The sequence below is a fragment of the Staphylococcus muscae genome, assembly GCF_003019275.1.
GTDB classification, from domain to species: Bacteria; Bacillota; Bacilli; order Staphylococcales; family Staphylococcaceae; genus Staphylococcus; species Staphylococcus muscae.
Genome location: NZ_CP027848.1, coordinates 115,344 through 173,014, shown reverse-complemented (window position 1 = coordinate 173,014; position 57,671 = coordinate 115,344). Strand labels below are relative to the sequence as shown.

The window sequence follows — 57,671 nt, the reverse complement described above, 5'->3', positions numbered from 1 at the left end:
CGGCGTTGCACTTCCTAATACAAGCGGGCAATGATGATAACGACTCCGCCATTCTGCAATTTCTCTCGCATGATAGCGTGGATAATCTTCCTGCTTATATGTCGCTTCATGTTCTTCATCAATAATGATGACACCGAGATTTTTAAATGGGGCGAAAACGCTCGAACGCGCACCAACACTCACGCGCGCACGTCCGTCACGAATTTTTTGCCATTCATCGTATCGTTCGCCGTGTGACAAGCCCGAGTGAAGGACTGCCACTTCGTCACCAAAGCGGCTTTTGAATCGCTGTACCATTTGTGGTGTCAAGGCAATCTCAGGGACAAGCATCATCGCTTCTTGTTGACGTTCAAGTACTTGATCAATTATTTGTAAATAAACTTCTGTCTTACCTGAACCTGTCACACCATGTAATAAAAATGTTTCTGCTTGATGTGATGCTGCGGCTCGGTTAATTTGATCAAACGCCTCTTGTTGTTCTTCTGTAAGTTGACGCTTGTGCTCTTGCTCAAATACACGTCCTTCATAAGGGTCACGCTCAACGACAACGTCATATTTTTCGATGATGCCGTTTCGCTCTAACGTATTGATGGCAGATGTCGAAAAGTTCATATCTTTTAATTCTCGCAGCAATACAGAACGGTGTTGTTCATCCAATAAAAAAGCTAACAGTTCATATTGCTTTTGCTTTTTTTCTAAGTCCATCAAAATACTATCACCCATATCAGGATGGATGACACGCACAGCCCGTTGCTTCTTTTTCGTCGTATGTTGTGACAGCAACGTTACTTCTTCTACGATACCTTGTTTCATCAATGTCAACAATGTTGCAACGTCTTCTTGATTTTGCGCAGCTTTATAAGGATACAACCCATCTTGATTAAAGCGTAATCGCAAATACTCAGGAAGCTGTTCCGGATGTTTGGCAGAAAAAGCTTTCGTATATTTTGCTTTTATCGCACTCGGTAACATCACTTCTAATATCGATATCCGCTTCGATACAAAATAATGACTATACCATTCACTTAACTTCACCAGTTCTTCCGTTAATTCTGGTTGAATATCTTTCACTTCAAAAATAGGTTTTAAACGATGTATCTCAATATCTGATTGTTCATCGGATACAATTTGCATCACGTAACCTTGAATTTTACGTGGACCGAACGGAACGAGTACACGAACGCCCGGTTGAACGACATCTTTTAAGTCATCTGGAATAAGATAATCAAACGTTCGATCAACACTTTTGGCAGCAACGTCTACGATGACTTGTGCAATCATTCATGCCATCTACTTTCCAGTGCATTTAAAATTTTGTATGCCAGTTCTGTTTTCGGCCCTTTTTCAATTGGTTGCACATCGCCACCTTTGAAATACATCGTCACTTCATTTTGATCAGAATTAAACCCTATTGTACGATCCCCTACATTATTCGCTATGATGACATCTGCATTTTTACGTGCTAGTTTTTCTTGCGCATAATGTTCGACATCACGTGTTTCAGCTGCGAATCCAATTAACTTTTGATGCGTCTTATGTTCACCTAAATATTTTAAAATATCTTTCGTACGTTTGAATTCAACTGTCAAGTTACCTTCTTTCTTTTTCACCTTATGTTCCAACTTCGTAACAGGTGTATAGTCAGAAACTGCGGCAGTTTTGAACACGAAATCTTGTTCATCATATCGAGAAACTACCGCTTCAAACATGTCTTCCGCACTGTTTATCGAAACAAATGTCACACCTTCTGGAACATCTAAATGCGTCGGCCCTGACACTAATGTAACGTTCGCACCTTGATTGACGAGGGCTGTTGCCAGTGCATAGCCCATCTTGCCTGATGCACGGTTTGACACGTAGCGCACTGGATCGATTTCTTCAATCGTTGTACCAGCAGTAATTAAAACCTTTTTACCTGTAAAATACGTTTGTACAGTTGTCGCTTGATTCTCCGTTTGAAGTTGTTTGAGTGAAGCAATGATATCTAATGGTTCAGCCATACGACCTTTTGCGACATAACCACACGCTAAGAATCCTTCACCAGGTTCAAGGAATTGATAGCCGTCCTTTTTTAAAATTGCCATATTTTCTTGAATGCGTGGATTTTCATACATGTGTACGTTCATTGCAGGCGCAATCAATTTCGGCGCTGTCGTCGCTAACAATGTCGTTGTGACCATATCATCCGCAATCCCATGACTCAACTTTGAAATTGTATTCGCAGTAGCTGGCGCAATAATGACTGCATCTGCCCAATCACCTAAAGTAATATGTTGAATTTCAGCTGGATTCTGCTCAATAAATGTATCGGTATAAACCGCATTTCTACTAATCGCCTGAAACGATAGCGGTGTGACAAATTGTTGTGCATGTGTAGTCAACATGACACGCACATCGTAACCTGCTTGTGTGAGCTTACTCGTCAAATCAATTGCTTTATACGCCGCGATGCCACCTGTCACCGCTAATAGTATGTTCTTCATAGTTTCACTCCTGATTTTTATACTCTTATGTGCATTATAATATATTTGTGTTCATTTTTGCTGAATGAATATATTAAAAAAGACTCAGTCTCACACGGAGCCAAGTCTTCATTCATTATGTCTTAATAGTCTTTTAGGTCAACATTCGGCTTAACTTTGCTTGAAGCCATCTCTTCCAAGGCACGTCCCACCGTCTTCTTACTCGTGTAATCATCGAGCAATAATCCTTCAGGGTTTTCTTGAATCTCTCTTGCACGTTTTGCTGCAGTAGTTGCAATTAAGTATTTAGAGTTAACTTTATCTTGTAAATGATGTAACGGTGGATATAACATTACTTTTTAGCCTCCAATAACATTTTTCGATATTTTGCTTCGATGCGTTCACGTTTTAGGTGTTCTGCTTCCACAATTGATTGAATACGATCTTTCGCTAAGTCTACTTCATCGTTCACAACGACGTAGTCATATAAGTTCATCATTTCAACTTCTTTACGTGCTTCATCCACACGACGTTGAATCTTTTCAGATGACTCAGTGCCACGACCAATCAATCGCTCTTTAAGATGGTCAAGACTAGGTGGTGCTAAAAAGATAAACAATGCATCAGGGAACTTCTTACGCACCTGTTTCGCACCCTCTACTTCAATCTCAAGAAAGACATCATGTCCTTCATTCATTGTATCCTTCACATATTGAACAGGTGTCCCATAGTAGTTTCCTACATATTCTGCGTATTCAATAAATGCATCTTGTTCAATTAATTGCTCAAACTCATTACGTGATTTGAAGAAATAATCCACGCCATCTTGCTCGCCTTCTCGCATATCACGTGTCGTCATTGAGATTGAATATTTATAAGATGTATGTGGATCATCAAAAATACGTTTTCTCACAGTTCCCTTACCTACACCAGACGGGCCTGAAAGAACGATAAGTAAGCCTTTTTCAGTATCCATGCCTAACGACCTTTCTACGATATTCTTCTAGTTATTTACATATCTTAACATAAGTTGATTTCCCTTGTATAGGGCGAGTATTACAACACTTCATATTTTACACTAACTAAAAATAATTAGAAACACATTATATTGAAAAGCGCACGACTTAAAATAAAATTTAAACAAAATGGTTACAACTTAGTTTGTACATATCGAAATACACTTACGAATTGTCATGCACACGTTCCATTCAATACATATGTTATAATAATATGACGAAATAATAGAAAGGTGGCAATATTTTATGGCTTTTGACGGCCTCTTTACGAGAAAAATGGTCGCTGATTTACAGAGCTTAGTAAGTGGGCGTATCCATAAAATTAATCAACCTGAAAATGATACAATACTGATGATTGTACGACAAAATCGTAAAAATCATCAACTGCTGTTATCCATACACCCTAACTTTGCACGTATCCATCTCACAACTAAAAAGTATGATAATCCTTTTGAGCCACCTATGTTTGCACGCGTGTTCCGTAAACATCTTGAAGGCGGGATTATTCGTGCGATACGACAGATCGACAACGACCGTCGCGTCGAAATTGATGTTGAGAGTAAAGATGAGATTGGTGACACAATTCATAGAACCGTTATTTTAGAAATTATGGGAAAACATAGCAATCTCATACTCGTTAATGAAGCATATAAAATCATTGAAGGTTTTAAGCATTTGACACCGAATACGAATCAATATCGAACGGTGATGCCAGGATTTCAATATGAAGCTCCCCCTGCGCAAAACAAGCACAATCCGTTTGAATATCGTGGACAAGATATTTTACAATTTATTGACTTTAACGCAGGTCGCATTGATCGCCAATTGTTACAATCCTTTGAAGGCTTTTCACCGTTAATTACGAAAGAAATTGTTTCACGACGTCATTTTATGACTGCGCATACGTTGCCTGAAGCTTTTGATGAAGTCATGGCAGAAATCGATATGCCAGATACACCTGTATTTCATAAAAATCATGACACAGGCAAAGAAGATTTTTATTTTATGGCATTGTCGCAATTCGATGATGATGTCGTACATTACGAATCACTTCATGAGTTGCTTGATCGTTTTTACGATGCACGTGGAGAACGTGCACGTGTGAAGCAACGTGCAAATGACTTAGTAAAACTTGTACAGCAGTTATTACAAAAATATCAAAATAAATATAGTAAGTTATTAGAAGAACAACAAGGAACACAAGAAAAAGAGTTACAACAACTATATGGTGAGCTGATTACTGCGAATATTTATCAGTTAAAACAAGGAGATAAAACATTAGATGCGTTGAATTATTACACAGGAGAGCAAGTGACAATTCCGTTGAACCCGACGAAATCTCCCGCTGAAAATGCACAGTACTACTACAAGCAGTACAATCGTATGAAGACACGTGAACGTGAGCTGACACATCAACTCTTATTAACAGAAGAAAACATTCAATACTTTGAAAATATTGAGCAACAATTGGCACATATTACGGTAGATGATATCGATGACATCCGAGAAGAATTGGCTGAGCAAGGATTTATTCGCCAACGTAAGCAGCATAAAAAGAAAAAAACAAGTGCGATTAAGTTGCAGACGTATCAATCAACAGATGGCGATACGATTCTCGTGGGTAAAAATAACAAACAAAATGATTATTTAACGAATAAACGTGCTCAGAAATCACATTTTTGGTTCCATACGAAAGATTTCCCTGGCAGTCATGTCGTCATATTAAACGACGCCCCTTCCGATCAAACGATAGATGAAGCAGCGATGATTGCAGCGTATTTCTCTAAGGCGGGACAGTCAGGCCAAATCCCGGTTGACTTTACACAGATTAAACATGTGCATAAGCCGAGTGGTGCAAAGCCTGGTTTTGTCACATACGACCACCAACAAACACGCTATGCCACTCCGGATTATGACAAGATTCAAGCTTTAAAGCATACAGAATCTAACTAATAGTTATCTCAAATACCAACGTAAAAAGAGCCATCCTATACCGAGAATTGCTAACATTGCAAGAATCGGAATGACTAAGTGCATACTAATCATAAACTATAACCTCCACATATGATTTATTCTTATTGTAACTGGTTATATTGAGAAGTGAAAGAATTTCAAATTACATGATAAAGGAGTTAAGACGATGCAAATCCCAAAAATTACGACCTTTTTAATGTTTAATGGTAATGCAGAAGCAGCCATCAAAAAGTACACATCCCTTTTTGAAGACAGTGAGATAGTGACGATGGTCAAATATGATGAGTCTGTCCCTGAACAAGCAGGCAAAGTACAACACGCCATCTTTACGCTAAACAATCAAGTGTTCATGGCAATTGACAATATCAATGGTACACCAATTGAAATGACACCAGCAACATCATTATATGTAACAGTCAAAGATGTCTTTGAAATGGAGCGTCTATTTAACGGTTTAAAAGATGGTGGTGCCATCCTAATGCCGAAAACATCTATGCCACCCCAATACCGTGAATTCGCATGGGTCCAAGACAAATTCGGCGTGAACTTCCAACTTGCCTTACCTGAAAAGCAAAAGTAACTCAAAAAAATGGGACAGAAATCTTTTTCGCTATAAAAGATTTCGTTGTCCCACCCCAGCAAAGGTGATTATAATTGAAAAGAATTTTTTAAACTCATTTTCAATTCAGTCACCTACTGCCATTATATTTCTTTCTACAACCCTCAAAAGAGGTTGAGCACTGTGTCTCAACCTCTTTTTACATCTTCACACTTATAATGTAATAACATGCGGTTTTGTATTCGCATCATGGTTTGCTAAAGCTTCGATACAATTTCCATCAGCCGCTTTCTTTTTCACCCAATTCAATGATGCGCGTGCTTCTTCTTTATTATCTAATACACCTGGTAAAATATTTTCTTCCCAAGATTTATTCGCATAGCCAACATCAGCTGCTAATAATACAAATTTGTCTTCATCTTCTTTTTTTATCATCGTTGCACACAACCCTTTACTATGACCCGGACACCATATCATTTGAACTGTTTGATCACCAAATAAATCAAATGAATAACCTTTAGGTCCTAATCCAGTATGTGATAACGGGAATGATTTGAGCGTAACACCTTTCCACTCATGAGAAAGATAGTGCATTTTATCTTTTTTAATGGCTTTAAACTCAGGCTCACTTAATAAAATATTTTTAGCATCCTTAACATGTCTTAGCCCATCAGCATGATCACAATGCATATGACTCATTAACACATAATCGATGTCTTTCGGTTCGTATCCCAATCTTTTTAATTGTTCATGTACTGCTTGTCCTTCAGGTAAATCAGCCTTGTTGACTGGATATTGGAAGAGTAAATTTCTAATCTGTTTCGTTCTATTATCTGTATGCCAACCTGTATCAATTAATATTAACCCTTTTGGATGTTCAATTAAATATACGGATACAGGAATGCTAATCTGATGTTTCTTTGAACGAAATAACCCTGTCCAAGCAAGTGGTCTGTTAGATTCATAACCGAATGGAAGTGCCTCGTCAACAATTACTTCTCCTGTGTGTAATACATGTATCTTGATGTCGTTTGTCATATATTTTTCTCTCCTTGTTTCAGCAACTGATCAACTTCACGCATATTTGAAAAAAATTCAGCTGCTTGTACTTTGTCTAAATTTAATTTCTTCATGAATGATTCATAAAGAATTCGTTGTCTTTCTTCATAAAAACGGATGCCCTCATCTGTCAGTGTAATCACTTTTTCTCTTTTATCCGATGAACTGATTCGTGTCACAAAACCTTTTTCCTCTAATTTTTTTACTCTTTTTGAAACGGCTGTTTTAAAAACACCTTGTTTCTCCGCAATGGCCTTTAAAGGGAGCTGTTCGTGCTTGAGTAATAACTTGAAAACACCTAATTGTTCTCTAGAAATATCAATGTTTTGTTCTTCAATCACTTCATTTATCAGTTGATTCACTTTAATAAATGTTAAATGCATATTGTTAAATTCTTCAAAGGTAGATTGATCCATACCTAACCTCCTTTGACATATAGTACACCCCAGTGTACTATATGTCAATCATTCTATTTTAAAAAGAAAAACCGTTCAACTATCATGCTGAACGGTTCGATAACTTATTTTATTATAATTGGTTTCTCCATGACACTAATGTATCAATATCTTCTGAAGTAATTTTACCTTGGGCTTCTGCCACTTCAATCAATTCATCATAGTTACTGATTGTGTAGAATGGTACTTGTGCTTCACCAAACATATCATCTGCTTTTTGTAAGCCGTATGTGAAGATGGCAACAACACCTAATACTTCTGCACCTGCTTCACGCAATGCTTCCACAGCTGTAATTGAAGAACCACCTGTTGAGATTAGGTCTTCAATGACAACAACTTTTTTCCCTTTGCTATTAGCGCCTTCAATTTGATTTTGTTTCCCGTGACTCTTACTTTTTGAACGCACGTAGTTCATCGGTAAGTTCATCTTCTCTGATACATAAGCTGCATGTGGAATCCCTGCTGTTGCAGTTCCTGATACAATCTCTACTTCTGGAAAATATTGCTCAATTAATTCAACTAAGCCATCACGAATCGCTTCACGCACTTCAGGAAATCCTAATGTGACACGGTTATCACAATAAATCGGTGATTTGATACCTGAACTCCATGTAAACATGTCGTTCGGTGATAATGAGACTGCTTCAATATCTAATAATGATTGTGCAATTGCTTTTACCATTTACCTACCCAACTTTCTGTAATTTGTTGATAACTTGCGACCGGATCATCACTTTGTGTAATCGGTCTCCCTACTACAATATGTGTCGAACCAAGTGCCTTTGCCTGTTCGGGCGTCGTCACACGTTTTTGATCGTTCACAGCGGCATTCGCAGGGCGCACACCGGGCGTCACCTTCAAAAATTCTGCCCCACAGTGTGCCGTAATCGGTGCCGCTTCCAGAGGTGAACACACCACACCGTCCAATCCTGAATCCTGTGCCAATTTTGCGTAGTGACATACCGCTTCTTCCATCGACATATCAATTTGCTGTTCATCATGCAGTTGTTGTTCCGTTGTCGATGTCAGCTGTGTCACCGCAATTATTTTCGTATCAGGATTGGTACGTCGCAATCCTTCGACTGCACGCTGCATCATCACTGAACCACCAGCAGCGTGAACATTCACAAGGTCAACGTTCAAGCGACCTAAGCCTTCCATTGTTTTTCCAACAGTATTTGGAATATCATGAAGTTTTAAGTCTAGGAAAATATCATGACCTTGTTCTTTGATTTCTTCAAGTAATGCAGGACCTGTTTGATAAAATAGCTCCATACCTACTTTTACAAATAAAGGTGTATCAAACTTGGCTAAAAATGTCATCACTTCTTCTTTTGTCGCAAAATCTAATGCGATAATCGGTGTCTGTTTCATTTATCCACGCCCTCCTTGTGTACGACCTTTCAATTCATGAATATGCGTCACACCTAATTCATCTAAGCGTGCTGGTAAGGCATCGATAATATCTTTACACACCGTTGGATTTTGGAAGTTAGCTGTACCAACCGCAACCGCATCTGCCCCGACTGAGATAAAGTCAATGACATCTTGTTCATCTTGCACGCCACCCATTGCAATAATCGGTATATTTGGTAAGGCCTTGCGCACTTCATAAACCATGCGTAATGCGACAGGTTTAATCGCTGGGCCACTTAAACCACCGACTACATTATTAATGATTGGTTGCCCTGTATTCGCATCGATGCGCAATCCAACAAGTGTATTAATCATCGTTAACCCGTCTGCATATTCTGCAATGGCAGTTGCCATCTCAACAATATTTGTTACATTCGGTGATAATTTCACATATACTGGCACAGAAGAAACAGCTTTTACTTTACGTGTGAGTTCAGCTGCCACTTGTGGATCCACACCAAACTGCATGCCACCTTCTTTAACGTTCGGACATGAAATATTTAGTTCAAGCGCTTTTACATTCGGTGCTTTTGAAATATGTTCAGCGACATACACATAGTCTTCTTCAACAGAACCTGCGACATTAGCAATAATCGGTACATCATATTGTTCTAATGCTTTCAACTCGTGTTCCAAGATGTGATGCACGCCTGGATTTTGTAAGCCAATCGCATTGATCATACCGCTATCCGTTTCAGCTACACGTGGTGTTTCATTACCGAAGCGGACTTCTTTAGTGGCTGCCTTAATCATGATTGCACCTAGTTCTGACAGATCATAAAACTGACTGTATTCTTTCCCAAAAGCGAAACAGCCACTTGCTGGCATGATTGGATTTTTAAGTGATAAACCTGGAATTTCTACATTCAGTCGACTCATAGTACCACCGTTCCTTTTTCAAATACTGGTCCATCCGTACATACTTTGACATAATCTGTCGGGCTATCAGGCACATGGCAAACACATGCAAAACATGCACCAATACCGCATCCCATACGCTCTTCTAATGAAATGTAGCCAGGGACATCTTTCAATGTGTATAACTCCGTCAAGGCTTTCAACATCGGTTTTGGCCCACACGTGTAGTAAATATCGTAATCGACAGGTAGTTTGTCAATAACTGTTGTCACACATCCCTGTGTACCGAGTGATCCATCTTCTGTTACGATATGTGTCTCACCTAATGCTTCAAATTTTTCTTGATAGAAGACATCTTTTTTAGAACGAAATCCGAGCACGTGTACCGTCTCGATTCCTTGCGCATTAAGTTGTTTTGAGAGTTCATAAAGCGGTGGCACACCAATACCGCCACCAACAAGCAGTGCTTTTTTCTTCGCTTTTTCGACTGGGAAACCATTGCCGAGAGGTGCAAGAATATCTAACGCATCCCCTTCACGTAATGCTGCAATTTTCTGTGTCCCTGCCCCTTCTGCACGAAACAACATCGTAAAACTTTGATTTGCTGGATCAATCTCACAAATTGAAATCGGACGTCTCAACATATGTTGTGATCCTTGCCCTGCTTTGATGTGTACAAACTGACCCGGTTGTTTTAAAGATGCAACAACCGGTCCAGCCACCTTCAATTCATAAATACGATCTGCAATCTGTTCATTTGAAATGACTGTTAATTTTTCCACCGCTTTCGTCCCTCCTACATATTACGCATTGAGAATGTCATGCTTTCAATAACGTTTGTTAATGCATTCGCTGTATCTAATGATGTTAAACATGGTACGCCGTTTTCGACTGAAGTACGACGGATTTGGAAACCATCTCGTGCAATCGTTTTACCTTTTGTCATTGTATTAATTACAATTTGCACGTCGCCACCTTGGATTTTAGAAATCAAGTCATCTTGTCCACCAATTTTGCCAACTGTTTCTACTTTGATACCATGATCTGCTAATTTTTGTGCTGTTCCTGCTGTTGCGATAATTTTATAACCTACCGCATTTAATCTTTGCGCAATTTTTACCATTTCATCTTTATCTTTATCACTTACCGTAATGAGTGCTGTACCGTAGTCTTTAACAGTCATACCTGATGCTGTTAAACCTTTGAATAAGGCTTTTTCAAGTGTTAAGTCACGACCCATGACTTCACCCGTTGATTTCATTTCTGGTCCAAGTGTGATATCCACATTTTTCAACTTGTTAAAGCTGAATACGGGTGCTTTAACGAAGACACCTTCTTGATATGGTTGAACACCTTGTTCAAAGCCAAGATCTGCTAATTTTTCTCCCATGATGGCACGCATTGCAAGTTGCGCCATTTGAATACCTGTAATTTTACTTAAGAACGGAACTGTACGACTGGCACGTGGGTTTACTTCTAGGACATAAACGCCATCGTGTGCTAAAACAAACTGGATATTGATTAAGCCAACAATGTTTAATCCTTTTGCTAACTTCACTGTGTATGCTTCCAGTGTATCAATTTCTTCTTGTGACAATGTTTGTGGTGGATATACTGCAATTGAGTCACCTGAATGCACACCTGCACGTTCGATATGTTCCATAATACCTGGGATGATCACTGTCTCCCCATCACAAATGGCATCCACTTCGATTTCCTTACCTGTTAAGTAACGGTCTACAAGGACTGGATGATCCGGGCTTGCTTTTACCGCTTCTGTCATATAGTTATGAAGTTCATCATCATTATAGACAATTTCCATCGCACGTCCACCAAGTACATATGAAGGTCGTACGACAACCGGGTAACCAATTTCACGTGCGTTGTCTAGTGCTTCCTGTGCTGATGTTGCTGTCTTACCTTTTGGTTGTGGCACATCGATGTTACGCAATAAGGCTTCAAATTCTTTACGGTCTTCCGCTCGGTTTAAGTCCTCTAATGATGTACCTAAAATTTTCACACCATGTTTTGCTAACTTATCTGCCAAGTTAATCGCTGTTTGTCCACCGAACTGAACAACCACACCTTTAGGCTGTTCGAGGTTGATAATGCTCATAACATCTTCTTCTGTCAGTGGCTCGAAGTATAATTTATCTGAAATTGAGAAGTCCGTTGATACCGTTTCAGGGTTATTGTTTACGATAATGGCTTCATAACCTGCATTTTGAATGGCCCATACAGCGTGTACGGTCGCATAGTCAAATTCTACCCCTTGTCCGATTCGGATAGGACCAGAACCTAAAACGATAATCTTTTCTTTGTCAGTGACAATCGATTCATTCTCTTCTTCATAAGTACCATAGTAATAAGGCGTTGCAGATTCAAATTCTGCCGCACATGTATCCACCATTTTGTAAACTGGGTGAATACCATGTTCTTGGCGTAATTGTGCAACCGCTTCTTCTGTCATTTCAAAACGATGCGCAATTGTACGGTCACTAAAGCCATAGCGTTTTGCTAATCTCAAGTAATCGATATCCCCTTTATTTTCTTTAAGGGTATGTTCGATATCAATGATATTTTTGAATTTATTTAAGAAGAAGTAATCAATTTTTGTCATTTCATGTAGTTCTTCTAATGTTGTGCCTCGACGAATGGCTTCTCCGATAAAGAAGAGACGTTCGTCATCCTGTGCTTCAATACGCTTTTTAATGTAGTCAAGATCGAATGATTCGCCATTTGGTAAGCCGAGATGGTGCACACCATACTCCAGTGAGCGAATGGCTTTGAGCAATGACTCTTCGTACGTACGACCTATCGACATAACTTCCCCAGTCGCCTTCATTTGTGTTCCTAATTCACGTTCACCTTTTTCGAACTTATCAAATGGGAAACGTGGAATCTTAGATACGATGTAGTCTAAGCTTGGTTCAAATGCTGCGTATGATGTACCTGTTACTGGGTTTTTCATCTCATCCAATGTTAAGCCGACCGCAATTTTTGCAGCTAATTTCGCAATTGGATAACCTGTTGCTTTTGATGCAAGTGCTGATGAACGTGATACACGTGGGTTTACTTCGATAATGTAGTAATTCATTGAGTGTGGGTCTAAGGCAAGTTGTACATTACATCCCCCTTCAATACCTAAGGCGCGAATGACTTTTAATGATACGTCACGTAACATTTGGTATTCCACATCAGACAGTGTTTGGCTCGGTGCAACAACAACTGAGTCACCTGTATGAATGCCGACTGGGTCAATGTTTTCCATGTTACATACAACAATGGCGTTATCATTTTTGTCACGCATCACTTCATACTCAATCTCTTTGTATCCAGCGATTGATTTTTCAATTAAACATTGTGTAGCTGGGCTGTATTTCAAACCGTTCGATACCACTTCTTGTAGCTCTTCATCATTATGACAAATACCGCCACCTGTTCCACCCATTGTGAAGGCAGGACGTACGATTAATGGATAACCCACTTGTTCTTTAAAAGCAAATGCTTGTTCTAATGTATTAACAATGTCACTTTCAGGAACAGGTACATTTAAGTCGTTCATCAATGTACGGAACAATTCTCTGTCTTCCGCTTGGTTAATTGATGATAACTCTGTCCCTAACAATTGCACATTGTTAGATTCAAGCACACCACTTTCGTGCAATTCAATCGCCATGTTCAAGCCAGTTTGCCCACCTAATGTTGGAAGTAACGCATCCGGCTGTTCTTTACGAATGATACGTGCGATAAAGTCATGTGTTAACGGTTCGATATAGACTTTATCTGCAATTTCTTTATCCGTCATAATGGTTGCAGGGTTAGAGTTAACTAAGATGACACGATATCCTTCTTCTTTTAACGCAAGACATGCTTGAGTTCCTGCGTAATCAAACTCTGCAGCTTGACCGATAATAATCGGGCCTGATCCAATTACAAGAATTGTTTTGATATCATTTCTTTTAGGCATTGTGAACGCGCTCCTTTTGTTTGTATTCTTCCATTAAGTCGATGAATTGATCGAATAAATAGTTTGAATCTGTTGGACCTGGACATGCTTCTGGATGGTATTGAACTGAAAAGGCTGGTAATGTTTTATGTTTTAAGCCTTCAACCGTTCCATCATTCAATGCAATGTGTGTAATTTCTAAGTCTGTATTCGCAATTGATGCTGCATCAATCGCATAGCCGTGGTTTTGACTCGTTAAAGCAATTTTGCCAGTTGCTAAGTCTTTAACTGGATGATTGGCACCACGATGACCGAACTTCATCTTAAATGATGTTGCGCCTTGTGAGAGTGCGAATAACTGATGTCCTAGGCAAATACCAAAGAATGGGATTTTACCAAGAATACCGTTAATCATATCTAATGCAACTTTCACATCATCTGGATCCCCAGGGCCGTTTGATAACATCACACCGTCTGGAGATATTTTTAAAATTTCTTCTGCTGAAGTGTCATAAGGGACAACTGTTACTTCACAACCACGTGCATTTAACTCACGAACGATATTTTGTTTTTTACCGAAGTCAACAAGTACCACACGTTTATCAAATCCTGTTGATACATATGGTGTTTTCGTTGATACGGTTGGTACTTCTGTTCTTGGAAGTTTGACTGCTTTTAATGTTTCAACCATTTCATCAATTTCATCTTTATTGTCAACAAATGCTGCTTTTAACACGCCATGTTCACGAATTTTTTTCGTAATACTTCGTGTATCGACACCACTGATACCCGGAATGTCATATTCTTTTAAAACTTCATCAAATGATTTTTGTGCACGGAAGTTACTTGGATAGGCACATGCTTCTTTTACAACGACCCCATTCAATGTCGGTGTTAATGATTCAAAGTCATCATAGTTCACACCGTAGTTCCCGATTAATGGGTACGTAAATGTGATAATTTGACCAGTATATGACGGATCTGAAATGGTTTCTTGGTATCCTGTCATTGCTGTATTAAAAACAATCTCACCTTTTGTTAAGTTATCTGAACCGAGCTTGAAACCTGAATAAAATGTACCGTCTTCTAGAACAATATAACGTTTCTCAAACATTATGCGTGGTCCCCCTCATATCGAATGTCGCCTTCTACCATTGTTAGTACTGGGTTTCCGTATACCTTTTCGCCTAAGAATGGTGTGTTTGATGCTTTTGATAAGAAATCTTCTGCTTTAATTTCAAATTCATCTTCTAAGTTGATTAATGTTAAGTCAGCCAATTCACCTTCTGCTAAGCGTCCGTATGGCAAGTTGAATGTTTCCGCTGGTTTGATTGTTAAGTAATCTACCAATTGTTGTAAAGTCCATTCACCTGTTTTCACATAATGTGTATACAATAACGGGAATGCTGTTTCACTGCCGACAATACCAAATGGTGCACGTGTCATTGTTTGAGCTTTTTCATCTGCAGCATGTGGTGCGTGATCCGTTGCGATGCAGTCAATCGTGCCGTCTAGTAAGCCTTCGATTAACGCTTCTTTATCCGCCTGACTACGCAATGGTGGGTTCATTTTATACATTGCATTGTCTCCAGGTACGTCGTCTTCTGTTAATAACAAATGATGCGGCGTTACTTCTGCCGTTACATGAATACCTGCTCGTTTTGCATCACGGATCACTCGTACGCTTTCCTTTGTTGAAACGTGACAAACATGGTAATGGCAGCCTGTTGCTTCACTGAGTAAGACATCTCGAGCAATTTGGACAGATTCACAGATGTTCGGAATTCCCGGAATGCCTAACTCTGCACTGCGCTTCCCTTCATGCATTGCCCCACCGTAAATCAAGCTATTGTCTTCACAATGTGCCACGATGGCTTTACCTTGCTCTTTGGCTTTTTGCATCGCTTCATACATCATCGCCGCTTCTTGTACGCCCACACCGTCATCTGTAAAGGCAAAGGCACCTTCTTCTGTTAATGCCTTAAAGTCGACATGTTGTTTACCAGCTTGACGTTCTGTAATCGCTGCGTATGGTAACACACGGACATGCGCATTATCTGAAATTAATTGGTTCAATCGTTCCATATTTTCAACTGAGTCTGGGACAGGTTTCGTATTGGGCATTGGACATACTGTTGTAAATCCACCACGTGCCACTGCAAGCGTCCCCGTTTCAATTGTTTCTTTATGCTCACCACCCGGTTCTCTTAAATGAACATGTACATCTACAAATCCCGGTGCTAAAAATTGACCTTTCGCATCAATCACAATCATATCGTCTGTTGCTTCAATCGCTGGTGCAATTTGTTTTACTTTTTTACCTTCGATTAACACATCTACCTTTTTCAATGATCCTGCTTCTAAAATTTGTGCGTTTTTAATTAATTTCATCTTTTTTCGCTCCTTTAAGATTGTATCGTTTCAGTTAATACAGCCATGCGTACGTATACGCCATTTTCCATTTGCTTAAAAATGCGTGACTTCGGTGCTTCAACGAGATGATTTGCAATTTCTACACCACGATTAACCGGTGCTGGATGCATAATAACTGCCTGTTCTTTCATTCGATCGTAGCGTGCTTGCGATAAACCATACTGTTCATGGTATGTATTCGCTTCAAACCCTTGTGCACCATCATCGTGACGTTCATGTTGTACACGTAATAACATCACAACATCAACATCAGATATGACATCATCAAGTTCAACATATTCCCCTGGCATCTGATCGTCTTGCCAAATCTCCGGACTTGAGAAAACAACTTCTGCCCCAAGCGCAGTAAGACTGTGATAATTACTGCGTGCCACACGTGAATTTTTAATATCGCCACAGATTACAACTTTCAAGCCTTCAAAACGTCCAAATTCTTCATAAATCGTCATCAAGTCTAGCAAACTCTGTGTAGGATGTTGCCCACTGCCGTCGCCTGCATTAATAATCGGTATCCCCATCTCTAGCAATTGATTGTAGTAATCATTCTCTTGGTGGCGGATAACGAGCGCATCACAACCGATACTTTGTAACGTGCGACATGTATCATACAATGATTCCCCCTTATTCACAGATGAAGTTGCTGTATCAAAATTGATACGTTTCATATCCAATCGCTGTTCTGCCATTTCAAAGCTACACTTCGTACGCGTGGAGTTTTCAAAGAACAGATTGGCAATATATTTTCCTTTTAAATGCGGTTGTACTACACCCGTTTTATACTGTATTGCCGTATCGATTAAATGCTGCATTTCTTCAATAGATAAGTTTGCCATTGAGACAAGATGCTTCATGATGAATCCTCCTCTAATTCTTACCTTTTGGTAGTAATAAATTCAAGATGATACCTGCTGTTGCTGATAACGCCATTCCTTCAATCGTTAAGTTCACACCAACATCTGATAAATTCAACATCATGTTACCAATACCGATGACTAAGATGACTGATGCGATGACTAAGTTACGATTTTTCGCAAAGTCAACCTGACTTTCTACAATCATGCGTAAACCACTTGCTGCAATCGTACCGAACAGTAAGATTGACACTCCACCCATAACAGGCGTTGGTATAGATGATACAAGAGCCGTGAACTTGCCAACGAATCCTAAGATGATAGCAATCACTGCCGCACCACCGATGACATAAATACTGTAAATTCTTGTAATCGCAAGCACACCAATGTTTTCACCATATGTTGTACTTGGTGGACCACCGATAATACTTGAGAACATCGTAGATACCCCATCACCAATGATTGAACGATGTAAACCTGGATCTTTGAAGAAGTTGCGTCCAACAATTTTATTAATAACCATTTGATGACCGATATGTTCGCTGACTGTAACGAATACGATTGGCAACATGACTGCGACAAGTCCAAGATGGAATGACGGTTGATAGTCTGCGAATGGAATGTAAATATCAGGAAATTGGAACCATTTTGCTTCTGCGACTGGCTTGAAGTCAACAATGCCAAAGATAATCGCTGTCACGTACCCTGTCACAATCCCAATCAATACTGGAATGAGTGAGAAAAACCCTTTCGCAAAACCTTGTACAAGTAATGTCACAATTAGCGTAATCCCAGCAACTGAAACATATGTTAAGTTATAGTCTTTCATCGCACTTGAATTTTCGAACATTGCCATATTAACGGCAGTTGGTGCTAAGCTTAAACCGATAACCATAATCACTGGTCCTACAACAACTGGAGGTAACAAACGCATCAACCAGTTCGTACCACTAAATCGGATCGCAATCCCAATGATGATGTACATTACACCACTCATGAACAGTGCCACTAACATATCTCCAAGACTGTTCGTACTTAACCCTGTGATGATTGGTGTAATAAACGCAAAGCTTGATCCGAGATAAGCAGGAATTTTCCCTTTTGTAATTAAGATATAAAGTAGCGTCCCAATCCCTGAAGCAAGTAGTGCTGATGACACTGGTAATCCAGTCAAGAATGGCACTAGCACCGTCGCTCCAAACATCGCAAATAAATGTTGTAAGCTTAGAAACGCCCATTGACCTGCTTTCGGTTTTTCATTCACATCGAGTACAGGTTGTACTGTACGTTCAAACATTTGTTCATTTTCCATGTTGTTCTTCCTTTCGTTATAAAAAAAGTCCCTTAACTTGATTCGTTAAGAGACTGGTGGCGTATGACATACAGAAGGGAATCGAATCATTTGATAGTGGAATTGTACCTTCTATCATCTTATCGACCTATCGTTCTTTCCTTCTTCAATTGTCATACAATACCTTTGCCAGTCTCTCGTACTGAATTAAAAGGTTTTATGTAATTTCAACCGCATTGCGATCGTCTGTTTCTGTTAAATACACATTCACGGATTCATCACGTGACGTCGGGATATTCTTCCCTACAAAGTCTGCACGGATAGGTAGTTCACGATGTCCACGATCTACAAGCGTTGCCAAACCAATTTTTTGTGGGCGACTATGTAATAAAATGGCATCCAATGAAGCACGAACTGTTCGACCTGTATACAATACATCATCCACAATAATGACTACACGATCTGTCAAATCTGTATCAATTTGATATGTCTTGTCATTGACAACATGGCGTGTATGCTTGTCATCACGAAAACTTGTAATATCAATCGTTCCCGTTGGTACTTGCACATCTTCAATCTGTTGAATTTTTTGTTGAATGCGATTCGCCAAAAATTCTCCACGTGTTTTCACACCAAGCAACACAAGGTTTTCAGAGCCTTTGTTGTATTCTAAAATTTCATGTGCAATACGTGTTAACGTACGATTAATTGCAGACTCATCTAAAATGATTCGACTTGTCACCGTAATTCCTCCTTGGCATACAAAAAAACTCACGCCTATAAGACATGAGTTTACTCAAAATACAATCGCTCTATATATATAGATATTCGTCTCTCGTACGTCAATCTACTATTAGCTATTGCTTCATCTTGTATATTTCATGTCTTTTGAGCCTCTCAGGACTCCCTATTAAAGACGTTATCATTTTGTTTGTTTTGCTGGTACTATCTTACCGTTTTTTGACGTACTTGTCAAAACAATTTAAACATATGATATGAATCAAGGTGGTTCGTACAGAATTCGATTCTATTCTACCTAGATCATCTTATCACATCATTGCACTAAATTTCTTCACGACGTGCTTGCTCAATCACAGCTTCAAATGACTCAGGTAGCGGTGCAGTACGTTCAATGTATTCACCCGTACGTGGATGTTCAAAACCAATTACACCTGCATGAAGCGCTTGTCCGCCAATATCTGGTGTTTTCTTCGGACCATATTTCGGGTCACCTACCAATGGATAGCCAATATACTTCATATGTACACGAATTTGGTGTGTACGACCTGTTTCTAACTGACATGACACAAGTGTGTGATTTTTAAAGTTTTCTAAAACATTAAAATGCGTCACAGCAGGTTTACCATCATCTTCAACAGCCATTGATTGGCGATCATTTTTATTACGACCAATCGGTGCATCGATTGTTCCAAACTCATGTGGAATGTGTCCGTGTACAAGTGCTGTATACTTTCGTGTGACTGTCTTTGCCATTAATTGTTCCACAAGTGCACGATGTGCGACATCATTTTTAGCTATCATCAATAAACCTGACGTATCTTTGTCAATACGATGAACAATACCTGGACGAATTTCGCCATTAATGCCTGATAGATCTTTAATTTGATACATCAAACCATTCACAAGTGTTCCTGAATAGTGACCTGCTGATGGATGAACAACCATGCCTTTTGGTTTATACACGATAGCAACATCTTCATCTTCATAGTAGATGTCTAAGTTAAGATTTTCTGGTTGTATATCTGCTTCGATAACTTCTTTTTCTGTGACAACTACTTGATCATCTAATTTTAGTTTATAGTTTGATTTGACTGGTTTGCCATTCACTGCCACTAAGCCTTCTTTGATCCAATCTTGAATCTGACTGCGTGACCATTCACTATTAAAAATTGGTAAAATTTTATCAATACGTTGTAAATGATGCGCTGAGTCTTCAATTTTAAATTGATGTTGTTCCATAAATTACACCTTTCTCTTATCGTTTGTTTTATCTGTTAATAGGAGAATCACAAGAATCGCTACGCCAATTGTTAAACTTGCATCTGCAATGTTAAATATTGGAAAATCATAGCCAAAAATAACGGTATCGACAAAGTCAACAACTTCTCCATTTAATACACGATCTATAAAATTTCCAATTGCTCCTGCAAGCAGTAATGTAATTGCAACTTGCATCGTCATATGATTCTTGGCTTCTTTAATATAAAAAATAACCAAGGCGACGATGATCACAATCGTAATCAAATAGAAAAAACCCATTTGTCCACTTAAAATGCCCCATGCTGCACCATCATTACGATGTGATGTAATATTTAGGAAGTGCGGAATGACGTTGAATGATTCACCAATCGTCATCTGTGTCGCAATAACCCATTTCGTTAATTGATCCGCAATGACTACGATGAAAAATATAATAAGTGATAACCCGATATAATATTGTCGTTTCATCCAAATTAATCCTTTCTATATGAATTCATTGCTACATTATACCATTTGAAACGTCAGAAAGGTACTTATCATATAGAAACATGCATCTGAAAACATACAACCAGATACTTTTACTTTACTTGTGATTCACAATTAATACGATGCTGTCTTGGAATTAATGTATGTGGATGACGCTTTTTATGCTTTTGATACGTGTAATCTACAATTTTGTCTCTAATTTGACTTAACCACGAATCATCTGTATTCTCAGGTAAATGTATCATATTCAGTGAATTATTTGGTTTCTGCACATAAATACTTCCATCCATATCATCGACAATTTCACATCCTCCATGAACTGCATATTGCGGTGTATCATGGAACATAATATAAGCGATATAGATGATCACTAGTAACAAAACAATAAATGAAAAACATCCTTTTCTCATAATCTCATTCATTCCGCCTTGTCATCAATTCAAATTATAATGGCATCTAAATCAATCTCTTTACTACCAATGCTGAAATACATCGGCTCATGCGTTGCTAACACAACTGTAACACCTGATGCATTCAAGGCTTTAAACATCTCTATCACTGTCTCGCTGTTATGATCATCTAAGTTACCTGTGGGCTCATCTGCAATAATGATACTTGGATTTTTCAATATTGCACGTGCGATTGCAATACGCTGTTGCTCTCCACCACTACATGTATAAACTTTTGTATTGAGTGGTAAATTTTCTAATCCTACACGTGTCATCACTGCTTCGATACGTGCTTGATCTTTTTTATGCACATTCAAAGGCAACGTTAAATTCTTCAACACAGATTCGTTTTCTAACAAGCCATAGTGTTGGTACACATATGCGATATCATCACGTTTAAAGGTCAACTTATCTTTCTCTTTTTGAATCACTTTATCTTTAAAAGTGACTGTACCTGAATCAGGATTTTCCAATAAACCAATAATATTCAATAACGTTGACTTTCCTTTTCCACTGGCACCATGTATAACAACAAAGTCCCCTTGTTGAATCATTAAATCAAAATTTTCAAAAATACGCTTGCGACCGAACGACTTATTAATATTTTGTAACTTAATCATCTTTCTTCCCCTTCAATACGAGATTGACATTTTCACGGTTTAACTTCATAAACGTGTACACAACAGATAACACTTCAATGAATGTAATTGACATAAAGACTGAAATCGCAATGGTATTGTGGCTCGGTAATAACAGTGTCCCCATGAATATATGTAAAGACACGATGAAAAGCACCATCCACTTATGAATCGACCAGTAACTATACCCCATTGTCCGTTTCAGAAATATTTGGAATTGAAATGACTTGAAGTAAATTTGAATAAACGTCAATGTTGTAAGTATGAATGTGATACTTGTTAACAAAGCTAATCCTGTGTATTTGTAGATTTCCGTCTGCAATCCTTTTACAATATCTATCTTCGTATCGTAAACAGAAGTTACACTTCGAATCACACCATCAAGTTTATGTTTTTTCAAACCTTCATGGATTGTTTCATACGGATTATCTAAATAACTTTTAAAATAATAGTCATTTGAATAATAATGTTCATAATCTAATGGATCTAAATTTCCTGTTTCAATCACAGCAATTGGTGCAACAACTGTATTCTTAGCCCCACCAATTTCAGCATTATATGTAAAGTAATCTGTATCATTTTTTACCCATATAATGTTGATATTTAATGATGGGTCTATGCCTTTACGCCTGTGTTCAATATTTTTTTGAATGTAAAATATTCCCTAAAGTTTGTTTTAATTTTTTGTTCATACCGCTTTAATTTAATAGGAACAAGTATATTTAATGTTTTATCTTCTTTCTGCATATATCGCATAACATTATCACCTTGATTCGTTTTAATAGGATGTCTTTTTAAATAATGCATATCAATAACAATAGTTTTACCATTGGATTCAATATCAGCATTCTCTTTTGCATTCAATTGATATAAAAAGTAATTACCATCAAAATAAAAATTCTCCATATCTACAATGAATCCTTGGCTATCTGAGCTTAAAAAATAGTTCTTAGTTTTAACACTAATAGCTTTATCTATACTTCGATTTTTAACTTGCCCAACTTCATACATATTTGTCGTATATATATTTTGTGTAATGTCCCAATGTTTTAAAGAAACTATTTGTTTTTGATAGTCTTTGTAGTTAGAAATAATCTGCAATGTTGACATTGTGACCAATATAATCGCAATTACTGAAATCATCATATACATGGTTATCAATGCATATTTACTGTAACCATGGCTGTTTCTAGCGTATCGAAGCACAAAAAAATGAACAATTACTGCTATAAAAATAGACAACAATACAATTAATAACACTTCTATCAATACAGCAATTAACAATGCAATATGAATGTATGTATCTTTGTATATCATAATATAACTTAATAGCGTCAAAATCATACTGGACACCATATACATCCATATATATTTAGATAAGCCATGAATTATAAATTTTATAATTTGAGATTTTCGATAGCCTAAATCATAAAGAATCTTTAATTGTTCTTTTTGATTTAATAAATCATGCAACAGAACAGCGAATAGTAGCACAATTAAAAACACTGTTAAAAACGTACTAAAGAAATCTAAGGACAAGCCATCAAAAAATGAATGATCCATAACATATGTCGATCCTACATCTTGATTTATAAGTACATTTACTTGTCGAGTATCTTTCTCATTCCCTTTTAAATAATATATCCCTTCTTCTGTAAGATTCGTTTTATTTAAAGGTAAAACTTTAATCTCAAGTTCACTATCAAAGAGTTTTAAATTTTTATTTTTGTCTGCTTCTTGTCTTAACTGATGATCTGTTGTATTAATCAATATTTTATAATCATTGGCATATGTAACTTTTGTTATTTCAACATTGTATTTTTTTGAGAGATATGTAAAAAATGTCCATGCATCTTTTGAATGTTTTTTGGGGACAGTATCAAAATAAAAGTTAATCTTTTCACTACCTTTCTCAATATGATTATAAAAAGCATTTGATTTAGCTGAATCTATCACTATCAAACTTAATGTCAATGAAATTGCCACACATAAAAATAAAATGATTTTTCATACAATCCACCTCAAATCTATCAGATACACTATTTTATGTAGATGTATGAATAGAAAGCGCTACTAAATATGCTTTCTATTCATTACATCTAATCTGTTAATTACTCATTACAATTACAAATTATTTTGTCCTTTATTTATGATCATAATATGCTTTATTGCCATGTTTTGTTTTCTTTAGTTGTGCAGTTGCTAAAGAACCTGGTTTATTCCAAGGAGTACCATTATAGCCTCCTATACCATTAACAACAGATGCTCTTGCCTCTTTTTTATAATGTTTATATCTGGAAATGACATATGCGCTATTAGTGCCACGAATCCAATAACCACCATTCACTGGTCCAGCCGCAATATACTTGAAAACTGTGCTGTCTTGGTTTAAAGGTTGATCTGAAATTTCTGAGCGCACTAAACCGATATAGTTGTCTACATTTTCTGAACCACCGTTGATGCTAATTTCATCTGCTTTTGCAATGCTACCAAGTCCTGAAATTCCAAGTGCTAAGAGTGAAGATAAAAGAATTGATTTTTTCATAAAAATCTTCCTTTCAGAAATGAATGAGACAATTGTCTGTGAAGAAAGAACTTTCTGAAAACATTGTATACCATTATAAATTTAGTTTCAAATGATACCTAAATTTATAGTTGATGGATTATTGAAATATTTTTATCATTTCAACATGCATATGTGAGTTTCTGAGACTTTTTCTCATATTTTATGCAGACTAGGTGTAAAATTATATTTAAATGGTTAAAGATATGTATTAAGTCCATAAAGAAAGACAGATAAGTGTTTTTCTGCATTCACTTATCTGTCTTAATTTAATATTATTTCATATTTTTAAGTCCCTGTTTTACTTTTCTTCAAAAATTAGGTCATGAAAGTCATCAAAAAATAATTGTAATATTTTCTGTCCAAAGTCATTCGCATAATCTTCACTTTGAAGTTCATCTTCAAACCACATACCATTAATATATTCATGATAGTGTCCTATTTCATGAGCTAAAATTTCTAATATATTTAACACAGCAGCATGAGTTCCATGTGATTTCTTTATACATCGATAATCTTGCAATGATACTTTTATTTTAGGGTACATTGCTAAACGATGTGGTAATTCAATATAACCATCACAATGTTTTAAATTTTTCTTTGTAAATGTAATCGTCAAACGAATTGGGAACTTCAATTGTTGGTCCAAAAACGTTTCAAACAATTGCACCATTTTAATAATTCTCTTAGGCATGTCTTTTTTATATTTAATTTTCAACCCATGTTTTAAGTGTCTTTGATACATAGGTGTCATAAAGATATATTGATGAAACATCGCTTCTTTTTCTTGATACATTCTTTTTTCATATTGTGAATACTGACGAATGTATTCTTGAGCATCACAATCTTCTTGATCCATTACATAAAACTTACTAATTTGTAAAGCTAAGTCTCCTAGTACATCAAAAATAATTGATATGAATACATCCTGCTCTAACTCTTTTTTCTTTTTCATATCTCGTTCGATATCATATAAAGAATAATAAATTTTTCTATCTTTCATATCTACATGACAATCATATAAATAGCCGTATGACAGAATAGGATGGTCATGAACAATTATTTCTATTGGTTCTTTAAACTGGCGATGAAGATTAAGCCACTTGATATAGTCATCTATTCGTTTAATAAAATGTGCATATTTTTTTCTATATGTTTGGTTAAAGTAATCATCTATTTCCCCTTACTATCAATTCTTATTACTTTTTAACAAACTGTTTTTCTAATTCAAAATTTTACTGATTAACTCTCTATCGTGTAACTCTAATATTTATATTAATAGCTAATCTATATGTGTTTACAAAGATAATATACTAAATTATTTTATGTGTAAATATTCATTCATAAGTATTATTAACACAATATATTGCTCAATTTTTGTGCCACAGAAAATGATAGGTGGAAGTAATTCTATGAATCCTAAAAAGCCCCCCCTTTAAACAATATTTTGTTCAAAGGGGGGCTCACCTATTAATCTTCCATTGTTATGTCTCTTATACAAGTGTTTTAACAACTTGTTGACAGCGTGGGCATAAGTTTGTTAATTCGCCAACTGTACCTAAGCTATCGCTGTAATTCCAGCAGCGTTCACATTTTTCGCCATCTGCTTTTGCAATCTCTACTGTTGCAAAATGGTATGCTTGACCAGCTGGTGCATCTACCACTTCAACTTGAGAAACGATGAATAATTGATTTAAGTCATTGAAGTTTTTCAAGAATTCAACTGTATCAAATGATTCACTATTACCGATACGTACTTTTGCTTCTAATGATTTACCGATAACCTTTTCGTTACGTGCCGCTTCTAATGCACGGTTCACGTCATCACGTAGTGCCATAAATTGTGACCATTTGTCTAATAATGCTTGATCTACTTCTTCTACTTTTGGCATATCAGTTAAATGCACACTTTCTATTGTTTCTTGCTCAATGTGTGACCATACCTCGTCTGCTGTATGTGGGATGATTGGTGCGAGTAATTTTGTCATGTTGACTAAGATTTCATATAACACCGTTTGCATACTGCGACGTTTATGCGCTGATTGTGCTTCGATATATAAGATATCTTTACCATAATCTAAGTAGAAGTTACTTAATTCAACATTGATAAAGTTTTGAACTTCTTGATAAATATCTAAATAATCATAGTTATCAAAGTGTTGTAAAGTGCTGTTTGTGAATTCACGAAGACGATTCAAGATGTAACGATCTACTTCTAATAAGTCACTTTCAGCTACTTTGTCTGTTTCAGGATTGTAGTCGTTGATGTTACCAAGTAAGAAACGCAATGTGTTACGGATTTTACGATAAACATCTGCTACTTGTTTCAAGATTTCATCAGAGATACGAACGTCTGCAAGATAGTCTACTGAACTCACCCATAAACGTGCGATATCAGCGCCTTTTTGTTTAACGACTGTATCAGGAACGATTACGTTACCAAGGGATTTACTCATTTTTTTACCTTCGCCGTCCATAACGAAACCATGTGATAATAACATTTTGTATGGTGAAACGTTACGTGTCGCAACAGAAGTTGTAATTGATGAGTTGAACCAACCACGATATTGGTCACTACCCTCTAAGTACATGTCTGCTGGGAAGCTCAATTCTGGACGTGTTTCTAATACACCACGGTGTGAAGATCCAGAGTCGAACCATACGTCCATAATGTCTTCTTCTTTTGTGAAGATACCATTTGGACTTCCAGGATGTGTAAAACCTTCTGGTAATAAGTCTTTTGCTTCACGTTCGAACCAGATGTTTGAACCATGTTCTTCAAATAAGTCAGCCACGTGGTATACTGTTTCTTTCGTCATGATGATGTCGCCATTTTCAGCGTAGAATACTGGAAGTGGTACACCCCATACACGTTGACGAGAGATAACCCATTCGCCACGGTCACGAATCATATTGTAGATACGTGTTTTACCCCAATCAACTTTGAATTTCGTTTGGTCGATGGCATCTAAGATATCTTGACGAACTTTTGAAATAGACGCAAACCATTGTGGTGTTGCTCTGAAAATAACTGGTTTTTTCGTACGCCAGTCATGTGGGTAACTATGCGTGATAAAGTCTAATTTTAATAACGCACCTTTTTCTGTTAATAGCTCAGTGATCGCTTTGTTCGCTTTATCATAGAACATACCTTCAAATTGGCCTGCTTCTTCAGTGAAGACACCTTTTGCATCAACTGGGCTGATAACTTCTAAGTCATATTTTTGACCTACGATATAGTCATCTTCCCCGTGTCCAGGCGCTGTATGGACACAACCTGTACCCGCATCAGTTGTAACATGTTCACCATTAATAACAAGTGATACACGATCGATGAATGGATGTTGTGCTTCTACATATTCAAGCTCAGAACCTTTGACTTCTTTTTCACGAACGATTGTTTCTTTATCCCAACCAAGTTGTTCTGCAACTTCATCAACTAACGCTTCAGCAACAATATATTTCGTACCTTCCACATTCATTTGAACGTAAGTTAATTCAGGATGTACACTGATGGCAACGTTTGCTGGTAGCGTCCAAGGTGTAGTTGTCCAGATGATGAATTTCGCATCTTCATCAACAACGCCTTTTGTATCTTTGATATCGAATGCCACATAGATAGACGCTGATTGTTTATCGTGGTATTCGATCTCCGCTTCTGCAAGTGATGATTCACTTGATGGTGACCAATAGACAGGTTTTTTCCCTTTGTAGATTAAGCCACGATCCGCCATTTCACCGAACACACGGATTTGTGCTGCTTCATATTCTGGTTTCAATGTGATGTATGGATTTTCAAAGTCTCCATTCACCCCTAAACGACGGAAATCTGCTTTTTGATTCTCGATTTGTTCCATCGCAAAAGCTTCACACATTTTACGGAATTCAGCAGTAGACATTTCTTTACGCTTTACGCCCTTCTTCGTCAATGCTTGTTCAATCGGTAAACCATGTGTATCCCAACCAGGAACATATGGTGTATAAAAACCTTGCATCGTCTTATAGCGTACGATGAAGTCTTTTAAAATTTTGTTTAGCGCATGTCCCATATGTAAGTTACCATTCGCATAAGGTGGGCCGTCATGCAAAATAAAATGTGGCTTTCCTTCATTTTTTGCTAAAAGTTTGTTATATAAATCTTGTTCACGCCACTTTTCCTGAATTTGAGGTTCTTTGTTCGGCAGTCCCCCACGCATTGGAAATTTTGTTTTTGGCATTAATAATGTGTCCTTGTACTCCATATTCTATACACTCCTTTAACTAGAAAGAACTCTAAGCTCAATAACAGGGACGGCTATACCGCGGTACCACCCTGATTAACTCAGCTTAGAGTTCTCTCGTAAATATATATTCATCTTAAAAGCCAGTGATACAAGAAAAGGTCATCTACCAGGCTCCCACCGTCCCTAGCTCGCTGTCATGATTACTTATTTTTCTTGCTTGTCTGTCTCTTTTTGTTCTTTTTGTTCTTTGGACTCCGAACTTTGTTCTTTGTCAGCTTCTGTAATATCTTTTTCATTTAAATGTGCAAAGTTCTCTTCAGTTACTTGTTGTGCATCCAAATCATAATTGAGTAAGTAATCCCAATCATCATTTTTTAATAAATCTAACTGAGCTTCAACAAGCATCTTGAATCGTGAACGAAAGACTTTCGATTGACGTTTCATATCTTCTGTTTGGAATGAAATACGACGTGCCTTTTCGATACTATCATTCACAATACGGTCACCTTCAGCTTGTGCCTTAGCAATGATTGCTTCTTGTTCTTTTTGTGCAGCTGCTTTTGTTTCATCTGCAGCACGCTGTGCACTCACAAGTGCTTCACCAACTGACTTTTCAACTTCTTTGAATGATTGAATATGTGAATCACGCTCAGCTAAAAACTGCTCCAATTGCTTTTTGTCTTCTTTTAAGCGTTCAATTTCACGAGATAATTCACTCAAATATGATTCAACTTCTGTCGGTTCAAAACCATTTTTAATTCGTGTGAATGATTTATTTTTAATTTCACTAGGTGTATAAGCCATGATAAGTGTCCTCCTCCATCATACACTATTTAAATAATGTTTGATAGGTTATTCTCAATTTATCTTTTTTTGTACGATCACCAATTGCTGTAATGCGTGCTCTCCCAAAACCTTGTATGGATAATAAGTCGCCTTGTTCTAATTGATAATCAACTGCTTCAATCACAGTGTGGTTCACTTTTACACGTTTACGCTGTATTAGTTCTTTCGCAATTGTCCGAGATTTATGTACCATTTCTTTCAATACAACATCGAGACGTAATGCACTCACAGTCGCATCTACTGTTTGCCAGTACGCTTTAGATTGTACCATATCTTGCAAAGAAACGATATGAAGTTTGACTGTTGCACCTTTAATCTTTCTTAATTCCATCATAATATAAGATTCTAACTGATTTGTCAAAACAAACTGAATTCGATCACCTACAATAATATCTCCAACTTGTTCTCGTTCAATACCCAGTGACATAATTGTCCCCAATATATGCCGATGTTCGAGTGTCACAAACTTCTCAGGATAATCTACTTCAATCACTGTCAATTCATAATCAGCTTCTTCTGGAACATAATAATCAGGGGCGATGACTGCACGACAACGTTCTGCATTAGGCCCACCATTAAAATGAACAGTCATATCCGGAAAACTACCCACAATCACTTCTAAAATATATTGACTTCTCGGATCTAAAAAATAAGTTAAAATAGGGGCATATTGTTGTGATGCTGTTCGTACTTTATCTAACAAATTATCAATAATCGGACGTTCTTCCGTCCTAAAATGTTGATATATATCGATTTTAGACACTCCTTATCAAACATGATGTTAGCGTCATGCGAAAAATCCCGTAATAAGACATGGTGTCCTAACACGGGATCAATTATTTAAGCAACGCTATTGAATCTATTCAGATCATTATTCATCTATACATATATGTACGTTGCCATTATATTAATAAAATTGATTGACAATAAAATAATAAATCGCAACGATACCGCGAGAAAATAAATTCAAGACGATAAATGCAACAATCGGTGATAGATCAAGCATGCCTCCTAATGGCGGAATAAAACGGCGGAATATTGCTAAGTATGGCTCAAATAATTTTGCCATATATTGTCCGACAATACTTTCCCTTGCACCAGGTATCCACGACATGAAAATATAAATAATCATCCCAATTGAGTAAATACGTACGACAAATAGAATGAATTGCACAATCGTTTGTAATAATTCTATACTCATGTTTATCTCCTTATTCGTATTGCGTCTCCATTGATTCGATATGATCCGTAATACTACCAGCAACTTCTACATTGTCAGGTGTACATAAGAAAATATCCGCACCCACGCGTTGAATATCGCCACCAATCGCATAAACAGTCCCGCTAAGGAAGTCGATAATACGCTTTGCAGACACTTGGTCGATACGTTGCAAGTTCACTAACGTCGCACGACGATTTTTAAGTTCATCTGCAATATCTTGCGTGTCAGAGAACACACGTGGCTCAAACAAGCACATTTTCGAGCTGCCATTTTGTTCAACTTCTTGCGACTGATTCATACTTACCACGTTCCCCTGTCCTTGATTATTCGATTGCTGCGGCACTTGATGTAAACGTTCGTTCTTCGGTGTTTTGATACGTGTTGGTTGCTTTTTAGGTACTGATTGAATCGCACGTGGACGCTCAGGTGCAGTCTTCGTCGCTGGTGTTGTTTCAGACTCTTTACGCTGTTGTTGACGTGCTTCTTGTTCTTCTACAAACGTATCCTCTTCTTCTTCAATTGTAAAAAACCCGTTGAACAAATCTTTAATTGCCATGAGTTCACTCCTCTTTTCCTACTAGACGCGTGCCGATCCTAACAAATGTTGCGCCTTCTTCTGTTGCAAGAGCATAATCATTACTCATTCCCATAGACAGTTCTGTACATGGAGCATGAGATAAATGTTGTGCCTGGATCTCATCACGTTTATGTTTAAGTTGTTTAAATATTGATTTCAAATATGCTTCATCATCCGTATAAGGTGCCATCGTCATTAATCCTATGACACGGATGTGTTCATACATCTCAAGCATCTCAATAAACGGCAAGACTTCATCGAGACTGACACCGTGTTTAGATGCCTCGCCTGATACGTTGACTTGTACAAAGCACTTAATTTCATGTTCCGCACGTTTATTGATTTCTTTCGCCAAACTTTTACGATCTAACGCATGTAAGTAATCAATCTCATTAATGACATCTTTTACTTTTCGTGACTGTAATGAACCAATAAAATGCATCGTTACATCATCTGGTAATGCGGCCTTTTTCTCTAAAAAACCTTCAAGACGATTCTCACCAAAGTGACGCAGTCCGGCTTCGTAAGCTTCTTGAGCTCGCTCTATTGTAACATATTTTGTAACGGCAATCACGTTTGGTAATGTACCGTCAGCATCATTTGACATATGTTGTTTTAATGTATTCTCAATTTCATTAAAATTCTCTTTAACTGACATTTTGATTCTTCGCCCCTTCGCTAGATTGTGATATGAAGGCAAGCATGCACCCTGTTTTCCCTTTTTCAACACGATATGAGAAAAAACGATCTAACTCTTCTGAAGTCGCATGTTCAGTACAATAAATATTGGTTTCAGGTATCCCATAATATATACAAAGCTGTTTGTTAATTTGCTTCAAGTCAATCCCATGCCTATCGTTATCACGTGTATCGATCATCGGTGTGACATCTACTGGAAGTTGTTTGAACTTTGACAGAATGTCATCATTAATCTCATAAGCGTTTGATGTAGCAGGTCCAATAACGACATGTAAGTCACTCATCTCATGTGGAAATTGTTTGATCAATTCATATACAATTTGTTGTACTGTGCCACGCCAACCTGCATGAACAAGTCCGATAAAATGATGTTTGGCACTATAAAAATAGATTGGGACACAATCGGCATAGCACATTGTTAATACCGTATCCATATCATAAGTATACATTCCATCTACACCATACAGCACATCATCCGACAATTCATCAATATTTTTACCTTGATCAGCTGCTGTAATTTCAACAACAGTATGACCGTGTGTTTGAATTGGAAAGACCCACTGATGACGAGAAATACCTATCTCTTCTGCCAAAATATTTTGATGTTGGGTAATATTCTCTGGTGCATCATCTATATAACGCGCCATATTAAATGCATCTTTGGGGTAAGAACTAACACCACCGTGGCGCGTCGTAAACCCAAGTGTAATGCCTTGCTTAAGCACTGATTCATAAGATAGGTAATGTCCACGTTGAACAAATAATTCCATACATATCACTCCCTTCTGATCGTTGTTGTCGTGAAAAACGAAATGCTAGGACAATGAAGTAATGACATTTGCCCTAGCACTTTCGTACGTAAATTCTGTATCGATTGCCAAAAAATGTTCTTCGCAATCTCATATTTATATTGACGTCAAAGATTAGCGACGTGTTCTTCTTGAGCGTCGTTCTTCTCTGTTACGGATGAAGCTTGGAATATCGTCTTCAGCAGTGCTGTGTGAACGTGTTGTGTCAGCTTCTTTATCTTGAACTGATGCTGAACCACCAAAGTTAGATTCTTTAGCTGGTGTTTGTGTTGCACTAGCTCCGAAACCAGAATGACCTTGTTTGCGTGCTTGTGAAGATGGTTTGTCTTCAAAGCCAGTTGCGATAACAGTCACAACAATCTCATCTTGTAGTTCTGGGTTAATCACAGTACCGAAGATCATGTTCACATCTTCATCAGCTGCATCTTGAACAATGTCAGCTGCTTCTTGTGCTTCGAATAATGACAATGATTCTCCACCAGTAATGTTCATCAGCACACCTTGTGCACCTACAATAGATGTTTCAAGTAATGGTGATGAAATGGCTTTCTTCGCTGCTTCAACAGCACGGTTTTCACCAGAAGATACACCAATACCCATTAATGCTGAACCTTGGTTAGACATGATTGTCTTAACGTCTGCAAAGTCTAAGTTCACTTCACCTGATACAGCGATTAAGTCAGAGATACCTTGTACACCTTGACGTAATACGTTATCCGCTTCTTTGAAAGCTTCCATCATTGGTGTTGACTTATCAACGATGTCTAATAAACGGTCGTTAGGGATTACGATTAATGTATCCACAGCAGCTTTCATAGATTCTACACCAGCAGCTGCTTGTGTTTGGCGTTTACGGCCTTCAAAGCTGAATGGACGTGTCACAACACCTACTGTTAATGCACCCATTTCTTTTGCGATTTTGGCTACAACTGGTGCTGCACCTGTACCAGTACCGCCACCCATACCAGCTGTAACGAATACCATATCAGCACCTTGAATGGCATCTTCAATTTGTTCACGTGATTCTTCTGCAGCTTTTTTACCGATTTCAGGGTTAGCACCTGCACCTAATCCACGTGTTAATTTTTCACCGATTTGAATTTTCGACTCAGCTTTAGATAAGTTCAAAGCTTGGCCGTCTGTATTAATTGCGATAAATTCAACATTGTTCATACCGTGATCGATCATACGGTTTACAGCGTTGTTACCGCCACCACCGACACCGATAACTTTAAGTGTCGCTAAATGATTAAACCCTTGTTCAAATTCTAACATTTAATTTTCCTCCTAATCTTTGTAGCCAATCAATCAAACAGAGATTTCATAATTTTTTTGAATTTACTTTCTTCTTGCTTAGGTTCACCGTTTTCAGCGTCTGTATGTTCTACATGTGTGTCAGCACTTGTATCATCTTCAGCTAGGTCTGATGATGCTTGCTTTTTCGGTTTTCTTTTAAAGAATGATTCAAATCCATTTGGTTTTGCTTCGTGAGATTTCACGTCATTTTCAATAACTTCTTCTTCGATTTCCTCGTTATCATGATTACTAATTGTAACATAATCTAATAACTCGTCAAAAGCAATACTGCTAGAAATTGTGGAAATCGCTGAAGAAAATTCTGGTTTACGTACACCCATTTGAGATGGTGTGTGAATGCGTACCTTCTCACTTACCATATCTTGTAAAAGTTCCTTCACACCTAATAAGTTGGCTGAACCACCTGTAACGACAAATCCACCGTTTACCTTCTTCAAGTCGAGCGCTTCTAAAATATCGAAGACGGCGAAGAAAATGTCTTCAACACGTGCTTCAATCACATCGCTTAATTCTTTCTGTGTATACTGTGCGACTTCTTCTGAATCAATCGGTTCGACAGTAAATACATCTTGGTCGGACGCTGAGTCGTAAAATGCGTGACCATACTGTTGCTTAATCTTTTCAGCTGAATCATGCGTCGTATTTAAAAATTGTGCAATGTCATCCGTAATGTGACGACCTGCCATTAATACAACGTCTGCGTCTAACAATTCACCACGCTCATAGTATGCGATTTGTGTTAAATCTTCACCGATATCAATAACACATGCACCAAGTTCTCTTTCTGTCGGTGTCAAAATTGAGCGATAATTGTATGCATCTGAATAGACATCAAACACGTCTACGCCACTTGACTCAACACATTTGATCATATTGATAAGATCAGATTTGTTAATTGCGATGACACCTGCATCGACTTGTAATGAATGACGGGCAACAAGTTCTTTAGGATCTGACACTTCATTTGTTTCATCAACTACAAAGCGAAGTGGATACACGTTAACTACTTCTGTGTCTTCAACATCGTTCTTATTACGAATACCTTCTAGAAGTGTTTCAATATGAGTCCCTTCAATTTCCGTATCTTGATGAAATTCCATTGTGTGTGTTTCATCGTATACTTCTGTTCTTACAATCGGTAACTTCAAGAATACTTCTTTAATATCTATGCCTGAAGCAATAGATGCTTTTTTAATTGTGTCTTTAATCGCTTGTTTCGCGATATCAAAATCATCAATCAAGCCATTTTTTATTCCATTCGTATAGGTTTGCCCTGTACCTATCACGTTAATTCCGTTATGAAATTTTTCACCAACGATTACTTTCACGCTTGATGAGCCGATATCTACACTCACATAATAATGCTCTTCCATAGATAGGCACCTCCTGACAGTTGTTTACATATTTACACTATTATAAGTTTACAATAACACTCTACTAATGTGAACTATAAACCTATTGAAAATCTAACTTTTTTCCAGTAATAGTCGACAATAAAATGACATGTGCATCAATCAACAGAATCTTATGAAGCTTTACATTGTTGAACTGAGTCAACTATCGTTCAAATCGGGTGACTACACACCCAACCACATCAGACATTATTGCGCTTCTTGGTCGCGTTCTTTAATCTTATTCAATGCTTTTTGCAGTTCATTTTTCGCTTCATCTTCTAATTGCGTTTTGTTCTCTACTTGTTGCGAACTTGCTGAATCATCATTGCCCTTCTCATCATTGTCGTATGGGATAAATGTCGCCCCTACTGATAAGTCAATATAGCCTGATCTTTTTAGCTGACCTGACTCATCCTTATCTAACGCTTGAGACATGCTCGGATAGTACTTTAACTTCTGTGCGATTGTTTTCGTGTTACCGAGTACTTCAATACCATCTCGCATGTACAGACGAATTAAATGCGGCTGATTTTTCTTAGGCTCGTAGACAATTTCTGAGATTTGTGCACGTGTCGTACGATTCATTTTTTCAAGAGCTTCAACGAGCTTTTGTTTTTCCGTTCCTTTGAAGCCTTGAAGATATGGCGCTTCATTCGGGAGGGCTTCGTTATAAGACTTCAATATACGTCCATTTTCAATCACAGGGACTTCTTTGCCTTTTACCGTAACAATTCCGACGATTTTATGTTCCTTAATTTGAATATCTAACGAATCAAATAACCCTTTTCGAATGTTTGCTTCCTTGATGAGCGGGTGTGTCTCGATGCGTGTTTCTGCTTTTCCACTGTCATATGAATAAACTCTCGTCTCTTTGTCGAGCTTTAAGTCTTTTTTTATACGTTCTGTTGCAACATAATGATTGCCATGTACATTCACCTGTTTAACAAGACTTATAGGCGTATACATATAGGCTAAAATAGCAATGACAATTAAAATTAATCCTAATACAACGCCCAGTTGAATGCGGCGGCGCTTTTTCAATTGACGATGGCGCTTTTCTTTAAGAAATGTTTGATCAACTTTTGGGTTTTTTTCAGTCATTTCATCCACATCCTTAATGTGATGGCAAATGACTGCGGAATGCAGCCGTAAACATGTCACCACGTTGCTCAAATGTATCATATTGATCCCAACTTGCACATGCAGGAGAAAGCAGTACAACATCATTCGGTTCGATGACATCTTGAATCTTCTCAACAGCATCTACGACATCAACTGCACGAATAACAAGTTTACCTTGACTCTCGCCTAACTTCACAAATTTATCTTGTGTTTCACCGAATGCTACCATCACACGGACGTTGTTCATATATGGTATCAAGTCGTCAAAATCATTACCGCGATCCAATCCACCGCAGAACCAAATAATTGGCTGAGTAAATGACTTTAATGCGAATTGTGTAGCTAATGTATTTGTCGCTTTAGAATCATTATAATATTTGTTCGTTTTGTTATTACCGATATATTGAAGGCGATGCGCAATGCCAGAAAAAGTAGTCAACGATTGTATAATCGCACCTACTGATACGCCTGATAAAATGGCTGCCAATGTCGCTGCTAATATGTTTTCTAAGTTATGCTTACCTGGCAAGACAATATCATCTAAGTGAATCAAATGAATACCTTTGTACACAATATAATCATTTTCAACATATATACCGTCAACTGGTTGATCTGTTGAGAAATATAAAATATTTGACTTAATCTCGGAAGGATTGATCAAATGACGTTGCTGATAGTTAAAAATTAAATAGTCACTTTCCGTTTGATTGCGGAAAATTTGCTTTTTGGCGTCCTGATAAGCTTCCACAGAACCATGATAATCAATGTGCGCTTCATAAATATTTGTCACAATCGCAATGTGTGGTCTGTAATGTTCAATACCCATCAATTGAAATGATGATAATTCCGTAATCAAATACTCATCTGCACGCACATCTTGCGCAACTTTTGAAGCAACATAACCAATGTTACCTGCTAAATGACCTGTTTCTCTACTCTTATTAAACATATCTCCAAGCAGTGATGTCACTGTTGTTTTACCATTCGTTCCTGTAATCCCAATGATAGGCGCTTCAGAAATTAAATAACTCAACTCAACTTCAGTTAATATTTTCAAGCCTCTTGCTTTTGCTTCTTGTAATAAAGGGACACTGTATGGAATTCCGGGATTTTTCACGATAACTGGACTTTCATCTAATAATGCGATAGGATGCGATCCACTTACAACATTAATCCCTAATGCTTCCAAATCTTTTGCATGTGGATCTTGAGACAGATCTTTACCATCGTTTATCGTTACATCTGCACCGAGTCGATGCAATAACTTCCCTGCTTCGTATCCACTCTTCGCCATGCCAAGTACCAGTACTTTTTTACCTTTTAAACCAGTATAGTTAATCAATTAGCTCACTCCAATCCACAAACCGATAAGGCCTGTAATCAAACCAACTGTCCAGAATACTGTCACAACTTTCCATTCACTCCATCCTTCAAGTTCAAAGTGATGATGTAGTGGACTCATTTTGAAGACACGTTTACCAGTCAACTTGAATGATGTCACTTGAATCATCACTGAAAGCGTCTCCAGTACGAAAACAAGACCAATAAATAATAATGACAACTCTTGATTCAACATAATTGAGATTGTTGCAAAAATACCACCGAGTGCCAAGCTACCTGTGTCACCCATGAATACTTTTGCAGGATTGATATTATATGGTAAGAAACCTGCAAGTGCAGCAACCATGATAATACAAAATAGCCCAATTGCTGGCTGGTCTAACACAAAGCTCATAATGGCATACATCGTAAAGCCAATAATAGACAATCCTGTTGCAAGACCATCTAAGCCATCTGTTAAGTTTACTGCATTTGAAAATCCAACTTGCCAAAATACAATAAACAACACGTAAGCATATGATAACGGAATCGTTGCATCTGTGAAAGGTAAGTTAATATCTGTTGAAAATTCAACAGCATTAAACCCTTTAGCAACGATGAAGAAAATAACCGCAATCGCAATTTGTGCCAAAAATTTCTGTTTGCTCGTTAACCCTTGGTTATTCTTTTTAACAACAATAATATAATCATCGATAAAGCCGATGAGTCCAAATCCAATCGTTACAAAAAGTAGCAATAACAATGGACTTGCAGGTTCAACAAAAATACTCGCAATAATCGTTGTTACAATCGCACCGATAAGGAATGTTAATCCGCCCATTGTCGGTGTTCCTGTTTTCTTCATGTGACTTTGCGGTCCTTCTTCACGAATACTTTGTCCAAACTTCATTCTTTTCAATGTTGGAATTAAGATTGGCACTAAAACTGCTGTGATTACAAATGCAATAATTGCGCTAATGATAGCCATAATAGTCTCCTTTTTGATTTGTCATATTTTTACTCAACTGTGGGAGTAGAACATTCAAAATCAGCGATGTCCTACTCCCTACACAAGCTACTTTATTCTTCTTCCTGAGATTTCATCTTCACTTCAATCTCTGTCTTCTTATCTATTGGTGATTGTAAGCCCACAGATTGTGACGTCACGAATCCGCTTCCGCTCACTTTTAATTTCACGCCAGTGAGAGATTCAAATGCAACGAGATCATCACGTGTCCAACCAGTCATGTCGGGCATCGTAAGGTCACCGTCTGTCAATAACAACACATGGCTGTTCGGTAATAATCTTGTGCTAGACGATGGACTTTGATTGACGACTTTTTCACCTTGACCAATAATAACCGGATTTAATGACTTGTCAGCCAGTATTTTTTCTGCCTTTTCAACTGATTTTCCTGTTACATCAGGTACTTTGTGAATCGTAACTTTCTCATCCAGTTTTTCTTCACCAACATTTAAATATTGTAGTGTATTTTTCATAATCGGAACAAATGCACGACTTACACCCATTTCATACGCTTCTTGATCGCGTTTCTGAGCAAGACTCATACCTGCATAGACGACAACACGTGGGTTTTTACTTGGCGCATGTCCCATAAAGCTTACAAAGTACGGATTAGGGCCCTTCACATAACCACCATTGTCTGGATCAGCCACTTGGGCCGTTCCTGTTTTGCCAGCAACACGATAGCCTTCCACCTTATATTGTGAAGCATGACTTTTTTTACTATTTACAACTTTATCTAATTCTTCCTTTACTTTGTCAGCTGTTTCAGGAGTGATTGGTTTCCCTGTTACTTTACGCTTTCCTTCAACAAATGTTTCATCAGTTACTGGATTCATAACAGAAGAAACAAAGTATGGTCGCACCATTTCCCCTTTATTGAAGAATGCTGACTGCGCTTGTAACATTTGTGCCGGGGTTACAGTTGTTGATTGTCCGAAAGCACTTGTCTTTTGCATCAGTTCATTTTCCCATGCAATATTCCCGCTTTGTTCACTATCAAACAAACTTCCTGTCGATTTACCAAATCCAAATTTTTCATACCACGACTGCATTTTATCTGTACCTACAAGGTCTTGAAGCTTCATCATCAATGTATTTGAAGAATAGGTAAAACCTAAACTCATTGGTATGTCGCCCCAACCTTTTTTGTTCCAGTCATAAATGCGTGAACCTTGGATATCACGGTGACCTGATTCATACTCTTCTTTCGGTTTGAACTTCCCTTCTTGTATCGCTGCAGCAAGGCCGTACGACTTGAACGTTGATCCCGGTTCATAAAGGTTTTGATACAAGTTGTTTGCCCATTTTTTACCGAAATCTTCACCTGTTTCAGGATTGAACGTCGGTCTCTGACTGTATGCTAATATCTCACCTGTTTTCGCATCCATCACTACTGCAAATAGATCTTTAGGTTCATAGCGTTTTACCATGTCATCTAATGCTTCTTCTACAAACACTTGAATATTTGAGTCCAGAGTCAGATGTACGTCATCGCCCCGCTTAGGTGCTACTTCATTTTTAGAATTTGGAATAATGTATCCCCAAATATCTTTTGTATAAGAAGCATGTCCTTTTTCTCCAGACAGATAACTATCAAAGATTTTTTCAACACCCAGTGCGCCTTTTAACTCCCCTGTTTCTGGATCTTTTTGTGCCATCCCAATTAAATGAGAAGCAAAGTTACCATTCGGATAGAATCTTTGCACTTCTGGGTACATCGTAATCCCAGGTAAATTCATATTTTCAATCTTTTCTTTATCATGATATGTCAAATTTTGACCCGCTTTACCAAACTCAACTTGGAAAGCTTTTTTCATTTTTAGTCGTTTTTCGATATCTTTTTCTGACATATCGATTACTTTTGCGAGTTGTTTGGCTGTTTTCTTCTTATCAACGACATGTCTTGGTTCTTTCGATTCTTCACTTGCACGTTTATCAATTACTGCTGCGAGTCGAAAACGGTCAACATCTTCAGCTAGAATTTTACCGTTCCGATCATAAATCTTTCCTCGTTCAGCTGATTGATCTAATTGTGCCAAATATTTCTGATTCGCACGCATGATCAAATCTTCTCCTGATGACTGTCCAGATAACATCACATAACTGTACCTTAAAACCAATGAAAAAAAGAGCAGCCCAAGTACAACTGTCAGGAGGACTGCTCCTAGTTTATTTTTTTTAATTTTAATTTTTCGCTTCGCCATTATTACGCACTACCTTTACATTCTCATTCTGGAGACTCATGCCTTGTTTTTGAGCTTTGTTATAGATGCGTTCATAAGATGCATTCTTCATCGTTTCAGACTTCAATGCACTATTTTGACTTGATTGTTGTTCAATTTTTTGATCTAATTCTGCAATTTTCCCTCTTGTATCATACGCGTCCATTTTAAGTGACAACATAAAAATACTGATTGCAGCAATTAATGCCACCATCGATATGTATAGTAGTTTTTCAAAGCGTGTAAACTTAACAACGACTTGTTTTTTAATCGTTTGTTTCTGCGGTGTAGTCGTTGGTTGACTTTGTGGTTCTGCCATGTGCTGTTGGTACGGTTCGTAAATATTTTCTACAGCCATAATAATCTCCTTTATTTTAATATTTCTGCAACGCGCAGTTTTGCACTTCTCGCTCGATTGTTATCTACCAAGTCAGAGTCACTTGCTACGATTGGTTTGCGATTTACACGTTTCAATTTTGGTGTATAAGCTTCTGGAAGCACAGGTAATCCTCTTGGAACATCTGGACCCTTCTCATACTCTTGAAACATCTGCTTACATAAACGGTCTTCTAACGAATGGAACGTAATCACCGAGATGCGTCCACCCACCTTCACACATTCAATCGCTTGTTCAAGTGAATCTTCAAACGCTGCCAACTCATCATTCACCGCAATACGAATCGCCTGAAAGACACGTTTTGCTGGATGACCACCTTTACGTCTTGCTTTGGCAGGAATGCCTTCTTTAATACATTCCACAAGTTCTAACGTTGTCGTGATAGGTTGTTCTTCACGTTTCGCTTCGATTTTGCGTGCGATTTGTTTCGAAAACTTCTCTTCTCCATATCGGAAAAAGATTTTGACTAAGTCTTCATATGACCATTCATTCACAACTTCATATGCTGAAAGTGTTTGTGTTTGATCCATTCTCATATCAAGTTTGGCATCGTGATGGTAACTAAAACCACGTTCTGGCACATCAAGTTGAGGACTTGATACACCCAAGTCGTATAAAATACCGTCGACTTTTTCTATCTCTAAATCAGCTAAAATTTGATTTAAATGTCTAAAATTGCTGTGCACAAAAGTCACTTTGTCTAAGTGATCTTGCAACTTGTCTTTCGCATGTTCTATGGCTGTTGTATCTTGATCGATTGCGATTAAACGCCCTTTATCAGACAGTTGACTCAAAAGGTATTGCGAGTGTCCGGCACCACCTAGCGTACAGTCAATATAGACACCATCTTCTTTGATATTTAGTTGATCGACTGTTTCTTTAAGTAAAACGCTAATATGATGAAACACGCCAAAACCTCCGTTGTATTAAAAATCAAAATCAATTAAATCTTCTGCGATTTCTTCAAAATTCTCTTCAGATTCATCGTAAAAATCATTCCAAATCGCTCGATCCCAAATCTCGATGCGATTAGAAACACCAATAACAGTACATTCCTTATCAAGATTGGCATATTCGCGTAATTTCGCTGGAATATTAATACGTCCTTGCTTGTCAATTTCCACTTCAACAGCTCCCGAGAAGAACATGCGCATAAATTTACGTGCATCACGTTTTGTCATAGGTAAGGTTTTCATTTTGTCTTCTATCGTTCGCCATTCTTCAAGTGTGTAACCAAACAAGCATTTATCAAGGCCACGAGTGATAATGAAACGTTCATTTAAGTCATAACGAAACTTAGACGGAACAATCATTCGCCCTTTAACATCAAGCTTATTTTCATATTCGCCCATGAACATTTCTTCTCACCTCACCTTATTTATAATTTACCACATCTCACCACTATCCACCACTAATTCTGTAAAAATCGTCAAAATTTATCTAAAAAACCAAAAAAGAGGGTGAATCGCATTTAGCGAATCACCCTCAAAAGGTTGGTATATCTAGAGTTTTATAATGATTTGATCAAAAGTGTAGTGAAGTGGAGGGAAAGTGGTGGATGCATACACATCTAACCCATTTTCATTCAAAATTTGTAGTGGATTCCAAACACGTTCTTGTAATCCTCCCATTGGATGAAGTGTTTGCGTCAACACTTCAAAATGACGCATACTAATTTCATTTTCTCGTGCAATATTATTTAAATAACGAGATTTCAGAAAATCTAATTGATACATTTGAATTTCTTGATTTTTCTTCACTAGATTCTTGTTATCTTCTGTATCAGACATCTCTTGCGTTAATGTTTCATAGAAAGCTTGATGCTGATCTTGCATTGCTTCAATTTGTGCAAGTACAACTTCAGATGCGTTCGCACGAATAAAGCGCTCACGTGCTGGTTGTGTTCCTGTTTCCATTACTTCTTCCAATGTCAAATCATATTTTTTGAGTAACTTCTCAGTACTTGATGTCAAATAAGTCATTCTCATACGTGGTAATACAATCGGCATCTGAACATCAAATAGCTCAAAGACACCTTGTAACTCTGCCCAATATTTAATCTCACTTGGTCCCCCTACAAAAGCTACCGTATTAAACAGCCACTCTTGCATAAGTGGACGTGTCACCACATTATTAGAAAAACGTTCCGGCGATTCATCCAAGAGTGCAATCAACGCTTCCATTGAATATGTGTTCTCGCTCTTACTCAACTTGAAGACACCATCAGCATATGTGAGCAATTGTCGTTGATCATCTTCGTGCAAGAACAGATGCACATTCGTATCTGTCTGAATCATCGCTGTCAACCCCGCTTCAGTCGTCTTACGTTGTACATCACGGAAAGCTTGGTCTACCGATGCATGGCGCTGAATAATATCTTTAAATAATGGCTTTTCAATACTTCTCAATTGCGTGTCTTGTGCATCGATTAATAAAATACCACGTTCTCCAAAACACAGTTGTATCATTTGTTTGAAAACATCTAGCCATGTCGTTGACTGTTGAATCATATTATCAACTTGATCAAATAATCGTTTTGAATGCACTGTTTCAGGCATCGATTCAAAGAACTGAACGAGTGCATGATGTAATGCTTCACGGTCCGGAGTATAACGAGAAACCGTCGTTTCCGGTGGTGTCATCGTATGATATTTGACCTTATTAAGTTGTCCTGAACGCTGATTCATTACATACGTATGATCCACTTCATCAAAGTCATGATCTTCACCAGCAATCCAGAATATTGGTACAACACGCTCATTATATTCTGATGATAATTCATCCGCTTTCGTTAATATCGATAAAATTTTATGAAATGTATAAAGCGGCCCCGTAAACAATCCAGCTTGTTGTCCCCCAACAACAACCTTCGCACCTTCAGATAGCGCTGTAATGTTATCCAACTGTGATTGCGTCAACGCTAAGTCAGACATATATTCACGCACAACCGCCGCAACTGCCTGTTCACGTCCATTATTGCGATATGCCATACGTTTTTTATAGCTTTCTGTTTTATTCGGGTCATATGTGAAAAATTGTAGGATGTCCGCATTGTGATTCGTATATTCCTTAATAAATGAATCATTTTCCTTCATCGTGATATTTAAACAATCCATGCTCGTATCTCCTTATACTGTAATCATTACCAGTATAATCGTTACATGTCTGTCTGACAATTTTACGGCTTACTTCAATAACTTTCAGAATTGCGTTATAATAGAAGAAAGTCAACAGAGGGGGTCATCCTATGGCAAAAGTAACACATCTTGATATCAACTATAAAACAGAAGAATTATTTGCAGCATTCCGTGAAAACTTTGGTAATAAGGACTTATACTTAGTAGATGAATTACATGGAGAAATGATTGATGCAAGTTCTGATTCACCATTTTACGGCATCTTTGTCGGTGAAAAACTTGTGGCAAGAATGGCACTTTATCGCAAAGGAGAAGTTGAAGAAACTTATTTCCCAGAATACGATGACTATCTCGTTATCTGGAAAGTAGAAGTACTGAAACCATATTGGGGTAAAGGCTATGGTGCTGACCTACTCGAATTTGCGAAATCATTCGGTCATCCAATCAAGGCTATCGCTCGCTTTGAATCGAAAAGTTTCTTCGTGAAAAATGGTTTTGAGGACTTAGAGGCACAAAATGATGACGGACACGATATTCTCGTCTGGTCACCCAAAAATAATTAATCACTTACACCACATATGACACACTCCTGTGTTTATATGTGGTGTTTTAGTCGTAAAACGGGAAAAGGCTAGAAATACATTTCCGTGTATTCCTAGCCCCTTTTTATGTTCATTTAGACAAAAATCTCACTAATACTTAACACTTTTCTACTACGACGATGCCAGCTATGTCACCGTCTGATAATACTACTTCAGTTTAGGATTCGACAATATGAATTCAACTGAAACTTAGCCAAAGAAACCAGAGATAAGACCAATACCTTGTGCAACGATATCCGCAATACCTGTTCCCATTGTTACCCAGTCTTGATCTAATCCTGCTTGTACCGTATCCTTGATTGCATTAATAATTTCTGACATAAATATGTACACTCCTTAAATAAGACTATTTCAAAACCAAGCCGTTTTGTTTGATGACTTCGTTTTGTTAATTACACTATATCTCATCTTTTACAGTATCAGGTCATTTTTCCCCAACTCGTCAAATTTCATGCTTAAGTGTTGAATCAGCGGTCAATTTTAACAGTTACGTTGCCTAACTGTTAAAAATAGCGACATATAGAGATTCTTTTATGAGTCATCATGCAGTTACGACACTTAGGCATGCCTGACTGTAAATAATTAAGCGCAACTGTACAGATATGCATACATTCTAGTGAGTTACGCAAAACATCACATTCATTTAAACAAATCCGTTAAACTAGCATTAAATTCAGAAAGAGGAGGTCGCTATCATGACTTGGGCGAGTATCATTCTAGGTATTGTGAAATTAATCAAAGGCTTGGTAGACACATTTGCGAAATAAGATATTGACCTAGCGCTGAGACATGTCCGTGATGTCTCAGCGTTTTTTGATGTTAGAAAGATGCTTCAAATTATATATAATAACTATATAATGCATGCCCTTGTAGTCACTGAACTCCCCACATATTTTGTGTGATGTAAAATTTCTACATATAAGTTAAATGGAAAGAAAATTCCCTAGTAATCTGTTGCTTTATTCAACAGACTTGGTTATAATAAGTTTTGTGTTAAAAAGTCCTGGTAGCTCAGCTGGATAGAGCAATGGCCTTCTAAGCCATCGGTCGGGGGTTCGAATCCCTCCCAGGACGTTAATTATAGAAATTTAAAGACATTTCAATTTTAAGAATCCCGTATCTACGGGGTTCTTCTTTATTTTGTTTATAATTACATGCCATATCTCACTAATTTTCAGGGACTTTTTAGGGACCCAAACTTGTATAATTAACCCCATCCAAATTAATGAGTGGGGTTTGGTTACTTATCTTCCAGCTGCTTTTGGTAATTATAAAGGTTTTCGGCAGTATTAAAGCTTAGTTACTCTACTTTTATTTCACCATGTCTTATTTTCTAATATTGGCTAAGTCTACATTTGCTTGTTTACTTATTTTATAGGCAGATAAATCTGATTCAATTAAGTTTTTCACATAAACAGACTAATGGAATATTTAAAAATGATATAAAATGTAAATATCAGTGCGGCTATACCTATTGCATAGTTTAAGATAATTTTAACCTTCGTTTTAGTTAAATTTGTCATTCGAATCACCCCTTATTATAATAAAATAGTGGAAGAGAATTAAATTCACAACCAACTTTTGATTATTGAAGCAATTGTCGTAATCCCTAAGCAGTAGTTTCGAAAGGTTCTGCTTTTAGATTCAGCGATACTTGCTTCTTTTTGCTTTCTTTCTAGCCTGTTAAAAATACGTTGAGTATTAATTTATATAAAAACTAAGCTAGTGAAAAGATCCCAGGTTATAAAAGCCTGAGATCTTTTTTGTTATTTTTCAATTGAATTACGTCGGAAAGCACGTAATGTGAAAATCCCCATTAACATAGTTAAAAGTCCTGTGAACATCTTTGTTTCTTGTTCTTGACCTGTATTTGGTAAAACCTTCACCTTATTATGTGATGTGTTTTTATTTGCTAGCGTAGTATTTGAAAGCCTTTCCGTTTTTAATTGCGTTGTACCTACTACATTATCAATTGGCTTAGCAGTTAAGTTATTTCTAACTGTTTTTTTCGGAATTGTCACTTGGTCACCTGTTGGTAATATCACTTGAATTCCTTTTGATGGTACTTCAAACTTATTTACTTTAACCACATGATTTAGTTTATCGCCTTTTGATGTTACACCTGCTTTAGTCTTACTTGGTGCATTAGCACTCGGTTTATGTTGATTCATTTTAACTTTAATTGTTTTTTTACTATTAACCTTAACTAGCTTTGACGTTGTTGGTTTAACTGGTTTTGATGGCTTAACTGGTTTTGATGTTGTCGGTTTAACTGGTTCTGATGGCTTAGCTGGTTTTTCAACTTTTGTTAAGTCTTCCAATGCTTTTTGAGCAGCTGCTTTATGCTTCTTAGCATCAGCAAGTTTCTTTTCAGCAGCAGCTAATGCTTTCGTATTTTTAGCAACTAACGCTTTTGCATCACTAATAGCTTTTTGTTGTGTTGCGTTACTTGATGTAATATGCTGACGTTGTTGTTTTAATTTACTGATGATTGTTTCAATATAAGTCATTTCATTATTATAATGGCTCACTTTAGAATCTAAGGCTGCTTTCTCCTTCTTCAACTGTGCAAGTTCAGTTTTTAATTCGCCTGAATGATCCACCACTTCTTCACGAACATATTTGAATAACGTTTTAGGTAAGAACTTAATCTTTTTCCCATCAATACGATATGTTACTTTACCATCTGGCATTTCTGTTTCGACAGGTTTATAAAAGTCTTCATAACCCATGCCTGATGTATTATAAACGTACATAAATACCTGATCCCCATGAAAAGTATCACTCACAAGACCTAAACCAAAATCATTATTATGTTGAATCATATTTGTTCTATGCCAGTAGTTTTTAAAAAGATTGTTATATTCAGCAAACCAACTCAACACAATACTGTAAGCAAGTTCTTCATCTGAAATCAACAAACTTTGTGTGTCAAACTTGTACCCCGCATTCTCAGTGCCTTGTAATCGATCACTATTCGGTAAGTTTGTGTCGTGAGAAAGCACTTGATTTGTAATAATCTCTTTTGCTCGATCCATTGAGTATTTTTGCAATTCTTTGTTAGTGGTAAATTTTACTTTTCCTGATAAACCATTAATGCGTTTAATTTCGTTAATGTATTGTTCAACAAACTTCCCAACACGTTGCACATTCGGCACATATTTACCTTTAGGCTCTTTTAATGTCACTGTTTTAGGTGTCCCAGAGTAAACTACATCTTCAGTCCATTCATTAAATCGATGTTCTTCTACATATTTTACCGAATCATTTGTATATGATTTGGTAACTTTAACTGTCGGTTTGTATTTTTTAAGTTCTTGTTCTTTGTTATTAACTTCAGATGTTTTTTGATCTAATTGCGATTGCGTTATTTGAGCTTTCGATTTTATATCATTTAAGTTCTTTGTGTTATCAGCAATTTTTTGATCCACTTGTTTCGTTGACGTTGTTTTCACTGATTGCGCAGCTTTTAATTGCTGCTCTGCTACCACTTTATCATGAACTGCTTTATCTCTTTCTTCTTGAGCTGATTTTACTTGTTGATTAGCTGTATTCAAATCATTTTTAGCATCTTCAGTTTCTTGTTTTTTCAATTCTTTTTTTGACACTTCAGTACGTTTAAAATTTGAAGCTAATTCATCCGTATTTAGGTGTTTAGGTTGTTCTTCTGTAATAGTTGGATTTTGAGGTGCTTCAGTTGTATGTTGTGGTTTTTCTGATGTGGGAGTTTCTGTGGATTCTGGTTGAGTAGGTTTATCATCAGTTGTTTCGGATGTTGTAGGCTCAGCTTGAGGTATATCTGGTTGTGGTTGATCTGAAGTTTGTGGTTGTTCTTGACCTTCTGTGACAGGAGCAATTTCTTCTGCAGCTTTAGCAGCGTGACCCCCTGCTAATACGGCCGAAGTAGCTAAACCAGTAATTAACGTTCTTACAAATAATTTTTGCGACATTGACATGTCTCCCTTCGATTGAGAGTTTATTTTTAACAACCAACTTACATTTCTCTCTCTAACAGTCGACTGGAAAAATCATTAGAATAAATTGTTTAATAGAATGATTTAAAAACATGTTGTCGAATACGATTGAATTAAATCCTATCATTCACACAAATTTTGACATTTTTATTTTAGCACACACTCACTTCAATATAAATATAGTTTCTATTTTTATTAAGTCATTCTATACTTTTAAACATGACTTCTCATTACTTTATAAAGATAAATTAGAACTGCATCCTATATCAGCAAAGAAAGACCCCAATTCATGAGATCTTTCTCTAATGTTTGTTTAAGATGACAATTTTAAACTTGTATAAATAATTTACAAAAAGAGGCTTACTTTTGTTCTGGTAATATCATCTCTCTGAAGTATTTTAGACCTTCTACACCAATAGGTTCTTCTGTAACTTTACCTTTTTTAGTTGTGAAATGGTATACATTGCCTTCAGACACACCACCACTACTTTGTGAATTATCAGTATCTATTGACAGAAATGTATAGAAATAATATTTTCTTAAATAAGCCAAAACGATTTCAACTTCATCATTTGAAAATAAATAATCTTTTTTTAATACTTCTATAATTGATTGTCTCCAAGAATCATTAAATCTTCTAAAAATAAATGATGGTTTTTCTGACTCTTGTTTTGCGTTTTGAATATATAAGGCTATACGGCGTATAATAATGCGTGCACTAAATAGAATCACATCATTTTGTGTACTTAAAATGTTATTTCCAATTCCTTTCCCATTTTTCTTTATGTCAGGCATTGTAGATCGAAAAGGAAAACTTTCTAGGTTACATGTTTTTATATTTTTAAAATAATCTTTGACGCTATCTCTATCATTATTCTCTACATACTCGATGATGTAGTCAATTAAACCATTAAACTCTTTTTCGTGGAGTATTTTTCTAAAGTATTGCTTGGTGTAATAATAATTTTTTAGTTTATCCTTTAAGTCTGAAATAACCTCCTCATTATCTCTATCATTTTTTAATAAACTTTCAATTTCATCTTCAACTTCAGACTTTTCATCATTAAAAATATGTTGCAAAACAAGTTTTTGTGTTTCACTATTGTCACTTGATTGAAAATTTTCAAGATGTGAACTTGGATCGGGATTTTCAAAAACTCGTCCATCCTTAGTAACATATTTTCTGAATGCTTGATGAAAATCTAAAATATTTCTATTGTATTTTCGTCCTTTTACATCAAATTTATCAGCAATATTTGGATTTGTTAAACACAAAAACAAATTAGCTTCTTCAATATTCCCTTGAACGTGATTAGGAATAGCATATCGCAATTTTCTATTATGTTTATCCATACTTTTTTTAGGGATAATATGAGACATCTCTTCATCATAGTCTAACCATGAAAATGTTTCTGCATTTTCATCACCATCTTCAAGTGGCAATTCATTAATAATTCGACTGAAGTTACCAATCAATTTTTGACCTGCTTCTTTTTGCCATGGATTATATTGATTTGAAAATGCTTCTTTATCTAACAATGCTTTAGATAAAATCTTTTCTTCAAACTCTTTTTCAGTTGATTCATTAAGCGATTCAATTACTTCAGTAATTTCTTCACTTTTTAATACCTTATCAGTCATAAAATACCCTCCCGTTAATCGCAAATAATACACTAGGTTCTTTAAAGATAAAATGGAACATAACTAACTATATTGTGATAGATACAGTAAGTACAATCTAATAGATTTGTGCTAATTATAAACGAAATCAATTATCTCGTTCAATTACTGTTCATTTTCTAGAAAGTCATGTCCCATTCTAATATTTTAATTATTTTTGTGATGATTTACGACGGAAACCAAAGTATGTCGCAATGCCTGCTAATAATGCTGCAAGTCCTGCAAAGATTCCTGTTTTTTGTTCTTGACCTGTATTAGGTAACATCTGCATATTGTCATCAGATTTATCATTACCTTTTGATAAGTTCATAGCCTTTGGTGCTTGTCCATTGCTTGATGTCATTGTTGCTTTTAGTTGTGTAGTAACTGGCATATTACCCATTGGCTCTGCAATCAATGTAGTGCCAACTGTTTTCTTCGAAATTGTCACTTTTTCACCTGATGGCAATGTGACTTGGATTCCTTTTGATGACGTCTCTGTTGTACCTAATTTTTTATCCATAGTAGGTTTTTCTTCTTTTGGAACAACTACTGGTTTTGTTTCAGTTGGTGTATTTGTTCCAGGTTGTGTTGTTTCTCCTGGTTTAACATTATCTTTTGGCTTTTCAGACGTTGGTTTTGACGGCATTGTTGGTTTTTCTGTTGGTTTCGTTGTATCAGAAGGTTGTGTCGGTTCATCAACTTTTGTTAATTCGTCCAATGCTTTTTGTGCAGCTGCTTTATTTTTTTTAGCATCTGCAAGTTTCTTTTCTGCAGCAGCTAATGCTTTCGTATTTTTAGCAACTAACGCTTTTGCATCACTCATTGCTTTTTGCTGAGTAGCATTATTTGCGTTAATTAATTTACGTTGTTCTTGCAAATTAGCAATTGTTTTCTTAATTTTTGAAATTTCATTGTTATAATTTTTAAGTTCAGATTCTAAGTTTGCTTTTTCTTTATTTAATTTATTTAACTCAGCTTTAATATCACCAGATTTGTCAATTGTTTCTGTTGTAATATATTGGAATACTTTCTTAGGTACGAAATAAACTTCTTTACCATCTAAACGATATTGTAATTTATCTCCAACTTGAGTTTCTGTTACTTTACTATAAACATTTTCTCTATCCCAACCTTGAGAGTTCATAACTGAGAGTAGAGTATAAATTCCGTCTTCTTCTCCTCCATATCTCACAGTTGCGAAGCCAATTTCACCGTCAACACCTAAAAGGTTTGTACGATGACCATATCCTTTTTTAGCGTTATTATAATCTGAGAACCAAGCTAATAACATCGTATAAGCAACTTCTTCATCAGATACAGGTTTTGATTCATACGCATAATGACGAGCTAAATTTTCTGCACCTTGATATTTATTTCTATCTGGTAACTCAGTGTAATGGCTTCGGTAATTAGCAGCTGATTCATCTGCTCGGGCTTGAGAGAAAGCTTGCACGGCAGGGTTAGTTGATAATGTTACATGACCTGGCAAACCATTAATGCGTTTTAATTCGTTAAGATAATCTACAAAAATTTGGCCAATTCGTTCGTTATTTGGAACGTACTTTCCTTGTTGAGCTTTTAATTTTACAACTTGAGGTGTTCCAGTGTATTTCACATCTTCTACCCAGTCGTGATAACGTTGATTCTCTGCCTCTTCAGGCGTGTTAGAAGTGTGAACAACCTTTTCTCTTACCTCAGGTTTATAATTTTTAATTTGCTGTTCTTTTTTATCAATTTCAGCTTGCTTTTTATTCAATTGTGATTGTGTTGTTTGAACTTTAGATGTTGTGTTGTTTAATTTTTTAGTTTCATCAACAATTTTTTGATCCACTTGTTTCGTTGATGTTGTTTTTACAGATTGTGCTGTTTTTAATTTTTGATCAGCTGCAGCTTTTTCTTGAGCCGCTTTATCTCGATCATCTTGTGCAGCTTTAACTTGTTGATTAGCAGTATTTAAATTATTTTGAGCATTTTCAATTTCTTGCTGTTTTAATTCTTCTTTTGAGACTTCAGCTGGTTTAGTATCTGAAACTAAATCCTCTTCTCCCGTATTAGGCTGTTCAGGTTGATCTTGTATCGGTTGTTCTTCAGCAATAGGTGTTTCTTCTGGTGCATCTGTTGTAGGTTGTGTTTCTTCTGGTGTTGTTACATCAGTAGTTGTTGATGGTTCATCTGTTGTGTCAGATGATGTATTTTCAGTTTGAGGTGTATCTGCTTGTGTTTGATTTGAAGTTTGAGGTTGTTCTTGATTGTCTGTAACTGGCGCTGTTTCTTCTGCAGCTTTTGCAGCATGTCCCCCTGCTAATAAAGCTGATGTTGCTAAACCGGTAATTAATGTGCGTACAAATAATTTCTGTGACATTTACATGTCCCCTTCCTTGTATGTTTTATTATTTATATAGATATGACTAAGCAAAAAATTGTTATAGTTCATTATCTTAAATCTTTTATGTTTATCATAAATAGAAGATTTACTCTTCTACTTTTGTAAGTTCATCTTCAATCCCTAATTCTTGGCTGACTAACTTCACTTTATCTTTTTCAACTTTGTAATCCATTTTGAATACTTCGCCTTGTTCACGAATGATGATTTTATTTTCTTTTTTATCTATTTTTCCTTCAAAAGATACATCTTCCTTAGTAAAAAAAGAAAAACCAGTATTTTCTAACTTAAATGTTAATTCGACTTTTTCTGTTTCATCATTTGCTTCAAGCATTACTTTATCGTTTTCGTATGTTCCATCTAGTTTGTTTCCACATGCTGTTAATAATACGACCATGAATAATGCGAGTGTAAGTAATCTTTTCATTAAATGTACCCCCTATTGAATTATCTATTATTTATTTTTAAATAAATTATCCAGTGATGAGATCGTTGCTGGGTTGCTCGTAGGATATGAAACATCTTGACCGACAATATCCAAGTCTTTTGTTTCTGTAAGATCTAATTTTGTTACTTTTGCGATATTTTTGTTATATGTCAACATCTTACCGAGTTGATATGTAGCGATAACGATTTGTTGATATAGTACAACGACGTATTTTACATCGTTTAATCGTTTAGGTGATATTTTCCAACCGCTACTTGCACGCTCTATTATTTCTTGTTTATTTTTCGGTTTTTCCCCCGTCAACTTTATAATTAGTAAATTATTCATGATTCTCCACTCCTTAATCCTTCTTCCTCATTACTAATTATCTAATTTACATTTTCAATCATTCAATATATCATTGTATTTTTATATTATCACAGATGTGAAATCAAGAATATAGTATTTCTCAAATTTGTATTTTGTGACAATTTTAGGAACTTTTACAAAAACCCCTTTGAGAGTTTTACCTATAACCTTAAAATCACTTTACTCTTTAACAAATTTATGCTTATTTTTGAAAAATTTTTGTAGTGCACAATTCTCTTGACTTATGCTTTGAGTCTAAACGAAATCATTTCTAACAAAACGCAAAAAAAGTGTAATACGAAACCACCCTTAAAACTAGGATCATTAAGTATTACACTTTGATTTTTATAATATTAATCGTTATATTTCTCTTATTTTCTATTGTGCAAACAAGTTGCTTTCAGATGATAGCGTAGCAGGATTACTTGTTTTATAGTCTACAAATTGTCCAATATACTTTTGATATGTGTCATCTTCTATTAGCTCTAAGTCTTCTACTCTGCCCGTAGAACGATTGTATTTAAATTCGTCACCTAAACGATACGTTGCAACAACCTCTTGTAATATGAGTACGACAACAAATTCTACGTCATCTAATCTTTTAGGAGATATTTTCCATTTTCCTGTTACTCTGTCTTTGAGTGCTTTGTCACTCTCGTCATGTTCTTTTGATAACTTGATTACTAAGATATTCTTCTTATCGTCCAATGCTATCCCTCCTTTTATCAACAAATATACGTAGAATGAATTAGTGATTTACATAATTAATTCATATGAATATTATCATAAAATTGATGGAATGTAAAATAATTCAAGAAAACGGTAACTACGACAACATCAACCTTTGAACCGTTGATTTCAAAAATGAAAGAGAGTGAGATATCAAGCATTATAGTAACGCTTGTGTCCCACTCTTGTTATAGTTTGAATTTAAATTTTAATCTTCCACTACAATGTCATGCGATTGATGACCTGATGTTGACGATTTCGAAAGTTCAGTTGATACCTTCTATTATCTTCAATAATTTCTGCATAAGTCTCTTCTATATTACTGCGCGATTGTGAAATACTGCCTGGATTGATGACATGTATACCATTAATATACTCATAGCGAGCAACGTGTGTATGTCCATAAAACGCAAAACGTGCCCCATTTTGACTGGCTTGTTGTGCTAGTGTTAATCTTGATCCATTTACACCGAAAAGATGCCCATGTGTAAAAAAGATTCTGTCCCCATCCGATGTAGCTATTTGTGTTTCTGGAAATTCTGGGTAAAAGTCCATATTACCTTTGACACGTTGATACAAACTTAACTCAGTATCATAATATTTAAATTCTGAGTCACCCAGATGGAAGAATGCATCAGCATCTTCATGTTGATGATAAATATCATATAAAATTCCTGTTTCTGAATGATTATCACTGACTAGAATCCACTTTTTCATCGTTACACTTCACTTTCAATAAATGCTTGTAATTGATCGATTGCTTTACGTCTGTGACTGATTTCCGCCTTTTCTGATGTTGTCAGTTGTGCCATAGTTTTTTGCTTATCAGGTACGTAGAAGACTGGATCATAACCAAAACCATTCTCTCCCGTACGTTGTAAAGTGATTTCACCTTCAACTCTACCTGTAAATGTATGAGTCACACCTTCTGCTGTTGTCAAACTAATCACACAGACAAATCGGGCTGTACGGTCTTCGTGACCTTCTAACTTCTCTAACACTTTATCAATATTTGCTTCATCATCTTTCGCTTCTCCAGCATATCGTGCGGAATAAATGCCGGGTTCTCCGTTTAACGACGTAACTTCTAAACCACTATCATCAGCAATAACTGTTTTTCCAAGTGCTTTCGCTGCTGCTTCAGATTTCAAACGTGCATTCTCTTCAAATGTTGTACCCGTTTCTTCAACATCAAAGTCAGCGATTAATTCATTAATACCAATGACCTTCGCTTCTTTAAAAATTGTTTTAAAATCATTAATTTTACCTTGATTAGATGTGGCGATTACTATTTCCTTCATCGAACGTTCTCCTAACTTAATGTGATTTGTTCAACTTCTGTATCTATCTTCAGCCATTCTTTAATAATGTATGTCATATGTGTCACGTCTCCATTCGCAAAGAAACGATGCTGTGGTGCTGGATTATAGTGTGCATGTCCCTGACTAAATGTCAAAAGCGCACTTACTTCTCTTGCTGTTTCAAGTCCTGATGAGATGACAACTTTACGCTTATCGAAATAGTCATAGATTGGCTGATATAGCAATGGATAGTGTGTGCAACCTAAAATAACCGTATCTGCATCATGTTGACGCCAACGCTTCAATGTTTGATGAATGATAATATTTGTGATTGTAGGATCTTTGTATTTCATCTCTTCTACAAGTGGTACAAATCCAGGACATGCAACACCACTCACTTCAACATGCGGGTTAATGCGATTGATCTGGTGGCGATACGCTTCTGATTTGATTGTTCCTTCTGTTCCAAGTACGAGTACTTTTTGATTATTCGTTGTCATAATGGCCGTTCTTGCACCTGGTTCAATCACACCAATAACTGGTATTTTTAATTGTTGTTGAAGTGGTTTTAACGCTACTGCGGTCGCTGTATTACATGCGATGACTAACATTTTTATGTTGAACTTTGTGAGATATTCCGCCATTTGAATCGTAAATTTTTTGACCTCCTCCCCACTTCTTGGTCCGTATGGGCAACGACCAACATCTCCTAGATAGTAGATTGTTTCATTTGGAAGTTGTCGCATGATTTCTTTTGCGACTGTGAGTCCACCCACACCCGAGTCCATGACACCGATTGGTCTTTCCATGGCTTTCAACCTCTTCTCTATGTTTGTTACTGACCATTTTAACATGTGTAACAAAGCATTTGCTAGAAACTCAAATTTTACACTCAATGATTTCTACGAACTATATCTTTGTACATAAAAATAGAGCTGAAACAGCATTCTGTTCCAGCCCTATCTTATATGATTAGTCCACTAAATGATCAGAACCAAAGAATGATTTGAACATATGGAATGATGTTTCTCTGTTTAATGCTGCGATTGATGTCGTCAATGGAATACCTTTAGGACATGCTTGTACACAGTTTTGTGAGTTACCACATGCTTGCAAGCCACCCATATCCATCAATGCATTCAAACGCTCATCTTTCGTCATTGAACCTGTTGGATGTAAGTTGAATAAACGAACTTGAGAGATTGCTTGTGCACCAACGAAACTATTGTTGCGTGTCACGTTCGGACAAACTTCTAAACATACACCACAAGTCATACATTTTGATAATTCGTATGCTGTTTGACGTTTTTTCTCTGGCATACGTGGTCCAGGACCTAAGTCATACGTACCATCAATCGGTACCCATGCTTTCATACGTTTCAAGTTGTCAAACATACGTGTACGGTCAACTTGTAAGTCACGAATGACTGGGAATGTACTCATTGGTTCAAG

The 57,671-nt window shown here is 36.8% G+C and carries 56 protein-coding genes and 1 tRNA gene (2 of these 57 cut by a window edge); 5 read left to right on the top strand and 52 right to left on the bottom strand.

What is annotated here, in order from left to right; all coding sequences use genetic code 11:
- The 4 genes from priA to gmk all read right to left on the bottom strand — a co-directional run.
- Nucleotides 1–1,281, bottom strand: partial view of a primosomal protein N' gene (gene priA / locus C7J88_RS00845; protein ID WP_095116281.1) — the 5' portion only. 1,128 nt of this gene lie to the left of the window's left edge; 1,281 of the gene's 2,409 nt are visible here — the first part of the coding sequence; it begins with the start codon at nt 1,279–1,281; the stop codon falls past the left edge of the window.
- Nucleotides 1,278–2,483: a bifunctional phosphopantothenoylcysteine decarboxylase/phosphopantothenate--cysteine ligase CoaBC gene (coaBC, locus tag C7J88_RS00840; RefSeq protein ID WP_095116279.1), complete on the bottom strand. Its 1,206-nt coding sequence runs from the start codon at nt 2,481–2,483 to the stop codon at nt 1,278–1,280. Before coaBC ends, priA begins: the two co-directional genes overlap by 4 nt.
- A gap of 122 nt (nt 2,484–2,605) precedes the next feature.
- A complete protein-coding gene (gene rpoZ / locus C7J88_RS00835; RefSeq protein ID WP_095116277.1) occupies nt 2,606–2,815 on the bottom strand; it encodes a DNA-directed RNA polymerase subunit omega in 210 nt (69 codons plus the stop codon).
- Nucleotides 2,815–3,438: a guanylate kinase gene (gmk, locus tag C7J88_RS00830; protein ID WP_095116276.1), complete on the bottom strand. Its 624-nt coding sequence runs from the start codon at nt 3,436–3,438 to the stop codon at nt 2,815–2,817. The genes rpoZ and gmk overlap by 1 nt, the downstream gene beginning before the upstream one ends.
- A 286-nt stretch (nt 3,439–3,724) precedes the next feature.
- Between gmk and C7J88_RS00825 the strand changes: the two genes are divergently transcribed.
- Both C7J88_RS00825 and C7J88_RS00820 read left to right on the top strand, forming a co-directional pair.
- Nucleotides 3,725–5,431 (top strand): Rqc2 family fibronectin-binding protein, encoded by a 1,707-nt coding sequence (locus C7J88_RS00825; protein WP_095116275.1) that lies wholly within the window; start codon nt 3,725–3,727, stop codon nt 5,429–5,431.
- A 187-nt stretch (nt 5,432–5,618) separates the two neighbouring features.
- A complete protein-coding gene (locus C7J88_RS00820) occupies nt 5,619–6,032 on the top strand; it encodes a VOC family protein (RefSeq protein ID WP_095116273.1) in 414 nt (137 codons plus the stop codon).
- 192 nt (nt 6,033–6,224) lie between these two features.
- On the opposite strand, the gene C7J88_RS00815 is transcribed toward C7J88_RS00820, so the two are convergent.
- From C7J88_RS00815 to bshC, 37 genes are all read right to left on the bottom strand, one after another.
- Nucleotides 6,225–7,049 carry an N-acyl homoserine lactonase family protein gene (locus tag C7J88_RS00815; RefSeq protein WP_095116271.1) on the bottom strand — a complete coding sequence of 275 codons (825 nt, stop codon included), beginning with the start codon at nt 7,047–7,049 and terminating at the stop codon, nt 6,225–6,227.
- Entirely contained in the window at nt 7,046–7,486 is a 441-nt protein-coding gene (locus C7J88_RS00810) for a MarR family winged helix-turn-helix transcriptional regulator (protein WP_095116269.1), read from the bottom strand. The genes C7J88_RS00815 and C7J88_RS00810 overlap by 4 nt, the downstream gene beginning before the upstream one ends.
- 112 nt (nt 7,487–7,598) lie before the next feature.
- On the bottom strand, nt 7,599–8,207 hold the full coding sequence (gene pyrE, locus C7J88_RS00805; RefSeq protein ID WP_095116268.1) for an orotate phosphoribosyltransferase: 609 nt from the start codon (nt 8,205–8,207) through the stop codon (nt 7,599–7,601).
- Nucleotides 8,201–8,899 (bottom strand): orotidine-5'-phosphate decarboxylase, encoded by a 699-nt coding sequence (gene pyrF, locus C7J88_RS00800; RefSeq protein ID WP_095116267.1) that lies wholly within the window; start codon nt 8,897–8,899, stop codon nt 8,201–8,203. Before pyrF ends, pyrE begins: the two co-directional genes overlap by 7 nt.
- Nucleotides 8,900–9,820: a dihydroorotate dehydrogenase gene (locus tag C7J88_RS00795; RefSeq protein WP_095116265.1), complete on the bottom strand. Its 921-nt coding sequence runs from the start codon at nt 9,818–9,820 to the stop codon at nt 8,900–8,902.
- Complete coding sequence (locus C7J88_RS00790; protein WP_095116264.1) at nt 9,817–10,581, bottom strand: dihydroorotate dehydrogenase electron transfer subunit; 765 nt, start codon at nt 10,579–10,581, stop codon at nt 9,817–9,819. The genes C7J88_RS00795 and C7J88_RS00790 overlap by 4 nt, the downstream gene beginning before the upstream one ends.
- A gap of 14 nt (nt 10,582–10,595) precedes the next feature.
- Complete coding sequence (carB, locus tag C7J88_RS00785) at nt 10,596–13,769, bottom strand: carbamoyl-phosphate synthase large subunit (protein WP_095116262.1); 3,174 nt, start codon at nt 13,767–13,769, stop codon at nt 10,596–10,598.
- A complete protein-coding gene (locus C7J88_RS00780; protein ID WP_095116261.1) occupies nt 13,762–14,862 on the bottom strand; it encodes a carbamoyl phosphate synthase small subunit in 1,101 nt (366 codons plus the stop codon). The genes carB and C7J88_RS00780 overlap by 8 nt, the downstream gene beginning before the upstream one ends.
- Nucleotides 14,862–16,139: a dihydroorotase gene (locus C7J88_RS00775; RefSeq protein WP_095116260.1), complete on the bottom strand. Its 1,278-nt coding sequence runs from the start codon at nt 16,137–16,139 to the stop codon at nt 14,862–14,864. Before C7J88_RS00775 ends, C7J88_RS00780 begins: the two co-directional genes overlap by 1 nt.
- Before the next feature lie 14 nt (nt 16,140–16,153).
- Nucleotides 16,154–17,032, bottom strand: coding sequence for an aspartate carbamoyltransferase catalytic subunit (locus C7J88_RS00770; protein ID WP_095116258.1), 879 nt, complete (start codon nt 17,030–17,032; stop codon nt 16,154–16,156).
- A gap of 13 nt (nt 17,033–17,045) precedes the next feature.
- Nucleotides 17,046–18,344 (bottom strand): uracil-xanthine permease family protein, encoded by a 1,299-nt coding sequence (locus tag C7J88_RS00765; protein WP_095116257.1) that lies wholly within the window; start codon nt 18,342–18,344, stop codon nt 17,046–17,048.
- 196 nt (nt 18,345–18,540) lie between these two features.
- On the bottom strand, nt 18,541–19,065 hold the full coding sequence (gene pyrR / locus C7J88_RS00760) for a bifunctional pyr operon transcriptional regulator/uracil phosphoribosyltransferase PyrR (RefSeq protein WP_095116256.1): 525 nt from the start codon (nt 19,063–19,065) through the stop codon (nt 18,541–18,543).
- Nucleotides 19,066–19,385: 320 nt separating this feature from the next.
- Entirely contained in the window at nt 19,386–20,303 is a 918-nt protein-coding gene (locus C7J88_RS00755) for an RluA family pseudouridine synthase (RefSeq protein WP_095116254.1), read from the bottom strand.
- Nucleotides 20,304–20,306: 3 nt separating this feature from the next.
- Nucleotides 20,307–20,792, bottom strand: coding sequence for a signal peptidase II (gene lspA / locus C7J88_RS00750; protein ID WP_095116252.1), 486 nt, complete (start codon nt 20,790–20,792; stop codon nt 20,307–20,309).
- 110 nt (nt 20,793–20,902) lie between these two features.
- The gene (locus C7J88_RS00745) at nt 20,903–21,220 is read right to left on the bottom strand and encodes a hypothetical protein (RefSeq protein ID WP_095116251.1); all 318 of its coding nucleotides are present in this window, start codon (nt 21,218–21,220) and stop codon (nt 20,903–20,905) included.
- Nucleotides 21,221–21,249: 29 nt separating this feature from the next.
- The gene (locus tag C7J88_RS00740; RefSeq protein WP_095116249.1) at nt 21,250–21,879 is read right to left on the bottom strand and encodes an ABC transporter ATP-binding protein; all 630 of its coding nucleotides are present in this window, start codon (nt 21,877–21,879) and stop codon (nt 21,250–21,252) included.
- Nucleotides 21,872–22,405, bottom strand: coding sequence for a DUF1430 domain-containing protein (locus C7J88_RS00735; RefSeq protein WP_157728675.1), 534 nt, complete (start codon nt 22,403–22,405; stop codon nt 21,872–21,874). Before C7J88_RS00735 ends, C7J88_RS00740 begins: the two co-directional genes overlap by 8 nt.
- A gap of 107 nt (nt 22,406–22,512) precedes the next feature.
- Nucleotides 22,513–23,883 (bottom strand): hypothetical protein, encoded by a 1,371-nt coding sequence (locus C7J88_RS00730; RefSeq protein ID WP_106904250.1) that lies wholly within the window; start codon nt 23,881–23,883, stop codon nt 22,513–22,515.
- A 157-nt stretch (nt 23,884–24,040) separates the two neighbouring features.
- Entirely contained in the window at nt 24,041–24,442 is a 402-nt protein-coding gene (locus C7J88_RS00725; RefSeq protein ID WP_095116243.1) for a lactococcin 972 family bacteriocin, read from the bottom strand.
- Between the two features lie 319 nt (nt 24,443–24,761).
- Nucleotides 24,762–25,463 carry a hypothetical protein gene (locus C7J88_RS00720; protein WP_095116241.1) on the bottom strand — a complete coding sequence of 234 codons (702 nt, stop codon included), beginning with the start codon at nt 25,461–25,463 and terminating at the stop codon, nt 24,762–24,764.
- Between the two features lie 490 nt (nt 25,464–25,953).
- Nucleotides 25,954–28,701: an isoleucine--tRNA ligase gene (gene ileS, locus C7J88_RS00715; RefSeq protein WP_095116239.1), complete on the bottom strand. Its 2,748-nt coding sequence runs from the start codon at nt 28,699–28,701 to the stop codon at nt 25,954–25,956.
- Between the two features lie 186 nt (nt 28,702–28,887).
- Nucleotides 28,888–29,487 (bottom strand): DivIVA domain-containing protein, encoded by a 600-nt coding sequence (locus tag C7J88_RS00710; protein ID WP_095116237.1) that lies wholly within the window; start codon nt 29,485–29,487, stop codon nt 28,888–28,890.
- Between the two features lie 25 nt (nt 29,488–29,512).
- Nucleotides 29,513–30,292, bottom strand: a complete 780-nt coding sequence (locus C7J88_RS00705; protein WP_188595400.1) for a YlmH family RNA-binding protein — start codon at nt 30,290–30,292, stop codon at nt 29,513–29,515.
- Nucleotides 30,293–30,436: 144 nt separating this feature from the next.
- Nucleotides 30,437–30,730: a YggT family protein gene (locus C7J88_RS00700; protein WP_095116235.1), complete on the bottom strand. Its 294-nt coding sequence runs from the start codon at nt 30,728–30,730 to the stop codon at nt 30,437–30,439.
- A 10-nt stretch (nt 30,731–30,740) separates the two neighbouring features.
- Complete coding sequence (locus C7J88_RS00695) at nt 30,741–31,307, bottom strand: cell division protein SepF (protein ID WP_095116233.1); 567 nt, start codon at nt 31,305–31,307, stop codon at nt 30,741–30,743.
- Nucleotides 31,308–31,311: 4 nt separating this feature from the next.
- Nucleotides 31,312–31,935 (bottom strand): YggS family pyridoxal phosphate-dependent enzyme, encoded by a 624-nt coding sequence (locus tag C7J88_RS00690; protein WP_371866973.1) that lies wholly within the window; start codon nt 31,933–31,935, stop codon nt 31,312–31,314.
- A gap of 40 nt (nt 31,936–31,975) precedes the next feature.
- On the bottom strand, nt 31,976–32,797 hold the full coding sequence (pgeF, locus tag C7J88_RS00685; RefSeq protein WP_095116229.1) for a peptidoglycan editing factor PgeF: 822 nt from the start codon (nt 32,795–32,797) through the stop codon (nt 31,976–31,978).
- A 153-nt stretch (nt 32,798–32,950) separates the two neighbouring features.
- On the bottom strand, nt 32,951–34,111 hold the full coding sequence (gene ftsZ, locus C7J88_RS00680) for a cell division protein FtsZ (protein ID WP_095116226.1): 1,161 nt from the start codon (nt 34,109–34,111) through the stop codon (nt 32,951–32,953).
- A 29-nt stretch (nt 34,112–34,140) separates the two neighbouring features.
- On the bottom strand, nt 34,141–35,526 hold the full coding sequence (gene ftsA, locus C7J88_RS00675; protein ID WP_095116224.1) for a cell division protein FtsA: 1,386 nt from the start codon (nt 35,524–35,526) through the stop codon (nt 34,141–34,143).
- A gap of 228 nt (nt 35,527–35,754) precedes the next feature.
- Entirely contained in the window at nt 35,755–36,648 is an 894-nt protein-coding gene (locus C7J88_RS00670; RefSeq protein WP_095116223.1) for a cell division protein FtsQ/DivIB, read from the bottom strand.
- 13 nt (nt 36,649–36,661) lie between these two features.
- Nucleotides 36,662–38,011 (bottom strand): UDP-N-acetylmuramoyl-L-alanine--D-glutamate ligase, encoded by a 1,350-nt coding sequence (gene murD, locus C7J88_RS00665; RefSeq protein WP_095116222.1) that lies wholly within the window; start codon nt 38,009–38,011, stop codon nt 36,662–36,664.
- The gene (gene mraY, locus C7J88_RS00660; RefSeq protein WP_095116220.1) at nt 38,012–38,977 is read right to left on the bottom strand and encodes a phospho-N-acetylmuramoyl-pentapeptide-transferase; all 966 of its coding nucleotides are present in this window, start codon (nt 38,975–38,977) and stop codon (nt 38,012–38,014) included.
- Nucleotides 38,978–39,069: 92 nt separating this feature from the next.
- Nucleotides 39,070–41,220 (bottom strand): penicillin-binding protein, encoded by a 2,151-nt coding sequence (locus C7J88_RS00655; RefSeq protein WP_095116219.1) that lies wholly within the window; start codon nt 41,218–41,220, stop codon nt 39,070–39,072.
- The gene (gene ftsL, locus C7J88_RS00650; RefSeq protein WP_095116217.1) at nt 41,201–41,596 is read right to left on the bottom strand and encodes a cell division protein FtsL; all 396 of its coding nucleotides are present in this window, start codon (nt 41,594–41,596) and stop codon (nt 41,201–41,203) included. The genes C7J88_RS00655 and ftsL overlap by 20 nt, the downstream gene beginning before the upstream one ends.
- Nucleotides 41,597–41,607: 11 nt before the next feature.
- Nucleotides 41,608–42,543, bottom strand: coding sequence for a 16S rRNA (cytosine(1402)-N(4))-methyltransferase RsmH (rsmH, locus tag C7J88_RS00645; protein ID WP_095116216.1), 936 nt, complete (start codon nt 42,541–42,543; stop codon nt 41,608–41,610).
- A gap of 18 nt (nt 42,544–42,561) precedes the next feature.
- Nucleotides 42,562–42,993 carry a division/cell wall cluster transcriptional repressor MraZ gene (gene mraZ / locus C7J88_RS00640; RefSeq protein WP_095116214.1) on the bottom strand — a complete coding sequence of 144 codons (432 nt, stop codon included), beginning with the start codon at nt 42,991–42,993 and terminating at the stop codon, nt 42,562–42,564.
- A 144-nt stretch (nt 42,994–43,137) separates the two neighbouring features.
- Nucleotides 43,138–44,751 (bottom strand): bacillithiol biosynthesis cysteine-adding enzyme BshC, encoded by a 1,614-nt coding sequence (bshC, locus tag C7J88_RS00635; RefSeq protein WP_095116212.1) that lies wholly within the window; start codon nt 44,749–44,751, stop codon nt 43,138–43,140.
- A gap of 131 nt (nt 44,752–44,882) precedes the next feature.
- On the opposite strand from bshC, the gene C7J88_RS00630 reads away from it, so the two are divergent.
- Nucleotides 44,883–45,335: an N-acetyltransferase gene (locus tag C7J88_RS00630; RefSeq protein ID WP_095116210.1), complete on the top strand. Its 453-nt coding sequence runs from the start codon at nt 44,883–44,885 to the stop codon at nt 45,333–45,335.
- Between the two features lie 228 nt (nt 45,336–45,563).
- On the opposite strand, the gene C7J88_RS00625 is transcribed toward C7J88_RS00630, so the two are convergent.
- Complete coding sequence (locus C7J88_RS00625; RefSeq protein ID WP_095116208.1) at nt 45,564–45,695, bottom strand: beta-class phenol-soluble modulin; 132 nt, start codon at nt 45,693–45,695, stop codon at nt 45,564–45,566.
- 374 nt (nt 45,696–46,069) lie between these two features.
- Here C7J88_RS00625 and C7J88_RS10695 point away from each other — a divergent pair, with 374 nt between their 5' ends.
- Both C7J88_RS10695 and C7J88_RS00615 read left to right on the top strand, forming a co-directional pair.
- Nucleotides 46,070–46,141 (top strand): alpha-1/alpha-2 family phenol-soluble modulin, encoded by a 72-nt coding sequence (locus C7J88_RS10695; protein WP_106904272.1) that lies wholly within the window; start codon nt 46,070–46,072, stop codon nt 46,139–46,141.
- Nucleotides 46,142–46,374: 233 nt separating this feature from the next.
- Nucleotides 46,375–46,448 (top strand) — tRNA-Arg (locus tag C7J88_RS00615).
- Between the two features lie 692 nt (nt 46,449–47,140).
- On the opposite strand, the gene C7J88_RS00610 is transcribed toward C7J88_RS00615, so the two are convergent.
- From C7J88_RS00610 to sdhB, 10 genes are all read right to left on the bottom strand, one after another.
- The gene (locus C7J88_RS00610) at nt 47,141–49,324 is read right to left on the bottom strand and encodes a hypothetical protein (protein ID WP_095116206.1); all 2,184 of its coding nucleotides are present in this window, start codon (nt 49,322–49,324) and stop codon (nt 47,141–47,143) included.
- A gap of 384 nt (nt 49,325–49,708) precedes the next feature.
- A complete protein-coding gene (locus C7J88_RS00605) occupies nt 49,709–50,989 on the bottom strand; it encodes a hypothetical protein (protein ID WP_095116204.1) in 1,281 nt (426 codons plus the stop codon).
- Between the two features lie 190 nt (nt 50,990–51,179).
- Nucleotides 51,180–53,372 carry an LPXTG cell wall anchor domain-containing protein gene (locus C7J88_RS00600; RefSeq protein ID WP_095116202.1) on the bottom strand — a complete coding sequence of 731 codons (2,193 nt, stop codon included), beginning with the start codon at nt 53,370–53,372 and terminating at the stop codon, nt 51,180–51,182.
- A gap of 109 nt (nt 53,373–53,481) precedes the next feature.
- A complete protein-coding gene (locus C7J88_RS00595; RefSeq protein WP_095116200.1) occupies nt 53,482–53,820 on the bottom strand; it encodes a hypothetical protein in 339 nt (112 codons plus the stop codon).
- Nucleotides 53,821–53,847: 27 nt separating this feature from the next.
- Nucleotides 53,848–54,168 carry a hypothetical protein gene (locus tag C7J88_RS00590; protein ID WP_095116198.1) on the bottom strand — a complete coding sequence of 107 codons (321 nt, stop codon included), beginning with the start codon at nt 54,166–54,168 and terminating at the stop codon, nt 53,848–53,850.
- A 399-nt stretch (nt 54,169–54,567) separates the two neighbouring features.
- Nucleotides 54,568–54,897 (bottom strand): hypothetical protein, encoded by a 330-nt coding sequence (locus C7J88_RS00585; RefSeq protein WP_095116196.1) that lies wholly within the window; start codon nt 54,895–54,897, stop codon nt 54,568–54,570.
- Nucleotides 54,898–55,137: 240 nt separating this feature from the next.
- The gene (locus tag C7J88_RS00580; protein WP_095116194.1) at nt 55,138–55,635 is read right to left on the bottom strand and encodes a YfcE family phosphodiesterase; all 498 of its coding nucleotides are present in this window, start codon (nt 55,633–55,635) and stop codon (nt 55,138–55,140) included.
- 2 nt (nt 55,636–55,637) lie between these two features.
- Nucleotides 55,638–56,219 (bottom strand): XTP/dITP diphosphatase, encoded by a 582-nt coding sequence (locus C7J88_RS00575; RefSeq protein WP_095116192.1) that lies wholly within the window; start codon nt 56,217–56,219, stop codon nt 55,638–55,640.
- Between the two features lie 11 nt (nt 56,220–56,230).
- Nucleotides 56,231–57,028, bottom strand: coding sequence for a glutamate racemase (racE, locus tag C7J88_RS00570; protein ID WP_095116190.1), 798 nt, complete (start codon nt 57,026–57,028; stop codon nt 56,231–56,233).
- 163 nt (nt 57,029–57,191) lie between these two features.
- On the bottom strand, nt 57,192–57,671 hold the 3' portion of the coding sequence (sdhB, locus tag C7J88_RS00565) for a succinate dehydrogenase iron-sulfur subunit (RefSeq protein WP_095116188.1). 330 nt of this gene lie beyond the right edge of the window; only the last 480 of its 810 coding nucleotides appear in the window; the start codon falls outside the window, past its right edge; it ends in the stop codon at nt 57,192–57,194.

What these genes read in the sequence shown, in the direction of transcription:
- coaBC (WP_095116279.1), bottom strand. Translation starts at nt 2,483, where the DNA reads ATGAAGAACATACTATTAGCGGTGACAGGTGGCATCGCGGCGTATAAA.
- rpoZ (WP_095116277.1), bottom strand. Translation starts at nt 2,815, where the DNA reads ATGTTATATCCACCGTTACATCATTTACAAGATAAAGTTAACTCTAAA.
- gmk (WP_095116276.1), bottom strand. Translation starts at nt 3,438, where the DNA reads ATGGATACTGAAAAAGGCTTACTTATCGTTCTTTCAGGCCCGTCTGGT.
- C7J88_RS00825 (WP_095116275.1), top strand. Translation starts at nt 3,725, where the DNA reads ATGGCTTTTGACGGCCTCTTTACGAGAAAAATGGTCGCTGATTTACAG.
- C7J88_RS00820 (WP_095116273.1), top strand. Translation starts at nt 5,619, where the DNA reads ATGCAAATCCCAAAAATTACGACCTTTTTAATGTTTAATGGTAATGCA.
- C7J88_RS00815 (WP_095116271.1), bottom strand. Translation starts at nt 7,049, where the DNA reads ATGACAAACGACATCAAGATACATGTATTACACACAGGAGAAGTAATT.
- C7J88_RS00810 (WP_095116269.1), bottom strand. Translation starts at nt 7,486, where the DNA reads ATGGATCAATCTACCTTTGAAGAATTTAACAATATGCATTTAACATTT.
- pyrE (WP_095116268.1), bottom strand. Translation starts at nt 8,207, where the DNA reads ATGGTAAAAGCAATTGCACAATCATTATTAGATATTGAAGCAGTCTCA.
- pyrF (WP_095116267.1), bottom strand. Translation starts at nt 8,899, where the DNA reads ATGAAACAGACACCGATTATCGCATTAGATTTTGCGACAAAAGAAGAA.
- C7J88_RS00795 (WP_095116265.1), bottom strand. Translation starts at nt 9,820, where the DNA reads ATGAGTCGACTGAATGTAGAAATTCCAGGTTTATCACTTAAAAATCCA.
- carB (WP_095116262.1), bottom strand. Translation starts at nt 13,769, where the DNA reads ATGCCTAAAAGAAATGATATCAAAACAATTCTTGTAATTGGATCAGGC.
- C7J88_RS00780 (WP_095116261.1), bottom strand. Translation starts at nt 14,862, where the DNA reads ATGTTTGAGAAACGTTATATTGTTCTAGAAGACGGTACATTTTATTCA.
- C7J88_RS00775 (WP_095116260.1), bottom strand. Translation starts at nt 16,139, where the DNA reads ATGAAATTAATTAAAAACGCACAAATTTTAGAAGCAGGATCATTGAAA.
- C7J88_RS00770 (WP_095116258.1), bottom strand. Translation starts at nt 17,032, where the DNA reads ATGAAGCATCTTGTCTCAATGGCAAACTTATCTATTGAAGAAATGCAG.
- C7J88_RS00765 (WP_095116257.1), bottom strand. Translation starts at nt 18,344, where the DNA reads ATGGAAAATGAACAAATGTTTGAACGTACAGTACAACCTGTACTCGAT.
- C7J88_RS00755 (WP_095116254.1), bottom strand. Translation starts at nt 20,303, where the DNA reads ATGGAACAACATCAATTTAAAATTGAAGACTCAGCGCATCATTTACAA.
- lspA (WP_095116252.1), bottom strand. Translation starts at nt 20,792, where the DNA reads ATGAAACGACAATATTATATCGGGTTATCACTTATTATATTTTTCATC.
- C7J88_RS00745 (WP_095116251.1), bottom strand. Translation starts at nt 21,220, where the DNA reads ATGAGAAAAGGATGTTTTTCATTTATTGTTTTGTTACTAGTGATCATC.
- C7J88_RS00740 (WP_095116249.1), bottom strand. Translation starts at nt 21,879, where the DNA reads ATGATTAAGTTACAAAATATTAATAAGTCGTTCGGTCGCAAGCGTATT.
- C7J88_RS00725 (WP_095116243.1), bottom strand. Translation starts at nt 24,442, where the DNA reads ATGAAAAAATCAATTCTTTTATCTTCACTCTTAGCACTTGGAATTTCA.
- C7J88_RS00720 (WP_095116241.1), bottom strand. Translation starts at nt 25,463, where the DNA reads ATGAAAGATAGAAAAATTTATTATTCTTTATATGATATCGAACGAGAT.
- ileS (WP_095116239.1), bottom strand. Translation starts at nt 28,701, where the DNA reads ATGGAGTACAAGGACACATTATTAATGCCAAAAACAAAATTTCCAATG.
- C7J88_RS00710 (WP_095116237.1), bottom strand. Translation starts at nt 29,487, where the DNA reads ATGGCTTATACACCTAGTGAAATTAAAAATAAATCATTCACACGAATT.
- C7J88_RS00700 (WP_095116235.1), bottom strand. Translation starts at nt 30,730, where the DNA reads ATGAGTATAGAATTATTACAAACGATTGTGCAATTCATTCTATTTGTC.
- C7J88_RS00695 (WP_095116233.1), bottom strand. Translation starts at nt 31,307, where the DNA reads ATGGCAATTAAAGATTTGTTCAACGGGTTTTTTACAATTGAAGAAGAA.
- C7J88_RS00690 (WP_371866973.1), bottom strand. Translation starts at nt 31,935, where the DNA reads ATGTCAAATGATGCTGACGGTACATTACCAAACGTGATTGCCGTTACA.
- pgeF (WP_095116229.1), bottom strand. Translation starts at nt 32,797, where the DNA reads ATGGAATTATTTGTTCAACGTGGACATTACCTATCTTATGAATCAGTG.
- ftsZ (WP_095116226.1), bottom strand. Translation starts at nt 34,111, where the DNA reads ATGTTAGAATTTGAACAAGGGTTTAATCATTTAGCGACACTTAAAGTT.
- ftsA (WP_095116224.1), bottom strand. Translation starts at nt 35,526, where the DNA reads ATGGAAGAGCATTATTATGTGAGTGTAGATATCGGCTCATCAAGCGTG.
- C7J88_RS00670 (WP_095116223.1), bottom strand. Translation starts at nt 36,648, where the DNA reads ATGACTGAAAAAAACCCAAAAGTTGATCAAACATTTCTTAAAGAAAAG.
- mraY (WP_095116220.1), bottom strand. Translation starts at nt 38,977, where the DNA reads ATGGCTATCATTAGCGCAATTATTGCATTTGTAATCACAGCAGTTTTA.
- C7J88_RS00655 (WP_095116219.1), bottom strand. Translation starts at nt 41,220, where the DNA reads ATGGCGAAGCGAAAAATTAAAATTAAAAAAAATAAACTAGGAGCAGTC.
- ftsL (WP_095116217.1), bottom strand. Translation starts at nt 41,596, where the DNA reads ATGGCTGTAGAAAATATTTACGAACCGTACCAACAGCACATGGCAGAA.
- mraZ (WP_095116214.1), bottom strand. Translation starts at nt 42,993, where the DNA reads ATGTTCATGGGCGAATATGAAAATAAGCTTGATGTTAAAGGGCGAATG.
- bshC (WP_095116212.1), bottom strand. Translation starts at nt 44,751, where the DNA reads ATGGATTGTTTAAATATCACGATGAAGGAAAATGATTCATTTATTAAG.
- C7J88_RS00630 (WP_095116210.1), top strand. Translation starts at nt 44,883, where the DNA reads ATGGCAAAAGTAACACATCTTGATATCAACTATAAAACAGAAGAATTA.
- C7J88_RS00625 (WP_095116208.1), bottom strand. Translation starts at nt 45,695, where the DNA reads ATGTCAGAAATTATTAATGCAATCAAGGATACGGTACAAGCAGGATTA.
- C7J88_RS00610 (WP_095116206.1), bottom strand. Translation starts at nt 49,324, where the DNA reads ATGTCGCAAAAATTATTTGTAAGAACGTTAATTACTGGTTTAGCTACT.
- C7J88_RS00605 (WP_095116204.1), bottom strand. Translation starts at nt 50,989, where the DNA reads ATGACTGATAAGGTATTAAAAAGTGAAGAAATTACTGAAGTAATTGAA.
- C7J88_RS00600 (WP_095116202.1), bottom strand. Translation starts at nt 53,372, where the DNA reads ATGTCACAGAAATTATTTGTACGCACATTAATTACCGGTTTAGCAACA.
- C7J88_RS00595 (WP_095116200.1), bottom strand. Translation starts at nt 53,820, where the DNA reads ATGAAAAGATTACTTACACTCGCATTATTCATGGTCGTATTATTAACA.
- C7J88_RS00590 (WP_095116198.1), bottom strand. Translation starts at nt 54,168, where the DNA reads ATGAATAATTTACTAATTATAAAGTTGACGGGGGAAAAACCGAAAAAT.
- C7J88_RS00580 (WP_095116194.1), bottom strand. Translation starts at nt 55,635, where the DNA reads ATGAAAAAGTGGATTCTAGTCAGTGATAATCATTCAGAAACAGGAATT.
- C7J88_RS00575 (WP_095116192.1), bottom strand. Translation starts at nt 56,219, where the DNA reads ATGAAGGAAATAGTAATCGCCACATCTAATCAAGGTAAAATTAATGAT.
- racE (WP_095116190.1), bottom strand. Translation starts at nt 57,028, where the DNA reads ATGGAAAGACCAATCGGTGTCATGGACTCGGGTGTGGGTGGACTCACA.